37 protein-coding genes and 3 pseudogenes are annotated in these 42,685 nt (G+C 72.5%); 26 read left to right on the forward strand and 14 right to left on the reverse strand.

What is annotated here, in order from left to right; translation table 11 throughout:
- Window positions 1–795 (reverse strand): annotated as a pseudogene (locus ABZ459_RS51275) (cytochrome P450); the annotation flags it as partial.
- A gap of 503 nt (window positions 796–1,298) precedes the next feature.
- On the opposite strand from ABZ459_RS51275, the pseudogene ABZ459_RS51280 reads away from it, so the two are divergent.
- Window positions 1,299–1,418: pseudogene (locus ABZ459_RS51280) on the forward strand (IS5/IS1182 family transposase); the annotation flags it as partial.
- Between the two features lie 111 nt (window positions 1,419–1,529).
- On the opposite strand, the gene ABZ459_RS51285 reads toward ABZ459_RS51280, so the two are convergent.
- Entirely contained in the window at window positions 1,530–2,372 is an 843-nt protein-coding gene (locus tag ABZ459_RS51285; protein ID WP_357988399.1) for a MarR family transcriptional regulator, read from the reverse strand.
- Between the two features lie 60 nt (window positions 2,373–2,432).
- Window positions 2,433–3,407, reverse strand: a complete 975-nt coding sequence (locus ABZ459_RS51290) for a GntR family transcriptional regulator (RefSeq protein ID WP_357988402.1) — start codon at window positions 3,405–3,407, stop codon at window positions 2,433–2,435.
- A gap of 167 nt (window positions 3,408–3,574) precedes the next feature.
- On the opposite strand from ABZ459_RS51290, the gene ABZ459_RS51295 reads away from it, so the two are divergent.
- The 3 genes from ABZ459_RS51295 to ABZ459_RS51305 all read left to right on the forward strand — a co-directional run bounded on the left by ABZ459_RS51295 (window position 3,575) and on the right by ABZ459_RS51305 (window position 6,426).
- Window positions 3,575–4,819: an FAD-dependent monooxygenase gene (locus tag ABZ459_RS51295; RefSeq protein ID WP_357988405.1), complete on the forward strand. Its 1,245-nt coding sequence runs from the start codon at window positions 3,575–3,577 to the stop codon at window positions 4,817–4,819.
- 11 nt (window positions 4,820–4,830) lie between these two features.
- On the forward strand, window positions 4,831–5,280 hold the full coding sequence (locus tag ABZ459_RS51300; RefSeq protein ID WP_357988408.1) for a VOC family protein: 450 nt from the start codon (window positions 4,831–4,833) through the stop codon (window positions 5,278–5,280).
- A 648-nt stretch (window positions 5,281–5,928) separates the two neighbouring features.
- Entirely contained in the window at window positions 5,929–6,426 is a 498-nt protein-coding gene (locus tag ABZ459_RS51305; protein WP_357988411.1) for a hypothetical protein, read from the forward strand.
- Here the strand turns inward: ABZ459_RS51305 and ABZ459_RS51310 are convergent.
- Window positions 6,408–9,680 carry a hypothetical protein gene (locus tag ABZ459_RS51310; RefSeq protein WP_357988414.1) on the reverse strand — a complete coding sequence of 1,091 codons (3,273 nt, stop codon included), beginning with the start codon at window positions 9,678–9,680 and terminating at the stop codon, window positions 6,408–6,410. The genes ABZ459_RS51305 and ABZ459_RS51310 overlap by 19 nt on opposite strands.
- An 81-nt stretch (window positions 9,681–9,761) precedes the next feature.
- Window positions 9,762–12,473 carry an AAA family ATPase gene (locus ABZ459_RS51315; RefSeq protein WP_357988417.1) on the reverse strand — a complete coding sequence of 904 codons (2,712 nt, stop codon included), beginning with the start codon at window positions 12,471–12,473 and terminating at the stop codon, window positions 9,762–9,764.
- A gap of 391 nt (window positions 12,474–12,864) precedes the next feature.
- Here ABZ459_RS51315 and ABZ459_RS51320 point away from each other — a divergent pair, with 391 nt between their 5' ends.
- On the forward strand, window positions 12,865–13,230 hold the full coding sequence (locus tag ABZ459_RS51320; protein WP_357988420.1) for a hypothetical protein: 366 nt from the start codon (window positions 12,865–12,867) through the stop codon (window positions 13,228–13,230).
- Window positions 13,223–13,474 (forward strand): hypothetical protein, encoded by a 252-nt coding sequence (locus ABZ459_RS51325; protein WP_357988424.1) that lies wholly within the window; start codon window positions 13,223–13,225, stop codon window positions 13,472–13,474. Before ABZ459_RS51320 ends, ABZ459_RS51325 begins: the two co-directional genes overlap by 8 nt.
- Window positions 13,475–13,623: 149 nt before the next feature.
- Here ABZ459_RS51325 and ABZ459_RS51330 read toward each other — a convergent pair whose 3' ends face one another.
- Window positions 13,624–14,169 carry a tetratricopeptide repeat protein gene (locus tag ABZ459_RS51330; RefSeq protein ID WP_357988427.1) on the reverse strand — a complete coding sequence of 182 codons (546 nt, stop codon included), beginning with the start codon at window positions 14,167–14,169 and terminating at the stop codon, window positions 13,624–13,626.
- Between the two features lie 362 nt (window positions 14,170–14,531).
- Between ABZ459_RS51330 and ABZ459_RS51335 the strand changes: the two genes are divergently transcribed.
- Both ABZ459_RS51335 and ABZ459_RS51340 read left to right on the forward strand, forming a co-directional pair.
- Complete coding sequence (locus ABZ459_RS51335; protein WP_357988430.1) at window positions 14,532–16,004, forward strand: MFS transporter; 1,473 nt, start codon at window positions 14,532–14,534, stop codon at window positions 16,002–16,004.
- Window positions 16,004–16,459 (forward strand): MarR family transcriptional regulator, encoded by a 456-nt coding sequence (locus ABZ459_RS51340; protein WP_357988433.1) that lies wholly within the window; start codon window positions 16,004–16,006, stop codon window positions 16,457–16,459. The genes ABZ459_RS51335 and ABZ459_RS51340 overlap by 1 nt, the downstream gene beginning before the upstream one ends.
- A 15-nt stretch (window positions 16,460–16,474) precedes the next feature.
- Here the strand turns inward: ABZ459_RS51340 and ABZ459_RS51345 are convergent, their stop codons facing one another.
- Together ABZ459_RS51345 and ABZ459_RS51350 are read right to left on the reverse strand one after the other, a co-directional pair.
- Window positions 16,475–17,035: a GNAT family N-acetyltransferase gene (locus ABZ459_RS51345; RefSeq protein WP_357988436.1), complete on the reverse strand. Its 561-nt coding sequence runs from the start codon at window positions 17,033–17,035 to the stop codon at window positions 16,475–16,477.
- A 32-nt stretch (window positions 17,036–17,067) separates the two neighbouring features.
- Window positions 17,068–17,499, reverse strand: coding sequence for a MerR family transcriptional regulator (locus ABZ459_RS51350; protein WP_357988439.1), 432 nt, complete (start codon window positions 17,497–17,499; stop codon window positions 17,068–17,070).
- A 53-nt stretch (window positions 17,500–17,552) separates the two neighbouring features.
- On the opposite strand from ABZ459_RS51350, the gene ABZ459_RS51355 reads away from it, so the two are divergent.
- Window positions 17,553–18,500, forward strand: coding sequence for an SDR family NAD(P)-dependent oxidoreductase (locus tag ABZ459_RS51355; protein WP_357988442.1), 948 nt, complete (start codon window positions 17,553–17,555; stop codon window positions 18,498–18,500).
- A 114-nt stretch (window positions 18,501–18,614) separates the two neighbouring features.
- Here ABZ459_RS51355 and ABZ459_RS51360 read toward each other — a convergent pair whose 3' ends face one another.
- Window positions 18,615–19,049 (reverse strand): peptidase inhibitor family I36 protein, encoded by a 435-nt coding sequence (locus ABZ459_RS51360; protein ID WP_357988445.1) that lies wholly within the window; start codon window positions 19,047–19,049, stop codon window positions 18,615–18,617.
- 125 nt (window positions 19,050–19,174) lie between these two features.
- Between ABZ459_RS51360 and ABZ459_RS51365 the strand changes: the two genes are divergently transcribed.
- From ABZ459_RS51365 to ABZ459_RS51400, 8 genes are all read left to right on the forward strand, one after another.
- Window positions 19,175–19,660 carry a MarR family winged helix-turn-helix transcriptional regulator gene (locus ABZ459_RS51365; RefSeq protein ID WP_357988448.1) on the forward strand — a complete coding sequence of 162 codons (486 nt, stop codon included), beginning with the start codon at window positions 19,175–19,177 and terminating at the stop codon, window positions 19,658–19,660.
- 79 nt (window positions 19,661–19,739) lie between these two features.
- On the forward strand, window positions 19,740–21,179 hold the full coding sequence (locus ABZ459_RS51370) for a DHA2 family efflux MFS transporter permease subunit (protein WP_357988451.1): 1,440 nt from the start codon (window positions 19,740–19,742) through the stop codon (window positions 21,177–21,179).
- 33 nt (window positions 21,180–21,212) lie between these two features.
- Window positions 21,213–21,689, forward strand: coding sequence for a TIGR03618 family F420-dependent PPOX class oxidoreductase (locus ABZ459_RS51375; protein ID WP_357988454.1), 477 nt, complete (start codon window positions 21,213–21,215; stop codon window positions 21,687–21,689).
- Window positions 21,690–21,765: 76 nt separating this feature from the next.
- Window positions 21,766–23,052 carry a hypothetical protein gene (locus ABZ459_RS51380; protein ID WP_357988457.1) on the forward strand — a complete coding sequence of 429 codons (1,287 nt, stop codon included), beginning with the start codon at window positions 21,766–21,768 and terminating at the stop codon, window positions 23,050–23,052.
- A gap of 68 nt (window positions 23,053–23,120) precedes the next feature.
- On the forward strand, window positions 23,121–24,203 hold the full coding sequence (locus ABZ459_RS51385) for a dihydrodipicolinate reductase (protein ID WP_357988460.1): 1,083 nt from the start codon (window positions 23,121–23,123) through the stop codon (window positions 24,201–24,203).
- Window positions 24,200–24,736, forward strand: coding sequence for a carboxymuconolactone decarboxylase family protein (locus ABZ459_RS51390; protein WP_357988463.1), 537 nt, complete (start codon window positions 24,200–24,202; stop codon window positions 24,734–24,736). The genes ABZ459_RS51385 and ABZ459_RS51390 overlap by 4 nt, the downstream gene beginning before the upstream one ends.
- Before the next feature lies 1 nt (window position 24,737).
- Window positions 24,738–26,342 (forward strand): GMC oxidoreductase, encoded by a 1,605-nt coding sequence (locus ABZ459_RS51395; protein WP_357988466.1) that lies wholly within the window; start codon window positions 24,738–24,740, stop codon window positions 26,340–26,342.
- A 97-nt stretch (window positions 26,343–26,439) separates the two neighbouring features.
- A complete protein-coding gene (locus ABZ459_RS51400; RefSeq protein ID WP_357988469.1) occupies window positions 26,440–27,423 on the forward strand; it encodes an alpha/beta hydrolase in 984 nt (327 codons plus the stop codon).
- A gap of 48 nt (window positions 27,424–27,471) precedes the next feature.
- Here ABZ459_RS51400 and secD read toward each other — a convergent pair whose 3' ends face one another.
- The 4 genes from secD to ABZ459_RS51420 all read right to left on the reverse strand — a co-directional run bounded on the left by secD (window position 27,472) and on the right by ABZ459_RS51420 (window position 33,066).
- Window positions 27,472–29,709 carry a protein translocase subunit SecD gene (gene secD / locus ABZ459_RS51405; protein WP_357988472.1) on the reverse strand — a complete coding sequence of 746 codons (2,238 nt, stop codon included), beginning with the start codon at window positions 29,707–29,709 and terminating at the stop codon, window positions 27,472–27,474.
- Window positions 29,710–29,747: 38 nt separating this feature from the next.
- Window positions 29,748–30,125, reverse strand: a complete 378-nt coding sequence (locus ABZ459_RS51410; protein WP_357988475.1) for a hypothetical protein — start codon at window positions 30,123–30,125, stop codon at window positions 29,748–29,750.
- A 55-nt stretch (window positions 30,126–30,180) separates the two neighbouring features.
- Window positions 30,181–31,791 (reverse strand): amidase, encoded by a 1,611-nt coding sequence (locus ABZ459_RS51415; RefSeq protein WP_357988478.1) that lies wholly within the window; start codon window positions 31,789–31,791, stop codon window positions 30,181–30,183.
- A 147-nt stretch (window positions 31,792–31,938) separates the two neighbouring features.
- On the reverse strand, window positions 31,939–33,066 hold the full coding sequence (locus ABZ459_RS51420) for an esterase-like activity of phytase family protein (protein WP_357988481.1): 1,128 nt from the start codon (window positions 33,064–33,066) through the stop codon (window positions 31,939–31,941).
- Window positions 33,067–33,272: 206 nt separating this feature from the next.
- Here ABZ459_RS51420 and ABZ459_RS51425 point away from each other — a divergent pair, with 206 nt between their 5' ends.
- Window positions 33,273–35,135, forward strand: a complete 1,863-nt coding sequence (locus ABZ459_RS51425; protein WP_357988484.1) for an ABC transporter ATP-binding protein — start codon at window positions 33,273–33,275, stop codon at window positions 35,133–35,135.
- A gap of 24 nt (window positions 35,136–35,159) precedes the next feature.
- Here ABZ459_RS51425 and ABZ459_RS51430 read toward each other — a convergent pair whose 3' ends face one another.
- Window positions 35,160–35,702 (reverse strand): GtrA family protein, encoded by a 543-nt coding sequence (locus ABZ459_RS51430; RefSeq protein ID WP_357988487.1) that lies wholly within the window; start codon window positions 35,700–35,702, stop codon window positions 35,160–35,162.
- Window positions 35,703–36,095: 393 nt separating this feature from the next.
- Here ABZ459_RS51430 and ABZ459_RS51435 point away from each other — a divergent pair, with 393 nt between their 5' ends.
- The 8 genes and pseudogenes from ABZ459_RS51435 to ABZ459_RS51470 all read left to right on the forward strand — a co-directional run.
- The gene (locus tag ABZ459_RS51435; protein ID WP_357988490.1) at window positions 36,096–37,109 is read left to right on the forward strand and encodes an ABC transporter substrate-binding protein; all 1,014 of its coding nucleotides are present in this window, start codon (window positions 36,096–36,098) and stop codon (window positions 37,107–37,109) included.
- A complete protein-coding gene (locus ABZ459_RS51440) occupies window positions 37,106–38,146 on the forward strand; it encodes a methyltransferase (protein WP_357988493.1) in 1,041 nt (346 codons plus the stop codon). The genes ABZ459_RS51435 and ABZ459_RS51440 overlap by 4 nt, the downstream gene beginning before the upstream one ends.
- A 149-nt stretch (window positions 38,147–38,295) precedes the next feature.
- Window positions 38,296–39,378 (forward strand): hypothetical protein, encoded by a 1,083-nt coding sequence (locus ABZ459_RS51445; RefSeq protein WP_357988496.1) that lies wholly within the window; start codon window positions 38,296–38,298, stop codon window positions 39,376–39,378.
- Complete coding sequence (locus ABZ459_RS51450; RefSeq protein ID WP_357988499.1) at window positions 39,375–40,655, forward strand: hypothetical protein; 1,281 nt, start codon at window positions 39,375–39,377, stop codon at window positions 40,653–40,655. The genes ABZ459_RS51445 and ABZ459_RS51450 overlap by 4 nt, the downstream gene beginning before the upstream one ends.
- Window positions 40,652–41,038 carry a FixH family protein gene (locus tag ABZ459_RS51455; RefSeq protein WP_357988502.1) on the forward strand — a complete coding sequence of 129 codons (387 nt, stop codon included), beginning with the start codon at window positions 40,652–40,654 and terminating at the stop codon, window positions 41,036–41,038. Before ABZ459_RS51450 ends, ABZ459_RS51455 begins: the two co-directional genes overlap by 4 nt.
- Window positions 41,039–41,083: 45 nt before the next feature.
- Complete coding sequence (locus ABZ459_RS51460; protein WP_357988506.1) at window positions 41,084–41,692, forward strand: helix-turn-helix domain-containing protein; 609 nt, start codon at window positions 41,084–41,086, stop codon at window positions 41,690–41,692.
- Entirely contained in the window at window positions 41,689–41,889 is a 201-nt protein-coding gene (locus ABZ459_RS51465) for a ferredoxin (RefSeq protein WP_357988509.1), read from the forward strand. Before ABZ459_RS51460 ends, ABZ459_RS51465 begins: the two co-directional genes overlap by 4 nt.
- Window position 41,890: 1 nt before the next feature.
- Window positions 41,891–42,685, forward strand: a pseudogene (locus ABZ459_RS51470) (cytochrome P450); the annotation flags it as partial.

The raw sequence follows: 42,685 nt of genomic DNA on the forward strand, positions 1-42,685 counted from the left end.
GCCCGCGATGAGCAGCAGCGTCATCGTCCCGACGACGTGGACGGGGTCCAGCTTCGCGCCGTTGAGCTCGGCGCCGAGCAGGTACGTCGTGAGGTCGTCCCGTGGGTGGGCCAGGTGGTCGTGGATCTGCTCGACCAGGTAGGACGACAGGTCGGCGAAGCGCTCCAGCCGTACCTCGGTGGGCTCGTTCACGCTTTCCAGGGCGTTCTCCACGAACCCCCGGAACCGGTCGGCGTCCTCGGGCGGGAAGCCCAGCATGTCGGCGATCACCCGCATCGGGATGTACTGGGCGTACTCGCGGGCCGCGTCCACGACCTCCCGCCCTTCCAGGCCGTCGATCAGCTCGTGACACAGCGCCCTGGTGCTCGCCTCGCGCCTGGCGACCGCCGTCTTGGTGAAGGCGGGCAGCAGTAACTTGCGCGCGTCGTGGTGGAAGGGCGGGTCGGACGAGATCGGCGGGACCCCGCCCACCGGCGCGAGCTCCCGGGGCGGCTTGACGTTGCCGACGACGACGGCCCGGGAGGAGAACCGCTCGGTGTCGTAGGCGACGGCCGCGATGTCGTCGTAGCGGGTGGGCAGCCACACCCCGCCGAACCGGTCGGTGTGCGCGATCGGGCAGCGCCGCCGCAGGTCGTCCTGGATGGGGTACGGGTCGGCGGCCCACTGGGGGTCGACGTGGGAGAAGTCGGTGGCCCAGTCGGAGACCGGATCGGTGACGATCTCGCTGACGGTACCGCGCAGCCGGTTCCTGCGCGCCTCTTCCAGCTCCGGGCCGAAGCGGTCGTCCACGGTCATCTCGCAGCTCCATCCCTGACGTCGATGAACCGGTCGGAGTCGATCCGAGGTGAATCGCACCCTCACCCGAATTAAAAAAGCATTCATTTGATACGTCAAGACACCCCCACGAACGACGCCGCTTGTCTGGCATCGCTCAACTTCGGTCCTGGATCTGACAGGCGCCGCGCAGGCGATAAGGAGTCGGTCCGCCGGACCGAGGGCCGCGAGTGGGCGCAGTTCTTCGGCAGCCGGTTATGCCCGACGTGTCTGGTGGCGCCGGAGGGAGCGAGTCTCGCTCACGGATGCCGGCTCCGTTACGATGCGGTGCGCTCCTCAGCGGGACCGAATGCGATCAGCCGATCCCGCAGATCAGCACGAACGCGGCGAGCGACAAACTCGCTGATCAGCAACAGCTCGTGCTTGAGGTGGCGATGCGTCGTCGGCCTGCGCTGATCGCAGGTCAGAGGGTAAGGAACCAATCGGCGGCGTGCACAGCGAGCCGGCCGATCATGCGCTGGAGCCGCTCGCGCGGCGGGCTGACCACCAAGACCCGTCCGCCTTGCGAGCAGGGCCGCAAACCGCCGGCCGCGGTGGTGACCGCCGGTCAGCGGGGGGACAGCCCTCAGTTCATCCCGGTACTGGGCGTGATCGGGGTCTCCCGCTACCAGCTGCGCCACGCTGTGGAGTGCGGCATCAACCCCCGGATCCAGGTCCTGTTCGGTGGTGCGCCGGCAGTTCGGTCGGCAGGCGGGTCAAGATGTGGCGGTCCTCGACGGCGAGGGGGCGAGGAGGTCGACTTGGACCTTGTCGATGGCGCGGTCGATGCGGTGGAGTTGACGGCGGCCGGCCGTGGTGAGGGTGACAATGTTGCTGCGCCGGTCGTGCGGGTCGGGGATGCGTTCTACGAAGTCCTGGGCCGCCAGGTCGTTGAGGGCGGCGGCGACGTCGCTGCGGTCCATGATGGTGCGACGGCCGAGGTCGGCCCGGCTTGCCGGGCCGTACTCCTCGAGGGCGGCGAGGAGCCGGTAGTGGTAGCCGTGTGCGCCCGCATCGGCGAAGGCCTCGGCGGAAAGGCGGCCTGCGTGCGCGGCGACTTGGCCGAGCAACCAGCTGGGCCTGGCGGTCAAGCGTTTAGGAGTCCCCTCCCCTCCGGCCACCTTATCTCGTTGGCACGACCCACGAATCTCTGTACTGTTGGCGGCTCCAACGATGGCTGTGCCAACGAATAGGAGTCGCCATGTCCGCGCAATCCCCACACGCCGACCGCATCGGAAAACCCCCGCGGCGCGCAGCACGCGCATGAACGTGCGTTGCTGCGCGCCTCCCGCGACCGGGCCGCCGAGTCCGAGGCGCGCGAGCCGCAGCAGGACGTCGAAGACACCGCCGCGGTCGGGGCTCATCACCATGGCGACGCGCATGCCGACCTTGCGCGTGTGCGGGATTCCGGCCTGCTCCTGCGCCCGCTCCCACGCTTTCGAGATCTCAACGCTGGAGGCCCAGTAGCCCGGTACGCCCGGTTCGGCGCCACCGAGCACGCCGGCCGCCTCGCCGTTGGGCGCGTCGAAGCGGTGGGCGTAGACGGTGGCGGTGCTCATCTGCAACCAGACCCGAGGAGGCCGTACGGCGGCCGCGATCGCCTCGGCGGCTGAACACGTTCACAGATGGGCTCGTGCCCAGGAGCCCTGGTCGCCGACCAGGGCTGCGAATCCGTCCAGATGGCGGGCCAGGCCGTACTCGAACAAGACGTCCAGATCGGGCGCCGCATCGCCCGAGATCGTCGCCAGGAGGGGGAATCTTCCGTCGGCGAGAAGCTCCTGCCGGCGCGAGCGCTCGGCTTCCGACCAGCGCTGCAAGGTCATGCCCGTGTTCCGCTCGGCCTCGACCTCGGCTGCCATGGACAGCCCGACAGTGACGACGAGCGCGTGCAGGGTGAGTGTCTCCTGGAACCGGACGTCCATGGGGAGATGGAGCTCCTCGAGCGCCCGCAGGGTCCACTCGGTTTGGGCCATCATGTTGGGGGCCAGAACGGGCCGCGTGAACGAGACGACATGGGGCAGCCACACGTGCCGCCGGCAGAGCCGCCATTGCTGACGGGCGACCAGTTCGAGCTTGGCGCGCCACCCCTGCGGTCCGCGCTCGGGCAGATCGAGGTCGCCGAACACGAGGTCGGCCATCTGGACCAGCAGTTCCTCCTTCCCGGTGACATGCCGGTACAGGGACATCGGCCCGAGTTCCAGCTTGGCCGCGAGCCGGCGCATCGACAGCGCGTGCAGCCCCTCGGTGTCGGCGAGGTCGACGGCGGCGCGGAGGATGCGCGTCCGGAGCATCTCCTGGTCGGCCGATTCGGCCTGTCGCGCGGCCGTGGTGTCGCGGTGCTGCGGGCGAGCGGGCCGACGACCGGTCTGGGGGCTGACCACTGTGCCCGAACCGCCCTTCGTCTCGACGAGGCCCTCCTCGCGCAGAGCGGCCGTCACCTTGGTCGCGGTGGCGATCGCGACGCCCCACCGCTGCGCGATGGCCCGGATGGACGGCACTCGGTCGCCGGGGCGGAGATCGCCGCCGTCGATCCAGGAGCGGATCTCCGCGACGATCGCCCGGTAGGGCGGCTCCGGGCGCTGCGTCGATGGCACGTGATCCTCCGGTCCGACGGGGGCATGACAGGAATAGCGTACTAGTTCACTTTGACGCTTGCACTAGTTCACTTTTGCTCGCGAACGTGCTTCCACGCCCTCACCACGCTCATACGGTGTACGCACCGGCGAAGATACGCCGTAGTCACGAACGTGGGGAAGGGCGAATGAAGAACAGGGACATCCTCGTGTCAGGGGGCGGCATCGCCGGGGCGGCTCTGGCGTACTGGCTACGCCGGTACGGATTCCGGCCGACGGTGGTGGAGCGTGCGCCGGCGCCTCGCACGGGCGGTCACGCCGTCGACATCCGGGGCACCGCGCGGCAGGTGATCGAACGCATGGGCCTCGTTCCGCAGATCCGCCACGCTCGCGTCGGAGCCCGCGGCATGGCCTTCATCGACGAAAGCGGCAAGCGGGTGGCGAGCCTGGGCACCGACGTGTTCGGGCCGTCCGGCGGGCCGGTCGCCGAGTGGGCGCTCCTGCGCACCGACCTGGCCCGGATCCTCCACGACGCGATCCGCGACGACGTCGAGTACGTCTTCGACGACGCGATCACCGACGTGCTGCAGGACGAGGACGGCATCACGGTGGCATTCGAGAAGGGGGTCTCCAGGCGGTTCGATCTGCTCGTCGGCGCGGACGGCGTCCATTCCAGCGTGCGCCGGCTGACGTTCGGCCCCGAGGAGCGTTACGTCCGCGACCTCGGCTCCTTCATCGCGCTCTTCTCCGTCACGTCCGAGGTGGATCTGGACGGCTGGCAACTCATGTACACCATGCCCGGTGGTGACGGCCGTGCCGGCAGAACAGCGGGCCTGCGTCCGCTGACCGAGCCGGGCAGGGCCCTCGCGGGGTTCTTCTTCCGTGCCCCCGGGCTCGAGTTCGACCGGCGAGACGTCGCCGCGCAGAAGCAAGTCGTCGCGCGCACCTTCGAGCACGCGGGATGGGCGGTCCCCGCTTTCCTGCCGCAGATCTGGGACGCGTCCGACTTCTACTTCGACCGGGTCGAGCAGGTGCAGCTCGGCACCTGGTCGACCCGCCGGACCGTGCTGGTGGGGGACTCCGCCTTCTGCGCCTCTCCCATGTCCGGGATCGGCACCAGCCTCGCCCTGGTCGGCGCCTACGTGCTCGCCGGTGAACTGTTCAGGGCCGGGGGTGACCAGCGGGTGGCCTATGCCGCGTACGAGAGGGGCATGCGCGAGTTCGTCGACCGGGCCCAGCACTTCGCCCGGACCGCCGGCGACGGTGGCCTGATGCCGGACGCGCGGGCACAGATGTGGCTGCGGAACCAGTCCGTACGACTCGTGCGCTTCCTGCCCAGACGCCTGGTCAGCCGAGGTCTGGAGTCGGTGGCCGACACCGTCGCGCTCGACGACTACGCCGATCCGGCACCCCACCGGTCCACCAAGCACTGAAGGAGAGCACCATGCGCGTCAGCACCTTCCTGTGGTTCGACGGCCAAGCCGAAGCCGCGGCCACCTCCTACACTGCACTGTTCGCCGATTCCGGGATCATCGACATCGAGCGCGCCGCGGACGGTCGCGTCATGACCGTCGTCTTCCAAATGGCCGGTCAGCGTTACATCGCTCACAACGGTGGGCCCCGGTATCCCTTCACCAGGGCCTTGTCGATGTACGTGGAGTGCGACGGCCAGGAGGAGGTGGACACCCTCTGGGCGGGCCTCACCGATGGCGGCGAAGAGGGGCCGGGTGGCTCCCTGGTCGATCGTTTCGGGGTGACCTGGCAGGTCATGCCCACGGCCCTGCGGGAGCTCCTCCAAGGCGCCGAACCGGAGGCCGCCGAACGCGTCCTCACCGCCCTGCACGCCATGACCAAGATCGACATCCAGGGACTGGCCGACGCCCGTGACCGGTGATCAGCGCGTACGGGCAGAGCAAGCGATGCGCACGGACACAGCTCGGCGCTCCTGGCTGACGGTAGTCCTGTGCCCGTTGCGCCCAGAGAACGCATGTTTCGTACCAGTTCGAGTTCCGCCCGGCGCCAGTCAGACACCGGCCGCGCCTATCGATGGAGGTACCCCCGCCATGGAATCCGCGCGCCCCCGCCTTCGACCTGGCATCGTCGAATCATGGTCGTCGCGCGGACTTTCCGGACCCCACTGGTCCTGATCTCCGGCGCCATCGTGTTGGCGCTCGCCGGGTGGTGGCAGTACCAGGCGGCCATCCCCTCGTTCCCCGTCGTCGCCGAGCCTGGAACGGTGGGAGTGATCATCTTCGGACCGGCCCACGACGTCGAGATCACGCTGCGTGTGTCCGACGGATCAAGCCTGGCAGTCGTGGTCCTGGCTACGTTCGACCCGGACGAACCGGCCCGGCCCGCCATCCCGGCGTCGCGATGCGTTCCGATGCGGGTCTACCACTCCGTCAGCCGCCCGTCGCCGCCGCGAGAGACCGAGCTCTGCCCCCCGGCTCCATCAGCCGGGAAGTACCGGGCCGCGGGAGGGGCCAGCTTCACGGTGTCCGATCCGATGGTAGCCCGGAGCGGGTCCAGCACCGTCGTACGAATGCCCCGGTTGAGCCCGACCTGGTTCGGAACGGATTGGGACTACGCGGTCGTGTACGAGGGCTCCTTCGACCGGACCGGCCAGGACGCTGAAGACCAGCTCAAGCCCGAGGCGGTCTCTCCCGACTACGGGGGCCCCGGCCTGCGATGGACACGCGAGCATCTGCGCGCCAACACGCAGTACCCCGACCCCGGTCCCTACGGCACCTTCACCGACGTCCCGGCCGAGAAGGCGGCGAGCCGCTCGCTGTTCTGGGCCGGCCTGCTCGGTGGGGCCGCGCTGTCGGTGCTGGCGTGGGCGGGTGACGTGGCCCTGGCACGACGGACCGAACGGCGGCGCGAGCAGGAGCGGCGGGCCGAGGAGGAAGCCCACCGGCGCGAGATCGCCGACCTGGCCGCGCAGCGGGTGCTGGCGGCTCTGGCCGAACGGGAGAACGAACGACCCGGCGGGTTGCTCCGCCGGGTCGCCCGATGGGCCGGTCAGGGCATGCGGAGATAGGCCAGGGCGAACGAGCTGTCACCGGGGGTTCCCGCGGCGGTGTGGCACCAGACGTCGACCGTCACCCGGGGTGCGGCGGCGTAGGAGTTGACGTTGCCCAGATGGCAGTACCCGCCGCCCGTGCCGGTGGAGGTCACCTGGATACTGTCCCCGACCTTCCCCAGGTTCTCCCAGGTCAGCCGGTAGTTGCCGGTGCCGAGCCGGGTGAGGGCGGGGGTCTCGCCCGTGCTGCTGTAGGAACGGGCGGGGTCCACGTCGCCGGTCACGGTGACATACGCGGCCGGTGTGGTGACGTCCCGGTGGAGTCCCGCGCCTTGGGTGTACGACAGCAGCCAGGGGGAGTCGGCGGGAGCGCCGCCGCTGATCGCATGACAGACGACGGTGATCTCCAGGCGATCGTCCCCAGGCTGGATGGCCGCCGGGTTGCACCGGGCGGGGGTGCCGTTCCCGTAGGGCGTGACCTGGACGTACCCGGTCCCGTCGGCGAACGCCCGGCCGTCGAGGGTGACCCGGTAGCGGCCTGCGGACTCGCGGACGACGCGATCGACGCCGCCTCCGGAGTTCACCGTGCCCGTGTTGAGGACGGGGTTCAGCGTGTGGACGCCGCCGGCCGTGTCGTCGTACCGGATCGTGGCATAGGGGGTCGTGCCGGGGCCGAACTCGGCGAAGAAGACCGTGAACCACCAGTCGGCCGGAGCGCCGTTCTCGTTGAAGCAGCGCACCTGGACCAGCTGGTCGGGCCCGTCGGGCGCGTATCCGGTGACGCCGCAGGTACGGCCCCGGTAGGCGGTCCGGTACGGGGTGACGTGCGCGATCCCGCCGGGCGACGCCACCCCGGGCAGGCGCACGTCGTAGGTGCCCGTGCCGGTGTGCACCACCGTGGCTCGCCGGTTGGCGGTGGCCGGGTCGAGGCGCCCGGTGCTCCACTGTCCTGAGGTCGTGAGCGAGGTCACCGCCCCCAGCGGGGCCTCGGCGGGGGTGGCTCGGTCCATGTAGGCGTAACCCCAGCGCGGCGCCGTCACCGGCTTCGGGCTGTCGGCCGCCACGACGGCGTCGAGGAAACGGGCGCGGTGCGCCGTGATCTCGTCGGTGGTCATCTCCGGCACGTCGCCGGGAGCGGGGAGGTCATCACCGGAACCGGGGGCGATCCGGATCCGCGACCAGTCGTTGGAGCCGACCAGCACACCGTCGTCGACTTTGTAGTTGTGCTCTTGGGGGTAGTCGAAGCCCTGGGGCACCACGGCCAGGTCGGTCGGCGCGGGGCTGCTGTCGCAGACTCCGTCGAGTCCCGCGTAGACCTTGCCGCCCTGCACGCTGTCGTCGTCCGCCCGCCGGCTCTCCAGGCTCCCGTCGGCGGCCTCGATGCAGAGCTGGAATTCCCCGTTGACGTCGACTTCTACGACTCCGTCGTCCTCGGGATCCCAGTCGATCGGGTCGGAGGCGTCGCCGATGTGCCGGACGCCCTTGTTGTCCCACCAGGTGGCCATGGCGTGTTGGCCGGTTCCCAGCCCGTTGCGGCCTTCGTCGAGGCGCCAGCGGCGCAGCGGCCAGAGCGTGCTTCTGGAGTAGTCGATCGTGCTGACCTCCTTGAGGGTCTGTTCGAGCTGGTTGCGGCCGATGGCCGGGCCGAGCTGTTCCCTGCGCTGGTCCCATGCGACGTAGTCGGGGATGCCGATGGACGAGTAGGCGTAGTTCATCACCGACAGATAGTTCGGCTTGTAGTTCACGTGGTCCTGTCCGCCGTGCGCGAGTCCCAGGGCATGTCCGAGCTCGTGGACGAAGGACGCGCTCTGCACTCGTACCGGCGGATTCTGCATGGTGCCGAGGGTGACCACGAAGCCCCATTTCGTGCAGCAACTCCCGCTCCTGTTGGTGTCGTCCGCCCGGTAGCCCCACAGGTTGTAACGGAATAGGCCCCTGCGGACCGCTGAGAAGTGGGCGTCGGCGAACTTGTAGTAGGGCAGCACCTGGTGGGGTGCGTGGACCAGCGGCCGCATCCGTTCCGCCTGGTCGACGGGGATGCCCTCGTCGAGGTCGACGAGCAGTTGGACGCCCGCCGCGGGAAGGTGCCCGTAGGGGCAGAAGTCCTGCGGGCCGCGCGGGGCGTCGGCGAACATGGCGATCGCCTCGTCGATCGCGGCGCGGTCGGGCATATCGCTGACATCGCGGTCGGTGTCGTGGAGCCAGTCGATCTCGACCGCGATGGTCTCGCGGCAGGGGTCGGAGCCGTGGTCGGGCAGCCACGTGTCGACGACGCCCTGGTCGCGGATGCCGTGCAGCTCAATCCGGTCGCTGAGCCCGTCGCCGTCGCTGTCGTGGTCGATCGTGGTGTAGAACTGGTCGGCGTTCTTCTGGAAGAGGTGCAGATCCTTGCCCGAAGACGCGGCGTGGTCGAGCAGGATGCGTCCCGTGTCAAGATCCCGGATGCGCAGGGACCGCAGGCTCCAGTTGTCGGTGCAACAGTCGTCGGCGTAGTTGATGTGCTCGATGGTGAAGCCGTTGGCCAGGTCGGCGGCGGTGGCGCAGCCGGCCAGATGGGCTCGCCAGGTGTACTCGACATCGGGCTGGTCACTGGTGTTGCCCTGGTGGTAGGGGCGGGGTGGGGCGTACGCGGGGCGCTCCTCGAAGAGGAACACGAGGTCGCCGAGCCTGATGATCTCCAGGGAGTCGTTCCGGAGCCCGTACGTGCCGACTCCGATGGTGAACTCCATCCGGCAGAACGTGCGGGCCGGATCGGCCGGCGGGTCGGGCGGGTGCTCGCCGTCGACCGGGATCCGCAGGATCTGACCGGCGTTCTTCTGGAAGTAGTGCACGTACTCCCTGCCGGGTGGGGCGGTGAGTTCGGCCAGGACGGCTCCGCTCACCGGGTCCTCGATGCGCAGGTATTTCAGATACCAGTTGTCGGTGCAGCAGTCGTCGGCGTAGTTGACGTGCTCGATGCTGAAGCCGTCGGCCAGATCGGCGGAGGTGGCGCAGGTGCGCAGATACCCCGTCCACTGGTGTTCGGTGTGGGGCCGGTCGCCTGTGCCGCCCTGATGGTAGGGCCGGGGCGGCGCGTAGAGCGGGCGCTCGGTGAACAGGAACGCCTTCTCACCGAGCCTGACGATCTCCAGGGAGTCGTCCCGGATCCCGTCATCGCCGGTCCCGATGACGAACCTCAGACCGCACAACTCGGCCGCCCACGCGGGTGGGGCCGGGAGTGCCACGAGAACGGCGGCGACCAGCAGCACCATGGCGGCGGCGAGTCGGGACATGGGCAACCTCCGGCGGGTGAGTTCGGCACACCCAGGATCGGATCGGGCCACTCACGCGGGCATCGGGGGAACCACGGATGTTTAGGGCGTCACGCCGCGCAGGATGAGGTCGCGGCGGGACATCCGCAGCTTCGTGTACACCCTGCCTAGGTGAGTCTCCACGGTTCTGACGGTGATCGACAGCCGTTCGGCGATCTCGGCGTTGGTGAGTCCCTGGGCAGCCAGCGCTGCGGTCCGGGTCTCGGCGGGGGTCAGTGACTGTGGGTCGGTCACACGACGGCGGCGGCCGTCGGCGCGGCGGAGTTCTTCGTACGCCCGGTCGGCGAGCCAGCGTGCCCCGGCTTGGGCGGCCGTGGTCGCTGCGTCGGCGAGCATCGGCCTGGCTCGCGCGGGCCGGCCGGTCCGGCGCAGCCAGGCGCCGAAGAGTAGCTGGGTCTCCACCTTCTCGAAGGGCTGGTCGGTGGTGTCGTGCAGGGCGAGAGCGGTCGCGAACTCGGCCTCGGTCACGGCGGGGTCGTCGGACAGGAGGGCCCGCCCTGTCGCGGCCGCGATCCGCGGCCAGACGCAGGGGAGCCGGGACGAGACCGCTTCGAGCCGCGCGACCAGCCGCTCTGCTGATGCGCGCCGCCCGATTCTCGTGTACGCCACGGCGGCGTCCCGCGCGAAGGGGACCAGGCAGGGTTCGAGGATGCCGACCCGCTGGGTCGTCTCGTCGAGCAGGTCGAACTGCGCGCACGCGGTGGCGAGGTCGCCCTCATGGAGGGCGCGGCGGCCCCGGACGTACCAGACGACGATCAGGGTGCCGACGTCGCTCAGCCTCGACGCGCTGTGCTCGACCTGGGCGCAGCGCCGCTCGCACTCCTCCAGGTCGCCGGACAGCAGCAGGAGCCAGCTCTGAGCGGCGGCCACGTAGCGCTCCGAGATCGGGGCCAGGTCCTTGAGTGCCTGGGCCTGCTCCACGCTCGCGAAGGCCTCGCGGAGTCGGCCGATCCGCACCATGAGCTCGGCGCGGGAGGCGTACAGCATGCTCAGGGTGCCGATCGCCCCGGCGCGTTCGGCGGCGGTGATCACCTGGGTGAACGCCCTCTCGCACTCGTCGAAGCGCTCGGCCCACTTGGTGGCGAAGGCGTGATTGCTCAGCGCCCCCCAGGTCCCCTGTACGTCGATCAGCTGGGCCTCCGGGTCGTCCTCGATCTCCCGGGCCGCTCGCCCGACCTCGTCGAGTCCGGCCAGGTCGGCGCCGATGTAGGCGATGTAGCCGTGCGCGGCGGCGACCTTCCGGCGCAGGGCCGCGCCGACGCCGGCCGCGTGTTCCCGGGCGTGGTCCCGGGCCCGGGCGGCGAAGGGGAGCGCCCGGCTTCCGTGGATCAGGTGCTGGAAGTTGGCGTGGTCGAGCAGCGCCTCGACGGCGATCGAAGGGGCACGCTCGGCGGCCAGTCCGGCGGCCCGGTCGAGGTCGCGTTCGGCCTGGCGATGGTTGCCGGTGAGGAACCCGGCGCGGCCGGCCATCCAGGCGGCCTGCGCGGCGGTCTCCACGTCGGCGGCGGGATGGCGGGAGACGGCCCCGAGCAGCGCGACCGCCTCAGCGGCTCGGCCGACCGCCATGAGGGCCTGGCCCGCGGCCAGCCCCAGCCCCGGGTGGGCGTGGTCTCCGGCCAGGCGATGGGCGCCCGCCAGGTAGCGCGCGGCCGTCTCGGTCGCGCCGGCGGCCAGCGCGTCGCGGCCGACCCGTTCCAGCGCGGCGACGGCATGCCGGTCGCCGGCCAGGTTCCCGCGCAGCGCGTGCTCGGCCGCCTCGGCCCGCGACCCCCGCCGCATCAGCAGGGCGAACGCCCGCGCGTGCAGCCGTAAGCGAGTCGAGGTCGGCATCTCCTCGTAGAGGATCTGCTGGAACAGCGGATGGACGAACTCGACCCGCCCGCCGGGAGCCTCCCGCAGGAGGCGCCCCCGCTGGAGACCCGCGACGGTGTCGTCGCCCGCCTCGGTGTCCAGGCCTGCCAGCTCCATCGCCGCCCCTGGATCGAACGACAGCCCCAGGACGCTGCCCGCCCGCGCGCAGCGCATCGCCTCGGGCGTCGCCCCGAGAAACCGCCGGACCAGCAGCTCCCGGCCCGCGAGATCGGGCGATCGCGTCTCCAGTGAGCCCAGGTCCGCGCCGTCGGCGAGCAGCCGCGCGGCGTGGTCGAGCAGCAGCGGGTTGCCCGCGCACATCGCCCACACTGTGTGAGCCATCCGGGCTGGCAGCTCGTGGCCGGTCCGCCGGGAGAGGAAGACGGCGGAGGACCGCTCACCCAGGGGTTCGAGCTCGACCGTACGCGCGCACCCGCTCTCCTCCAGGTCCCGCGCGAGGTCCAGAGCGGCGGGCGGCCACGCCCGCAGGGCCGCCACGACCGCTACCCGGGAGGCGGCCAGGCGGCGACACAGGAACGCCATCAGCGTGAGCGAGTCGGCGTCGGCCCAGTGGAGATCATCGACGACCAGCACCACAGGATCGCCCGACCACGACCCCAGGGCCTGCCACATGCGGTGACACCGGCCCGCCATGGTGTCGGCCGGCCTGTCGCCGACGCCGAGGCCCGTCAGTGCCTGGGCCATCACGTCGAAGGGCACCCCCGACGCGATGGGCGAGCCGTGGGCGCGTCCGACGTAGAAGCCGGCACCAGCGATCCCGCCGAGCAGCCAGGTCTTCCCCATCCCCGCGTCCCCGAGGACGAACACCGCCCCGCCACGCCCGGCCCGGGCCTCCGCCAGCCGCTCACGAATGGCCTCAGCCGCAACGTTCCGCTCCCGCACAAATTCACAGTGTCGCAAAAAAGCAGGAAGGATTCCGTTGCATCGGTGGCGGGACAACCCTTACTTCTCAGCGTCTGTCGTGAGTGAGAGCGAGGTGGCCGTCGCCGCAGCGCGGGAAGTGGCGTGGGCGGTCGGGTGGCGATATGCGGTGGTGGCGAGGTGGCGCCCTCACATGCTCTCGGTGATCGATGCGATGTCCGCGCAGCGCCGCCCGCTGCAAGACCCGCTGGGCTTGCAGGACAGCTGCTGAAAGGGCTGGCGGCCGGGCCAGCCGGGTTCGGGGCGCTCGTGGTGCAGACGGCGCACGCTTGTTGTCACCGATGAGGCGGGCACCTGTCACCTCGGCTAGAGCGCCTCGATTAACATCCGCACCACCCATAAAGCTCTGCCAGTGGAGCAACCGCTGAACCGAGACGAACTCCTCATGCTCCTCGACACAGCAACCGGAGCATGCAGAGCGGCCCGCGCTGCTCTCGCCGACAACGGCCAGTTCACCATCTGGGACGGAGACGTGCCGGCATCCGAGTTGGCCACAACATACAGGCGACGACTCCGCTTCACCACGACACGAGGTCCCCGAACCCAGGCCCTTCAGCAGACCGTCGACACTCTCGACAGCCTCGACCAATCCCCGATCCGGCTCGGTTCCATCACCTCAGCCGACCGGACCTGGAACTACATACTGTTCCTCACATCGGACACCACCAAGGTCATAGCCTGCACCGGAGTTCGCCAGAGAGGATCCGAGGATGACTGAACCGACCGACATGAGCGAGCGCGAATACTTCAACCAGTTCGCCAGGCGCACCGGCATGTTCATCGGCCGCCCATCGCTTAAGGGCGTGACAGCTTTCTTGATCGGCTACGACCAAGCTGCTCGCCGACATGGCGGACCAGGCAGGGAAGGCGCTGACACACGACTGCCCGGTGAGGGGACGGCACGCGACGTCCGGAACAGCCGGGCACCACAGATCTCCATGACCCCGGGCCAGAACGGTTGATCTTCGGCGCCGTACTGCCGACTTCGATGACGCGAGCGCCGGCTTCTCGACAGCGACCGAAGTGACAGTGCCAAGTTGAAGGCAGGCCATCGCCGTGCTCGCCACGTCCGGACAGCCGTCCGGACGTCCACGGCGTACGGGTCAGCCGGTCAGCCGGGTTCGGACTTGGGCGGCGGAGGGCGGTCGAAGGCTTCCAGGAGGGTGAGGGCCTGGCGCCAGGCGGCGGCGTCCGGGAGTGCGGCCGCGTGCAGGGTCTCGCCGAGCCGGGTGAGCGTGTCGGCCTGGTGGTAGCGGTCGCCGGCCTCGCGGAAGAGCTCGACCGCGCGTCCGTACCAGGAGGCGGCCTCCTCGTGGCGGGCCAGGCGGTGGCAGGCGTGGCCGAGGCTGTCGCAGGCGTTGGCCTGACCGAGGACGTCGCCGAGCCGCCGGTGCAGGTCGAGCGCCTGGCGGCAGTGTTCGAGCGCCTGTTCCTGGTCGCCGAGCTGGGCGTGGAACCAGCCGGCCACGTTGAGCGCGCACGCCTGCCCGATCCGGTCGCCGCCGAGCCGCGCGGCGGCCGGCGCGGTGGTCTGGACGGCCAGGTGCTCGTGCCGCATGCCGCGCCGATCGAGGAAGTCGGCCAGGGGCCAGGCGAGCTGCCAGGCGTGGGTGTCGAAGCCCAGGGCTGCGGCCCGCGTCACCGCGGCGACGAGCACGGCGCACTCGGCCGTGAACCAGGCCAGCGCCCCTGCCGGTCCACAAGCCCATCACGGCCGCCCCCCGCCCGCGCCCGCCGACCTCCTCGGAGGCGGTCCCGACGCCGGACGGCAGCTCGTCGCAGGTGGTCCGAGCATGGGAGGAGGACGGTCGTCGGAACGCCGGCCGTGGTGGACCTGCCGGCGGTCCTCCTGCTGCCCGGGGAGGTGTCGGTGTACGCGGTGACCGCGCTCACGGTGGCCGCCGCGACCTTCCTCGACCAAGCCGTACGGCCCCTGGACGCCCTCACGGGGTGCCAGCGGCCGTACGGCGTTCCGGGGGGTAGGCGACATGTGCTTAGTTATGCGAATATAATCGTTATATGCCTATAACGAGTAGAGCGCCCCTCTCCCCCGCCCCCGCGCTCAGCCCTCGCCGGCGGATGCTCGTGCTGGCCATCTGCTGCATGAGCCTGTTCATCGTCGGGCTGGACAACACGATCGTGAACATCGCCCTGCCGGCCATCCGCCGCGACCTGAACGCCTCCATGTCCGGCCTGCAGTGGATCATCGACGCCTACACGGTGGTGCTGGCGAGCCTGCTCATGCTGGCCGGCTCGACCGGCGACCGGGTCGGCCGCCGGCGCACGTTCCAGACGGGGCTGGCGCTGTTCACCCTCGGCTCGCTCATGTGCTCGCTCGCGCCGGACCTCGGCTGGCTGATCGCGGCGCGGGCGCTGCAGGCCGTCGGCGGGTCCATGCTCAACCCGGTCGCCATGTCGATCATCACGAACACCTTCACCGAGCCGCGCGAGCGGGCGCGGGCGATCGGCGTGTGGGGCGGCGTGATCGGCATCAGCATGGCGCTCGGCCCGCTGGTCGGCGGCACGCTGGTGGACTCGGTCGGCTGGCAGGCGATCTTCTGGATCAACATCCCGGTGGGCCTGGCCGCGTTCGCGTTGTGCGCGTTGTTCGTGCCCGAGTCGCGTGCGCCGCGCCCGCGCCGGGTGGACCCGGTCGGGCAGGCGCTGGTCATCGTGCTGCTGGCCACCCTGACGTACGGCTTCATCGAGGCGCCGGCGGCCGGCTGGGCGTCACCGCGCACGCTGGGCTGCTTCGCGGTCGCGGCGCTGGCGCTGGCCGTGCTCGCGCCGTACGAGCTGCGCCGCACCGACCCGCTGATCGACCTGCGCTTCTTCCGCAGCGCGCCGTTCGCCGGGGCCACGGTCATCGCGGTGTGCGGCTTCGCCGCGCTGGGCGGGTTCCTGTTCGTCAACACCCTCTACCTCCAGGACGTGCTGGGCCTGTCCGCCCTGCACGCCGGCCTCTACACGCTGCCCATGGCCGGGCTCACCGTGGTCTGCGCGCCGCTGTCGGGCCGGATCGTCGGGAACGCCGGCCCCCGCGTCCCGTTGCTGGTGGCCGGGGTCACCATGGCGGCCAGCGGCCTCATCATGACCGGGCTCGCGGCGGACACGCCGACCTGGCGGCTCATGGCCGCGTACGTGCTGTTCGGGGTGGGGTTCGGCATGCTGAACGCGCCGATCACCAACACCGCCGTGTCCGGCATGCCGCGCGCCCAGGCCGGCGTGGCCGCGGCGGTGGCCTCCACCAGCCGCCAGATCGGCCAGTCGCTCGGGGTCGCGGTCATCGGCTCGCTGGTCACCTCGGCGGTGGCCGGCCCGTTCGCCGCCGGGTTCCCGCAGGCCAGCCACGTCGGCTGGTGGATCGTCGCCGGGTGCGGGCTGGCCATCCTGCTGCTCGGTATCCTGACCACGACCGGCTGGGCCCGCCGCAGCGCCACCCGTACCGCCGAACGGCTCGCCCACGCTCCCGACAGAACGGCGGACGCTTGATGACCGAAACCCCCGGCAGTTCCGGACACGACGCCGTGGCCCGCGTCTGGGCGGCGATGTACGACCTCGTCCTGCGGCAGGAGGACCGCCGCAAGGAGGTGGCCGAGACGCTCGGCATGAGCTTCTTCCGGGTCAAGGCGCTGCGCCGCCTGCTGGCCGGGCCGATGACCATGCGGGAGCTGACCGCCGAGCTGTCCACCGACAAGCCGTACACCACCCTGATGGTCGACGACCTGGAGCGGCGCGGCCACGTGACCCGCAGCGTCTCCCCCGACGACCGCCGCAGCAAGATCGTCACGCTGACCCCGGCGGGGACGGCCGCCGCCGAGGAGGCCGAGCGCATCCTGGCCCGTCCGCCGCGTTCCCTGCTGGCCCTGGACCCCGGCGACCTGGCCGCGCTCGACCGCATCATGGCCCTCCTGCTCACCCCGGAGGAGCCGGCCCGCCGGCGGTGAGGCCGGCCAAGAGGGTCAGCCCTCGAACCAGGACAGGCGGGCGGCGCAGAGGGTCTGCTCGGCGCCGAACTCCTCGAAGCCGGCGACCGGCCGGAAGCCCAGGCGGGCGGCCAGTCTCAGCGATCGTTCGTGCGCGGTCCTGGTGACGACCAGCACCGGCTGGTCGGGCAGTTCGCCCGCCGCGGCGCGCAGCGCGGCCGTCGCCGCCTCGTGGGCGAGCCCGTTCCCCCACGCCGGGCGGCGCAGCACGTAGGACAGCTCCAGCTCCTCGCCGTCGCCGGTCACGTGCCCGGGACGCCCGGCCGCGCGGCGGTCGAGCGCCAGCGTCCCGAGGAGCTGATCGGTGACGAGGTCGGCGATGACGTAGGCGCCCGGGGCGGCCGTCGCGGCGGCGGTTCCGGCGGCGTCGAGGAAACGTTCGACGTCGTCCCGCGGCCGCGGGCCGCCCAGGTGCTCGCGCACCTCGGGGTCGGTCATCAGCTCGACGAGACCGTCACGGTCGCCGTCGTGGGCCTTGCGCAGCAGCAGGCGTTCGGCGCGGATCTCCGTGGCGGACAGCGTGGGCGACGGGCTCATGGGTCCTTGATCCTAGGACAGCCCCCGCCGCTCTACGGTGAAGGCGACGGGGGCGGCGTCGGCGACCAGACCCCGGCCGCGGTCCCGTCCCGGACGTGCCGGCGGTAGGTGACGACCTTGCTGTGGATGATCTCCAGGCTCGCCGTCAGATCGGCGATCCGGTCGCGGACGGCCCGCTCGTGCTCCTCCAGGAGCGCGAGCCGCTCCGGCTCGTTGCCCGGCCCCGAGCGGACGAGGTGGGCGAACCTCCGCAGGGTGGCGATCGGCATGCCGGACTCCCGCAGCCGGTTGCACAACAGCAACCACTCCACGTCGGCCCGGTCGTAGGCCCGCTGCCGTCCGGCGGTACGCGGGATCGGCCGCAGGAACAGCTCCTCCCGCTCGAAGAAGCGCAGCGCGTGGACGCCGAGCCCGGTGGCCCGCGCGACGTCCCCGATGGACAGGCGGTCCGCGTCCCTGCTCATGGCACCTCGCCATAGTTTGACCTAGATTGCAGTCTAGATTCTACGGTCGGGGCATGGCACGTACACAACACAGAATCGGCTCGGGTTTCGGCGCGCACAGCACGGCCGACGACGTCCTGGCCGGCATCGACCTGTCCGGCAGGAACGTCCTGATCACCGGCGGCTACTCGGGCCTCGGCCTGGCGGCCACCCGCGCACTGGTACGGGCGGGAGCGCACGTCGTCGTGCCCGCCCGCCGTCCCGACGTGGCCAAGGACGCGCTGCGCGCCCTCCCCCGCACGGAGGTGCGCGAGCTGGACCTGGCCGACCTCGGCAGCGTCCGCGCCTTCGGCGACCTGTTCCTGGAGAGCGGCCGCACCCTCGACATCGTCATCGGCAACGCGGGCGTCATGGCCCATCCCCACCGGCCGGTCGGCCCCGGCTGGGAGGCGCATCTCGCCATCAACCACCTCGGCCACTTCGCCCTGGTCAACCGGCTGCGCCCGGCACTCGCCGGGGCCCGGGTGGTGTCGGTCTCCTCCTCGGGGCACTTCCTGTCCGACATCCGCTGGGACGACCTCCACTTCCGCCACGGCTACGACCACTGGACGGCCTACGGGCAGTCCAAGACGGCCAACGCCCTGTTCGCCGTCCATCTCGACGCCCTCGGCGCGGCCGACGGCCTGCGGGCCTTCGCCGTGCACCCGGGCAGCATCCTCACCCCGCTGCAGCGCCGGATCCCCCACGAGGAGCAGGTCGCCCAGGGCTGGATCACGCCCGGCGGACGCCGGGCCGACGGCTTCAAGACCCCGGAACAGGGCGCCGCGACGGCGGTGTGGGCGGCCACGTCACCCCTGCTGGACGGGCACGGCGGCGCCTACTGCCAGGACTGCGACCTCGCCGAGCCGGCGACGGGCGACGACATGCTGATCGGCGGCGTCAAACCGTGGGCCCTGGACCCCGAAGCCGCCGCCCGCCTGTGGAGACTCTCCGCCGACCTGACCGCCGAGGCCGCCTGTTGACCCGGCTCACCGGCGGCGGGGCCTGAGCAGGAGCAGGACCGCCGCCACGCACGCGCCAGATACGGCGACGGCCGGCCGCCGCGGGGTCGCGGGGCCGGCCGGAGGGTTCGAAGGTCAGCCGTGGGAGTCGGTGGTCGCGGCGCGCTTGATGGTCAGCTCGTCGCCGCCGATGGAGCAGGACGGCCCGTTCGGGCCGCCGAAGCGGACGGAGTCGAAGAAGTCGCGGAAGGTGATGTAGAAGTTGCCCTTGCCACGCGGGCCGGTGACGGCCGAGCAGCCGCCGTAGTCGGCCTCGGAGTAGAGATGGATGAGCGTGTCGGTGCGGTTCCAGTCGGACTTGGCGCGGTCGCCCATGCCCAGGGCCGCCAGGTTGGCCGTGCTCGCCTGGAGCTGGACGATGTCGCCGGTGCCGTCGAGACCGGAGAACAGGCAGTAGTTGCCCTCCTGGCAGCGGTCGTACCCCGTCGCCGCCTGGGCGGGGGACGCCACTGCGGCCAGCGCGGCCACGGCGATCGGTAACGCCAGAACGTGAAACTTCTTGCCCACCATGCCTCCATGGACGAAACTTTCCTTCGGTCCGAACATACATAGTGAGATCAACTTGCGCTAGACCGTCAGGGCGGATGTTCTTCAGCGGATAATCCGCTACGGGATGAGTTGGTAGCCTCGACGACATGACTTCGATGGCGCCCTCGCGTACCGAGCACGACCTGTCGTTCCTGCTCGACCACACCAGCCATGTGCTGCGCACCCGGATGGCGGCGGCCCTGGCCGAGCTGGGGCTGACCGCGCGCATGCACTGCGTGCTCGTGCACGCCCTGGAGGAGGAGCGCACGCAGATCCAGCTCGCCGAGATCGGCGACATGGACAAGACCACGATGGTGGTGACCGTCGACGCCCTGGAGAAGGCCGGGCTGGCCGAGCGGCGGCCGTCGAGCACCGACCGGCGGGCCCGGATCATCGCCGTGACCGAGAAGGGCGCGCAGGTGGCGCGGCGCAGCCAGGAGATCGTGGACGGCGTGCACACCACGGCCCTCGGCTCGATCCCGGACGACGAGCGGGAGGTGCTGGTACGCGCCCTGAACAGGCTGGTCACCGGCCACCTGGAGACCCCGGCCGAGGCCCCGCAGCCGGTCCGGCGGGCCAGGGAGCGCGGCTAAATAGTTCCGTCACATATCGTCTGCAACGAAACTATCTGCTACGGTCTCTCCTGTTGCACCCCTTGAACAGGAGACGACCATGTCCCTCACCTCCCGGCACACCGCCCTGGCCGTGTTGTCGACGTCCGCCTTGATGACCATCCTCGACGGCAGCATCGTCACCGTGGCCATGCCCGCCATCCAGCGCGACCTGGGGTTCTCCCCCGCCGGGCTGAGCTGGGTGGTCAACGCGTACCTGCTCGCGTTCGGCGGGCTGCTGCTGCTCGCCGGGCGGCTCGGCGACCTGGTGGGCCGCAGGACGATGTTCCTGGCCGGGAACGCGGTGTTCACCGGCGCGTCCCTGCTGGCCGGGGTGGCGAACAGCGAGGGCCTGCTGATCGCCGCCCGCTTCCTGCAGGGCGTCGGCAGCGCGATGGCCTCGGCCGTCGTGCTCGGCATCCTGGTGACCCTGTTCACCGAGCCGCGCGAGCGGGGCAGGGCGATCGCGGTCTTCAGCTTCACCGGCGCGGCCGGCGCGTCGATCGGGCAGGTGCTCGGCGGCGTGCTCACCGACGCGCTGAGCTGGCACTGGATCTTCTTCATCAACCTGCCGATCGGGCTGGCGACGATCGTGCTGGCGCTGCCCGCGCTGCCCGCCGACCGGGGCCTCGGCCTCGCGCGGGGTGCCGACGTGACCGGCGCGCTGCTGGTCACCTCGGGCCTGATGCTGGGCATCTACACCGTGGTCAAGGTCGAGGAGCACGGCTGGCTCGCCGCGCACACCCTGGCGTTCGGCGCGGTGTCGCTGGCCCTGCTCGCCGGGTTCTTCCTGCGCCAGGCCACCGCGCGCACGCCGCTGATGCCGCTGCGCGTGCTGCGCTCCCGCAACGTGGCCGTGGCCAACGTCGTGCAGATGCTGGCGCTGTCGGCGATGTTCGCCTTCCAGATCATCGTCGCGCTCTACATGCAGAAGGTGCTCGGGTACGGCGCCCTCGCCACCGGGCTGGCGATGCTCCCGGCGGCCGTGGCGATCGGCGGCGTGTCGCTGTTCGTGTCGGCGCGGCTGAGCGCCCGCTTCGGCGCGCCCGCCGTCCTGCTGGCCGGGCTGGTGCTGCTGCTGGCCGCGATGGCCTGGCTCACGCGGGTGCCGGTGGACGCCGACTACGTCACCGACCTGCTGCCGGTCATGGTGCTGATCGCGGGCGGCGGGCTGGCGCTGCCGGCGCTGACCACGCTCGGCATGTCGGCCGCCCGCCCGGACGACGCGGGGCTCGCCTCGGGGGTGTTCAACACCACCCAGCAGATCGGCATGGCGCTGGGCGTGGCCGTCCTGACCACGCTGGCGGCCTCCCGTACGCAGGAGCTGCGCGCCGGCGGGGCGGCCGAGGCGGCGGCGCTCACCGGCGGCTACCACCTGGCCTTCGCCACCTCGGCCGGTCTGCTCGCGACGGCCGTCGTGGTCGCCCTGGCCGTCCTGCGCCGTCCCCGCGCCGCCGCGTCCGCCGAGGCGCCGCGGATCGACCAGCCCGCCGCCCTCTGAACCCCTTCTCACCACGAAACGGAACCGATCATCATGACCGAGCACACGTACGGCCCCGGACAGGGCCCCGGCGCCCGCCCCCTCAGCGAGGACGAGCTCCTGCGGATCCTCGCCCGCCAGCCCTTCGGCGTGCTGGCGACGCTCAAGCGCGACGGCCGCCCCCACCTGGCCTCGATGGCCCTGCGCTGGGACGCCGCCGGACGCGTCCTGCGCATCTCCTCCGCCGAGGGCCGCATCAAGGTGCGCCACCTGCTCGCCGACCCGCGGGCGACGGTGCACCTGCAGGGCGAGAACATCCCGTCGTACGCCGTCGCCGAAGGACGGGCGGAGGTCTCCGAGCCGTCGCTCACCCCGGGCGACGCCACCGGACGAGAGCTGCTGGAGATGGCCGGCGGCTTCCCCGACCCGGCGGACGAGGCCGCCTTCCTGGAGGAGATGGCCCGGGGCCGCCGCCTGGTCATCAGGATCCGGGTGGACCACCTCTACGGCATCGCCCTGGACGCGGCCTGACCGGCGGCCCCGGGTGAGGTTGCCGGGAGCCGGAGGGCGGGCGAGGATGTCGCGATCGACAAGGGGAGGTCGTCGTATGCCGGTCCCGGGCCGTCCGCTCGTGGTACTGCTGGTGGGGGCGCTGACCGCGTGTTCCGCACCGGGGCCCGCCGCCACGCCGGGCACGACCGCCACACCGGCCCACGTCCCGTCCGTGCGGGCCGCGACCCGGCCCCCGGTCGTGCGGCCGGTGCGCAGCGGGTGCGAGGGTGCGAGCGCCCGCGACTTCGACGGCGACGGCCGCGACGACGTCGCCCTCGGCTATCTCGGCACCACCGGCCGGGTGCACGTCCTGTCGGCGGGCCGGGTCATCCACGTCCCCACCCCGCCGGGGAACCGGATGAAGGGCTTCGGCTGGTCGGTGACCATGGCCCACGTCAACGACGACCGCTGCGTGGACCTCGTCGTCGGCACCCGTACCCTCACCGTGGCCGGCCGGAAGGGGGCGGGCGGGGTCTACGTCCTGCACGGCGGGGCCGCCGCGCCGCCGCGCCGGCTCGTCTCGCCCCTGCCGCAGGAGGACGCGGCCTTCGGCGAGTCCGTCGCCGCCTACGGCGACCTCGTCGCGATCGGCGCCCCGCGGGAGCTGCCGGGCGGCGCGGTCTACCTGTTCAGGAAGGGCGTGTTCGTCCGGCGGATCACCCAGGAGACGCCCGGCGTGCCCGGCAGCTCCGAGGTCGCCGACCGGTTCGGCGACCGGCTCGCCCTCGGCCCGCTGGCCGGCGGCGGCGTGGGCCTCGCGATCGGCGCCCCGGAGGAGTACGCGGACGGCGCCGGCCGCCAGGACGTCGGCGCCCGGGACGACTCGCCCCTGGGCGCGGTCACCGTCGTCCGCGACGTCACGGCCCGCAGACTGAGCGCGGTACGGCTGCGGCCACCGCGCGACGACGACGGCGAACCCTGCGCCGGCTTCGGCGACAGCCTGGTGTACGTCCCGGGCACCGGGCCGGCCGTGTTCTCGCCGCCATGCGGCCGGCTGCGGTTCTACGACCTCCGCCTCAAGGCCATCCGCACGGTGACGGACCTGCGGGAGCCCTGGGACGCGGAGCTGGCCGCCGCCGACGGCCAGGTGGCGGCCCTGGGCGGCGACCACGGCGACCCGGCGTTGCTGCTGCTGTCCCCGAGGGACGAGGCGCGGGACCGCCGGCTCACGGGCGACTATCTCGCCGACACGGCGCACCGGGGGATCGCGTTCGGCGCGGGCCGGATCATGGTCACGATGCAGGGGGCCGCCGACGTGGCCCTCGTCGACCCCGCCACCGGGAAGGCCGACCTCGTCAAGACCGCCACCGGAGACCTGTTCATCAAGGCCGTCGAGGGCTGAGAACGCCCGCGCGGCCGGCCGGTCGCGGGGCCCTGTACACCAAACCAAGCGCTTGCTACGCTCCGCCCATGACGTCCACCGTGGTGTGGGGTACCGGCAACGTCGGCCGCGCCGCCATCAGGGCCGTGGAGGCCCATCCCGACCTCAGTCTCGCCGCCGTCGTCGTGCACTCCCCCGGCAAGGCCGGCCGCGACGCCGGGGAGCTCGCCGGACTCGGCCGCGACCTCGGCGTCACCGCGACCGACGACGCCGCCGCCGTCCTGGCCGCGCGTCCCCGTGCCGTCGTGTACGCCGCCTCCGGCGACCTGCGTCCCGACGACGCCCTGGCCGACGTCCTGAGGGCCGTCCGGGCCGGCGCCGTCGTCGTCACGCCCTCCCTGTACGCCCTCTACGACCACCGCGGCGCCCCGCCCGAGCTGCGGGAGCAGGTGCTGGCCGCCGTCGCCGAGGGCGGCGGCTCCCTGTTCGCCTCCGGCATCGACCCCGGCTGGGGCAACGACCTGCTGCCCCTGCTGCTCAGCGGCCTCGGCTCGGTCGTGGACGCCATCCGCTGCCAGGAGATCTTCGACTACTCCGGCTACGACCGCCCGGACGCGGTCCGGTACATGGTCGGCATGGGCCAGCCCATGGACTACGAGCCGCCGATGATCGCGCCCACGGTCCCGTCCATGGTGTGGGGCGGTCAGGTACGGCTGATGGCGCGGGCCCTCGGCGTCACCCTGGAGGAGATCCGCGAGGTCGTCGAGCGGCGTGCGCTCGACCGTACGGTCACCACCGCCCGCATGGGCGTCTTCGAGGCCGGCACCCAGGGCGCGGTGCGGTTCGAGGTGCAGGGCGTCGTCGAGGGCGAGCCGCGCATCGTGATCGAGCACGTCACCCGCGTGCACGCCGCCTGCGCCCCCGACTGGCCGCTCCCCCCGGACGGCGGCGACGGCGCCCACCGGGTGATCGTCGAGGGCCGCCCGCGGATCGAGGTCACGATCGAGGCCACCGACGAGGGCGGCAACCGTTCGGCGGGCGGGAACGCCACCGCGGCGGGCCGGCTGGTGAACGCCATCGACTGGCTCGCCGCCGCCCCGCCCGGCCTGTACGACGCGCTCGACGTCCCGCTGCGCCCCGCGTCCGGCCGGCTCGGAAGGAAGCACCCATGATCGTCGACGTTCCCGGCGGCAAGGACCCGATCGCGTACGTCTGGGGCGAGCTGGTCCCCGGCATCGGCACCGCCGCCTCGAAGTTCTCCATGGCCGTCTACGCCCACACCACACTGGGCCTGCGCGAGTTCGAGGCGGCCCGGCTGCGGATCGCGCAGATCAACGGATGCGTCTTCTGCCTCGACTGGCGCACCGAGCGCGACGGCGTCAAGGTCGAGGACGGCTTCGCCGACGCGGTCGCGGACTGGCGCGCCACGGACGCCTTCGACGCGCGCACCCGGCTCGCCGCCGAGTACGCCGAGCGCTACGCCCTGGACCACCACGGGCTCGACGAGGAGTTCTGGTCCCGGATGACCGACCACTACAGCCAGAACGAGATCGTGGAACTGAGCATGAGCATCGGTTCCTGGTGGGCCTTCGGCCGGCTCAACCACGTGCTGGGCCTCGACACGGCCTGCATGCTGACCGGCGGCCCGGCACCCTCCGTCAGACCGACCGAGTCCGCGTCAGACCGACCGAGCGAGGGCACGTGACATGAACACCAGCCGCCGCACCTTCATCGCCGGAACCGCCTCCCTCCTGGGCGCCGCCGCACTGCCCGGCCGCGCCGCCGCCGCCACTGCCGCCGTCGCCGGCGGGCCGATCTCCGACGGCGCCCGCGTCCCCGTCCTGGTGATCGGCACCGGGTACGGCGGCTCGGTGGCCGCCCTGCGCCTGGCCCAGGCGGGCGTCGAGGTGCACATGATCGAGATGGGCATGGCCTGGGACACCCCCGGCTCGGACGGCAAGATCTTCTGCAACACGCGCGAGCCCGACTATCGCTCGTACTGGCTGCGCACCAGGACCAAGGCGCCGCTCAACTACTTCCTCGGCTTCCCCATCGACCGGGACATCCCCCGCTACACCGGCATCCTGGACGCCGAGGAGTTCGCCGGCATCACGGTCTACCAGGGCCGCGGCGTCGGCGGCGGCTCGCTGGTCAACGGCGGCATGGCCGTCACGCCCAAGCGGGAGAACTTCGCCGCCGTGCTCCCGTCGGTGGACGCCGACGAGATGTACGGCGTCTACTACCCGCGCGCCAACTCCGGCCTCGGCGTCGGCCTGGTGGACCCGGCCTGGTTCGACACCACCGCGTGCTACCAGTACGCCCGCGTCGGCCGCAAGCACGCCCAGCGCTCCGGCTTCCCGTTCACCTTCGTCCCGGACGTGTACGACTGGGACTACATGAAGCAGGAGGCGGCCGGCACGGCCACCCAGTCGGCGCTGGCCGGCGAGATCCTCTACGGCAACAACCACGGCAAGAAGTCCCTGCAGAAGACCTACCTGGCGCGGGCCCGCGCGACCGGCAGGGTGACGATCTCGCCGCTGCACCAGGTCACCTCGGTCGCCCCGGCGGCGGGCGGCGGCTACACCGTCCGGATCGACCAGCTCGCCACCGACGGCTCGGTCACCGCCGCCAAGACCGTCACGGCCGCCCGGGTGTTCTTCGCCGCGGGCAGCGTCGGCACGAGCAAGCTGCTGGTCAGGCTGAAGGCCACCGGCGCGCTGCCGGGGCTGGGCGACGAGGTCGGCAAGGGCTGGGGCGACAACGGCAACGTCATGTGCGGCCGGGCCAACCACCTGTGGGACCCGACCGGCAAGCTGCAGTCGGCCATCCCGTGCGCGGGCATCGACAACTGGACGGCCGGGGGCGCGTTCGCCGAGGTGGCGCCGCTGCCGACCGGGATCGAGACGTACGCCTCGTTCTACCTGTCGATCACCAACACCCCGCGCCGCGCGCAGTTCTCCTGGAACGCCGCGACCGGCAAGGTGGACCTGAGCTGGCAGACCGCCTGGAAGCAGACGTCCATCGACATGGCCAAGACGATCTTCGACAAGATCAACGCCAAGGAGGGGACGATCTACCGCACCGACCTGTTCGGCGTGTACAAGATCTGGGGCGACCACCTCACCTACCACCCGCTCGGCGGCGCGGTGCTGAACAGGGCCACCGACAACTACGGCCGCCTGACCGGCCACCCCGGCCTGTACGTCATCGACGGCTCGCTGATCCCGGGCAACACCACGGTGAACCCGTTCGTCACCATCACGGCGCTGGCCGAGCGGAACATCGAGAAGATCATCGCCACCGACCTTTAACGCAGGGTTTGCCGAAACGGCAACGGAGTTGGCGGGCGGCGGCACGGGCCGCGCATGATCCTGGTGACAGGTTTGGACTCATGTGCGTGGAGGATCGATGTCGCAGCCCACCCCGGTCACCGAGGGCGTCCACCGTCTGGTGCCCTCCCCCGCCGGCCGCGTCCATCTCGTGGAGGCGGGGCAGGGGCCGCTGGTGCTGCTGGTGCACGGCTTCCCCGAGTCCTGGTACTCCTGGCGGCACCAGCTCCCGGCGCTGGCCGCCGCCGGGTACCGGGCGGTGGCGGTCGACGTGCGCGGCTACGGCCGCTCGTCCAAGCCGGCGGACGTGGCCGCGTACCGGATGACCGAGCTGGTCGAGGACGGCGTGGCGGTGGTGCGGGCGCTGGGCGAGCGGACGGCGGTGATCGTCGGCCACGACTGGGGCTCCTCGATCGCGGCCCACAGCGCCCTGCTGCGGCCGGACGTCTTCCGCGCGGTCGCCATGCTCAGCGTGCCGTACACGCCGCGCGGCGGGCCGCGGCCCACCGAGGTGTTCGCCACCATGGGCGGGACGGACGAGTTCTACGTCAGCTACTTCCAGACGCCCGGCCGGGCCGAGGCCGAGATCGAGCCGGACGTCCGGGGCTGGCTGGCGGGCACGTACGCGGCCCTGTCCGCCGACACCATGCCGGGCGAGGGCGCGCCCCACCCGCTGTTCGTGGCCCCGGGCGGCAGGCTGCGCGACCGGTTCCCGGCCGACGGCACGCTGCCCGGCTGGCTGAGCGAGGCCGACCTCGACTTCTACGCCGCCGAGTTCGAGCGCACCGGCCTGACCGGCGGGCTGAACCGCTACCGCAACATGGACCGCGACTGGGCCGACCTCGAACCCCACGACGGCGCGCCGATCGTCCAGCCCTCGCTGTTCGTCGGCGGCGCGCAGGACGCCACGACCCGGTGGCTCTCCGGCGCGATCGACGCCTTCCCCACCACCCTGCCCGGCCTGGTCTCCTCCCGTCTCCTGGACGACTGCGGCCACTGGATCCAGCAGGAACGCCCGGAGGAGGTCAACGCCATCCTCCTGGACTGGCTCGCCCGGCTCTGACCTGCGACGCCGCGGGCCCGCCCGTGCGAGGCGGGCCCGCGGCGCCGGTCACAACACGGCTCCCGAGCCCTCGCGGGGGCGCCGGGCGGCCTTGGGCGCGGGCGGCTGGGGGGCCGGGCGGCGGTCGTACCGGGCCAGGCCGATGGCCGCGGGGCCGGCCACGAACGACGACGTCAGCGTGCCCACGACGATGCCGGTGACCAGCGCGATCGCGAAGTCACGCAGCGAGTCGCCGCCGAAGACGGCGAGCGCGACCAGCACGAACAGCGCGCCGAGCCCGGTGTTGACGGTCCGCGGCACGGTCTGCAGGATCGCCGTGTTCACCGCCTCGGCCAGCGGCGCGGTGCGGCGGGCGGCCCACAACTCGCGCACCCGGTCGAACACCACCACCTTGTCGTTGACCGAGTAGCCGACCACGGTCAGCATCGCGGCGAGGAACACGCCGTCCACCGGCTTGCCGAGCCAGGCGAACAGCCCGATCACCACGGCCAGGTCCACCAGCAGCGCCAGCACGGTCGCCGTGCCGAACGTCCACCGGAAGCGCACCGCCAGGTAGAGGAGCTGCGCCGCCACGGCCACGCCGAGCGCGATGACGGCGTTGCGGCGCAGCTCCTCGCCCAGCGTGGGGCCGATGAACTCGTCGCGCCGCTTGCTCACCTCGGCGCCCTGCCCCTCCAGCGCGGCCTGGACCTTGGCCGGGTCGAGCTGCCCGGCCCGCACGGTCACGCCGTCGGCGGCGGTCTGCACGACCGCGCCCGGATAGCCGGCCTCGCTCACGAGCCGCCGGGCCGTGTCGGCCTCGACCGGCCTGGAGGTGCCGAACTCCACGAGCCGGCCGCCGGTGAACTCGACCCCGAAGTCCAGGCCGCGGGTGAACAGCCCGGCCAGCGCCGCGACGACCAGGCCGCCCGCGACCGCCAGCCACACCTTCCTGGCCTTCATGAGCTGGGGGTCGCGGCGGGCCAGCCACGTCCGGACGGCGCCCGGCGAGGCCAGGCCCGAAAGGCGCGGCCCGATCCGGCCGATGACGGCCTGGGTGAGCACGCGGGTGATCAGCATGGCCGACACCAGCGAGGCCAGCACGCCGATCGCCAGCGTCACGCCGAACCCCTTGACCGGCCCGGAGGCCAGCCCGAACAGCAGCGCGGCGGCGATGAGCGTGGTGACGTTGGAGTCGGCGATGGCGCTCCAGGCGTTCTTGAACCCCCGGTTCAGGGCCGGGGCGAGGCCGCGGGCCGGAGCCAGGCCGTACTCCTCCCTGGCGCGTTCGAAGACGAGCACGTTGGCGTCGACCGCCATGCCGATGGCCAGCACGAACCCGGCCAGTCCGGGCAGCGTGAACGTCGCGCCCATCGCGACCAGCGCGGCGTAGGAGATCAGGCCGTAGCAGGTGAGCGCGATGGCGGCGAGCAGGCCGGACAGTCGGTAGATCACGATGATGAACAGGGCGGTCAGCACCAGCCCGGCGATCGCGGCCTTGACGCTGGCCTCGATGGCGTCGGCGCCCAGCGTGGGGCCGACCGTCCGCTGCTCGACCAGGTCGAGCGGCACGGGCAGCGCGCCGCCCTTGATCAGCACGGCCAGGTCGCGGGCCTCCTCGTGGGTGAAGGACCCGGTGATCTCGGTGTTGCCGCCGGGGATGCCGGCGCCGCACGGCACGGACGGGTCGAGCTGCGGCGAAGAGATGATCTTCTTGTCGAGCACGATGGCGACGCGCCGCTTCGGGTCGCCGGCCGGCTGGCAGGCGGCCTCGCCGGTCATCCGCTGCCAGGCGTCGGCGTCGCGGAAGTCGACCGTGACCGACCAGCCGGGCCCGCGCTGCGGATCGCTGCGCTCGGTGGCGTCGCTGACGCCGTCGCCGCTGATCGCCACCGGGCCGAGCGCGAGCGGGGTCCCGCTCTCGTCGGGCAGCGCGGTGGCGTCCCCGGCCTTGCCCGGGCCGGTGACCGGATGGAAGGCGAGCTGGGCGGTGCGGCCGATGACCTCGGCCGCCTTGCTCGGGTCGAGCACGCCGGGCAGCTCGACGATGATCCGCTTCTCGCCGGAGCGGGCCAGGGTGGGATCGACGACCCCCAGCGCGTCCGCCCGGCGGCGGAGCACGTCGAGGGCGCGGTCGGTGGCCGAGGAGTCGGCCTTGACCGTCGGGGAGTCTCTGGCCTCGAAGACGAGCTGGGTACCGCCGCGCAGGTCGAGGCCGAGGCGTGGCGTGGCGGTGAGGGACAGGATGATCGAGGTCGCGATGACGGCGAACGCCGCCAGCGCGCGCCACATGGGCGCACGTGACATGAGGCCTCCACAGGCTCAGGTGTGCGGAAGAGGGATCTTCAGAGCACCGTGGAGGGAGGCGCGCGGGCCGCCGCCGCGCCCCTGGGGCGGTCGGCGGCGGCGCGGAGGGCGGGCCGCCGTACGACGGCCGACCAGACGTGGAGCAGCCGGGCCGGGGCCGCGGCGGGCAACGCCTGCCCGCCGGGCCCGGCCTGGTCGTGCCCCGCCTGCCTGACCTGCGCGAGCGGAGGCGGCGGCGGTGTGGAGCCGAGCTTGGCGACGGCGGGCCGGTCGGCCGCCGCCTGGATCGCCGTGACCTGTGTGACGGCCTGTGTGACGGCCTGGGCGGCGACCTGGGCGGCGACCTGGGCATGGCCCGTCGCCGGGAGCAGCCACGACAGGACGAGAAGCAGCGCGGCGGGCAGCCTGGTGCGCACCTCGCCTCCCTCCCGTCGTGACCGTCGTCCCTACCGTAGCCCGCCGCCGGGCCGCTCAGGGCAGCGTGCGCAGGTAACCCGGCGGTTTGCGGACCTGAGTGGCCTGCTCGAAGGCGTATCCGAGGGCGATCAGGGACGGCTCGGAGAAACGCCCGCCGAAGAAGGTGACGCCGAGCGGCAGGACGTCCCTGGCGTACCCGGCCGGGACGGTGACCGCCGGGTAGCCGGAGATCGCCGAGGGCGCGGAGGAGGAGACGAAGCCGGTGAAGTCGTCGCCCTTGGTCAGGTCGGTCAGCCAGGCCGCGTGGTTGGTGGGGGCGAGCAGCGCGTCCAGGCGGCCGTCGGCCATCGCCGAGTCGATCGCGCGGCGGGCCAGCGTGGTGGCCTTGTCGCGGAGGGCGCGGTAGGCGGGGTCGTCCAGGTCGCCGGTGGTGGCCTGCGCCTGCTCGAAGATCTCCTGGCCGAAGTACCGCAGCTCGGTCCCGGCGTGCCGCCGGTTGAAGTCGATCAGCCCGGCCAGGTCGGCGGGGTGCCGTCCGGGGGTGGCGGCCAGGTAGGCGTTCAGGTCGTGCTTGAACTCGGTCAGCAGCGCCGGGAACTCGGCCTCGCCGGCCTGGTCCATGCCCTCCAGCTCGACGTCCACCACGGTCGCGCCGCGGGCCTTGAGGGTGGCGACCGTGGCGTCAAGGGCGGCGCGCACCTCCTGGTTGTCACCCGCGACCGAGCGCCACACGCCGACGCGGGCGCCGTTCAGCGCGCCGGGACGCAGGGCCCTGAGGTAGTCGCGGTCGCCGCCCGGGACGGTCGCCGGGTCGCGCGGGTCCTGGCCCTGGATGACCGAGAGCACGGCGGCGGCGTCGGTGAGGTTCCTGGTGATGGGCCCGGCGGTGTCCTGCCGGGCCGAGAGCGGCACCACGCCGGCCCGGCTGACCAGCCCGAGCGTGGGCTTGATGCCGACCACGCCGTTGATCCCGGCCGGGCAGACGATCGAGCCGTCGGTCTCGGTGCCGATGGTGACGGCGGCCAGGGTGGCGGCGGCGGCGACCGCCGAGCCGCTGCTCGACCCGCAGGGGTTGCGGTCAAGGACGTAGGGGTTGTTGGTCTGTCCGCCGACCGCGCTCCATCCGCTGGAGGACGGGCTGGAGCGGAAGTTCGCCCATTCCGACAGGTTGGCCTTGCCCAGGATCACCGCGCCGGCCGCCCGCAACCGCTGGACGAGGAACGCCTCCGCGGCCGGCCGGGCGCCGAGCAGCGCCTGCGAGCCGGCGGTGGTGCGGAGCGGCGCGGCGGTGTCGATGTTGTCCTTGAGCAGGACCGGGACGCCTTCCAGCGGCCCGTGCGCGCCCCGGCGGCGGCGCCGGTCGCTGCGCTCGGCCTCGCCCAGCGCGCCGGGGTTGGTCTGGACGACCGCGTGCAGCAGCGGGTCCACCGCGCGGATGCGGTCCAGGTAGAAGCGGGTCAGCGTCACCGCGTCGAAGCGGCCGCGGTCCATGGCGCGTTGCAGGTCGAGCACGGTGGCGCGGTCGAGGTCCAGCCCGCGCAGGACGGTGCCGGCGGACGGCGGGGCCGCCTCGCGCGCGTGCGCGGGGACGGCCGCGGTTAACCCGGCGGCGAGCGCGAGCGCCAGAGCGGCGGCCGCCCGGCGTGCGGGCTTCAGGAGAGTCATGGCTGTCGAGCGTAGCCATAATGCTTTCCCGGGAAAATATTCCAATTCGTATATATCCGCCACCCTCGGTCCGGGCCTCGCGGGCGCGGGGCCGGACCGGCGCCGGTACGAGCCCCGGCTACGCGGGGCCGGACCGGCGGCGGGGTGTCAGGGGCAGCCCGTGGCGGCGAAGGCCGTGAACTGGCTGACCTCGTTCCTGCTGAAGTTGTCGTCCGAGCCGATCACCAGTGTGCACTCCCCGCTGGCCAGGCGCGGCCCCCACGACATGGCCTCCAGGTTCTGCACCGGCGGCCGGAAGTCGCCCAGGTCGTAGACCAGCCGCTTGCTCACCGGCCGGTATCCCGCGCTCAGGTCGTCCTGGTCGAGCACGTCGGTCGCGCCCGTCACGTCGATCTCGTACAGCTTGACCTTGTAGTCGACGCCCTCGATCCAGGAGCGCTCCAGGGCCAGGTAGCGGTGGTCGTCGATGGGCAGGATCTCCGAGACCCCGCTGTCGGACTCCCCGGTGGGCGGCACCGGCGCGGCCGGCAGCGCGTCGACGGGGTAGACGTACTGGCCGCGCGGGACACCCCGCCGGTCCCACACGGTGAGCCGGGCGGGCGCGCCGCGCCGGACCGTGGACGGCTCGCCGTCCTCGTACCGCGGCCCCTCGGTCATCGCCGTGATCCGGCGGGCGGTGACGGCCAGGCCCTCGAAACCGGCGTTGCGCCGCGGGCCGTGCTCGGTGGTGGTCAGGCGCAGGTTGCCCGGCAGGCGCAGGTCGCCCAGGTGCCGGCCCTGGAGGTCGGCGGCGCGCACGCCGGAGGCGGCCAGCGGCAGGCCGGGGTGGCCGGCGTCCGGGCGGTCGCCCTCGTCGCCCCACAGCAGGCGGCCGGACCAGCGGTCGTACCTGATGGACTCGGGGTCGGCCGAGCCGGGCTTGCCGTAGCCGGGGTAGGGGGTGCCGTCCCGCCTGGTCAGCGTGGTCACCCCGGTCAGGCTGATGCCGGTGAACGCGCCCGAGTCCCGGTCGATGTCCAGGCGGGCGGTGTAGAAGCGGGCGGGACCGTAGCGCCAGCGGTCGTCGGAGATCAGGTACCAGGCGCCGGTGCGCGGGTCGCGGTCGATGCCCGACACCCCGCCGACGGTGGTGCCGTCGAACTGCGTCAGGTACGGCAGCCGCTGCTCCCCCAGGTACCGGGTGATGTGGACCTCCTCCCGCGGGGCCGCCCAGGCGGGCTGGGTGACGCTCATGGCGACCGCGCACGCGACCGCGAACCCCGTGATTCTTCGCATTCCGTCCCCTGTGTCGTTCCGGTTACGTGGAGTGACCGGGGGACATGAAATTGTGCCCGCGCCCGCCGGGGCGACCGGGACACGCCGCCGCCCGTGCGTCTTTGCCTGGCGGGCCGTGGACAGGCGGGTGGCGCACGGGCCACCGTCCTGTCACCCGGCCGCGCGAAGCGGCGGGAACCGTCGGTGCCCGTCCGCACACTCAGCGCATGCCCGATGAGCCTCTGGAACTCGGTGAGATCACCGTCTCCGACTGGTACGCCCACAACGACAAGATGGCCGAGGTCGGCTTCCTGACCATCGCCAGGCGCCTGCCCTCGCTCGTGACCCAGGCGATGCGCATGTCCTGGCGGGCCGGCCCCCGCGACACCGTGGCCACCATCGCGCTCAACCTCCTCGGCGGCGTCTTCACCGCCTTCGGCCTGCTGGCCACCACCGGCGTGCTGAGCGCCCTGTTCAGCGAGGGCCCGACCCCCGACCGCGTGCTCGCCGCGCTGCCCAGCCTCGCCCTGGTCGGCGCGGCCGCCGTGCTGCGCACGGTGGTGCAGGCCGGCGCGGGCTGGGCGCAGTCACGCCTGACCCCGCAGATCTCCCGCCACACCGAGGAACGCCTCTACGGCCTGACCAGCCAGGTGGAGCTGGTCGCCTACGACGACCCGGAGTTCCACGACAGCCTCGAACGCGCCAACATCCGCGGCGTCAGCGTGGCGAGCGCGGTGGTCAGCTCGGCCATCAACGTCGTCACCGCGACCGTCGGCATCGCGGCGGCGGCCGGCGTGCTGGGCGTGCTCCACCCGGTGCTGCTGCCGCTGCTGCTGCTGGCCGTGCTGCCCGACGCGTGGGCCACCGTGCGCGGCGCCCGTATGCGCTACTCGACGATGTACTCGCTCATCCCCGCCCGCCGGCGCAAGTGGATCATCGCCGAGCTGCTGGCCGACCGCGAGCCCGCGGCCGAGGTGCGCTCGTTCACCATGCGCGGCTTCCTGCTGCGCATGTACGACGCCGTCGCCAGGGCCGAGCAGGAGGTGCTGCTCACCCTGGCCAGGCGCCAGACCCTGGCCGGCCTGGTCGGCGAGGCCCTGGGCGGCCTCGGCACCGCGCTGGTCTACGTCGCGCTGGGCGTGCTGCTGGCCGTGGCGGCGATCCCGCTCGCCGTCGCGGGCACCGCGGTGCTGGCCATCAGGACCGGCCAGTCCTCGCTGGCCAACCTCCTGTACGCCACCAACCGCCTCTACGAGGACGGCCTCTACTTCACCGACTTCCTCCAGTTCTGCGCCGACGCCGAGCGCCGCGTGCCCTCTTCCCGCTCCGCGGCCGTGCCCGAGGGGTTCGAGCGCATCGTGGCCGACGACGTGACGTTCACCTACCCGGGCGCCGACCAGCCGGCGCTGCGCGGGGTGACGGTCGAGATCAAGCGCGGCGAGGTCATCGCGTTCGTGGGCGAGAACGGCTCCGGCAAGACCACCCTGGCCAAGATCCTGTCCGGCCTGTACGAGCCCGACACCGGCACCGTCTCCTGGGACGACGTCGACCTGGCCGACGTGCCCCCCGACGACCTGCGCCTGCGCACGGCCGTCATCGCCCAGGACCACACCCGCTGGCCGCTCACCGCCCGCTACAACATCACCATGGGCACCGACAAGGGCGAGCCCGCCCTGGTCGCGGCCGCCTCGGTCGCCGGCGCCGACGAGGTGGTCGCGGGCCTGCCCCACGGCTACCGCACGCTGCTCGACCGCCGCTTCAAGGACGGCTGCGAGCTGTCCGGCGGCCAGTGGCAGCGCATCGCGGTGGCCCGGGGCTTCCACCGCGACGCCGATTTGCTCATCTGCGACGAGCCCACGGCGGCACTCGACGCCCGCGCCGAGCACGCCCTGTTCGAGCGCATCCGCGACCACTCCGAGGGCCGCACCGTCCTGCTCATCACCCACCGCCTGGCCAGCGTGCGTTACGCCGACCGGATCTACGTCCTCGACCACGGCAAGGTCACCGAGCAGGGCGACCATCAGGCGCTCATGGCGCTCAACGGCCTCTACGCCGACCTCTACACCCTCCAGGCCGCCGCCTACCGCTGACCCTTCCTACCGCTGCGCCTTCCCCTACCGCTGACCCTGCCGGACGCCGGACCTGCGGGGCTTGCGCTTGGCCACCGGCAGGGTGCGGCGTCCGTGGTACCGGGGGACGGCAGCCGGCCGCACGCCGACGGGGTGGGTCTTCTCGTTGGGGAAGACCCACTTCCGCAGCGCCCAGAAGCGGAACACCATGGCGATCAGCGTGCCGACCAGCTGCGCGCTCACGAAGTCGGCGATCTCCTGGGCCGCCACGCTCACGTCGGGGACCTCCAGGCGGAACACGTACCGGGAGATCCACAGCGGCGCCGAGCTGAGCACCAGACCGATGCCGCTGACCAGGAAGAACAGCCCCGCCTCATGACGGCGCTCGCGACCGCCCCTGAGCCGGAACGACCACTCGCGGTTGAGCACGTAGGACACGATCGTCGCCACGAGCACCGCGATGATCTTCGCGGTCACCGGCTTCGGTTCCAGGACGGTCAGCTTCAGCCCGTAGAACACCGCGTTGTCCACCACGAACGTCGCTCCGCCGACCACCGCGAACTTCAGCAGTTCACGGTGCCTCAGCACGAGCGCCTGCAGCGGCGCCGGTAATCTCGCGAGTACTGCTTCTGCGATTCGGAGCACTCTCGATCTTCTCATCCGTCCGGACCGCGGAAGACGCGGACGGTCTGCCGCAGGGTGGTGTCGGCCGGCACCAGCCCGTCCTGCCCGTACGGCGGCGGCATGTTGCCCGGCTCGGTGAGCTGCGGCATCGAGGGAAGCGAATATTTCTCCCGGACGGTCTTCCGGGCCGGGACCCGGGGTCAACAGCCGGGCGCGCTTCTGACACGGCGGCCATCCCGTTCTGACCGGGCGTTGCAAGGCGGGCCTCCCGATGGTGCACTCAAGGACGTTGGTTCCGACCTGTGTTCAGGCCGCCAGCGGGAGCGAGGGCCGGCGGCGGACCTCGAAGGGAGAACCGTGAGACGATTACGTCCCCTACTGCTGTTCCTGCTCGCCGCCCTGCTCGCCGCCCTGGTCGCGGCCTGCGGCGGGGCCGCGCCCGGCGGCCCGCGGGCGACCGGATCGGGCGCGCCGCCGGAGAAGATCAGGATCGGTGTCATCCCGATCCCCGACAGCGCGCTGGTCTACCTCGCCCGCGACCGCGGCTACTTCGCGGCCGAGGGGTTGTCGGCCGAGCCGGTGACCGTGCAGGGCGGCGGCCCGGCGATCGACCGGATGAAGGGCGGCGCCCTGGAGTTCGGGCTGGTCAACTACGTGACGGCGTTCCTGTACCAGCGGCGCGAGCCGGGGCGGCTGAAGCTGGTCGCCGACGCCTACCACGCCGCGCCGGGCGCGTTCCAGCTCTTCGTGGCGCCCGGCAGCCCGATCAGCAGCCCGCGCGACCTGCGGCGCTCCGGCGGCGCGAAGAAGAGCGTCGCGGTGGCCACGCTGCGCTCGGTCGGCACGCTGAGCGCCGAGACCGTGCTCGCCGCGGCCGGTGTGTCCGCGGACGACGTCGCGTTCAAGGAGATCCCCCTGCCCGACATGCCGGCCGCGCTGGCCGCGCACGCGGTGGACGTGGCCTGGATGACCGAGCCGTTCATCACCGCCTACCGCCGGCAGGGCGGCCGGTCGCTGGGCGACGCCATGGCGAACGTGCCCGCCGGGTGGCCGATCGCGGGGTGGGCCACGACCGCCTCGTACGCCGCCGCGCATCCCCGGGCCGTCGCCGGGTTCCAGCGGGCCATGGCGCACGCCCAGCTCGACGCGCGGGACCGGAGGCTGGTCACCGGGGTGCTGGGCACGTACACGAAGATCCCGCGTGAGGTGCTGCCGACGATCACGCTCGGCACGTTCCCCGCCGCGCTGGAGCCCGAGGGGCTGCAGTCGGTGGTGGACACCATGGTGAGGTTCGGTTACCTGCCCGCGCCGCTGCGGGCCGAGAGCATGATCGTCCGGCCGGCCTGGGAGTCGGGGAAGGGGAACCCATGAGCGAGACGCCGGAGCGGGCGCGGGTGCTGCGCCTGATCGACGACTTCATCCTGTACGCCGCCGTCCGCGCCGCCCTGCGGCTGTCGGTCTTCGACCTGCTGGCCGCCGGGCCGTGCGCCGTGCACGAGCTGGCCGACGAGATCTCCGCGGGCGGCACCGGCCGTCCGGACGAGCTGCTGCTGGGCCGCCTGCTGCGGGCGCTGGAGCACCTGCGGCTGGTCGAGCGGGACGCCCGCGGCCGCTACCTGCTCACCGGCGAGGGCGACCTGCTCACCAGCGGCCGGGACGACTCGCTGGCCCCCGCCGCGCTGATGTGGGGCGAGGAGCTGTGGCGCGACTCGGCCGACCTGCTGCACCGGACGATCACCAGGGGCGAGCCCGCCGCACTGGAGCTGCACCAGGTGGACTCCCCCTACGCCTGGCTGAGCGCCCGGCCCGCGGCCGGCGCCCTGTTCAACGAGTTCATGGCCACCCGCAGCGTCACCGTGGCCCGCGCGCTCGCCGAGCAGGACGTGACCGGCGTGGACACGGTCGCCGACATCGGCGGCGGCACCGGCATCGTCCTGGCCACGATCCTGGCGGCCCACCCGCGGCTGCGCGGCGTGCTGTTCGAGCTGCCCGAGGTGGCCGCCCAGGCCCGCCGCCACCTGGACGGGCGGGCGGGCATCACGGTGGCCGAGGGCGACATGTTCACCGACCCGCTGCCCCGGGCTGGCCTGTACCTGCTGGGCAACATCCTGCACAACTATCCCGACGAGCAGGCCGCCAAGCTGCTGGCGCGGCTCGCGGCCCTGATGGACGGCCGCGCCGAGCTGTGGATCGTGGACGCCGTCCTCGACGACGACCCGCACCGCTCGCCCACGTCGGCGGTCGCGCTGGACATGAAGATGCTCACGCTGTTCAGCGGCGGCCAGGAACGCACGCTGACCGAGGTCGAGAGCCTGCTGGGGGCCGCGGGGCTGCACGTCGCCCGCACCGAGCCGCTCCCCCACGGGCTGCACCTGGTGGTGGCCGGGCAGCGCCCGGCTTCCGCGTGAGGCCCCGGCCGTCGCGCACATCCGGCGGCCGTCGGCGAGACTGGCGGCCACGGGCGGTGGCCCGTGGCCGCTCGGCGATGGTGATCTTGGGCTTTCCGCCACTTCGCGGCTTCTGGAAGTATCCGATCATGGAAGAAGGGAGACGCGAAGTGGCAGAGGCCAACGCGGGCGTACGGCGATTACTTGCGGACTCTGGGGAGCCGCGCGGATGGGTCCCGCTCCGGGCGGATCTCGTCACGGCGCTGCTGGGGGTCTGGTTCGGCGTCGGACTGATGATCGACGCCTGGGCGCACACCAATCGCAGCGACCTGGAGACGTTCTTCACGCCGTGGCACGCGGCGTTCTACTCCGGGTTCGCGGCGGTGTCCGGCTGGATCATCTGGCAGGTGTTCCGCAACGTGCGGCTCGGCCGGCAGGGAGTCGCGGCCGTTCCCCAGGGTTATCTGGCCGGGCTGGTCGCCATCCCGGCGTTCGCGCTCTTCGGGCTGGCCGACATGACCTGGCACACCGTGCTCGGCATCGAGACGAGCGTCGACATCCTGTTCAGCCCGTCGCACCTGGGGCTGATCGTGACCATGCTGCTCATCATCACCACGCCGCTGCGCTCGGCCTGGAACGCCCCCGACGTGGGCGTCCGGCCCTCCCTCTGGCGGCTGTTCCCGGCGCTGGCCGGGCTCGCGTTCGCGGCCACGCTGGTGTCGCTGTTCCTGTCGTACGGCGACGCCCTGCAGTACCGGTCCGCGCACGTCGTCGAGGCGTTCTCCAACGCGGACGGGCCCGGCGCCGGGCATCTGGCCACCTCCATGGTCATCAGCAACGTCGTGCTGCTCGCCCCGGTGCTGCTGGTGGCCCGGCGGTGGAACCTGCCGTTCGGCGCGGTGACCGTCATGTACACGATCGCCGTCCTGATGCCGGGTGCGCAGACGGCGTTCGAGAACGCGCCGACCCTGCTCACGTTCGTCGCCGCGGGCCTGGCGAGCGACGTGCTGATCCGCCTGCTGCGTCCGTCCGGCGCGCGGCGGGGCGCCTACTGGGCGTTCGCCGGGCTGTCGGCCTTCGTCACCTGGTCGCTCTACATCGGGGTCGCCTCGGCGGCCGGGGGCGGCCTGCCCACGGTGCCTGAGCTGTGGACCGGCGCGCCGGTGGTGGCCGGGCTGATCGGCCTGGCGCTCGGGGCGCTGTTCCTGCCGAACGCGCTCCCCGCGGACGCGGCCGACGCCGGACGGGCATGATCCGGCCGCTCCGGGTTCTCTGTCTCGTCGCCGTACTCCTGCTCGCGGGCGCCGCCCCGGCCGCGGCCCACAACGTCACGGCCGGTGCGGACCTGCGCTTCGCCCAGACCATCGCCGGCGCCGAGCTCACGGTCGTGATCAAGGGCACCTCGCGGGTGCCGGGGCCGCTGCTGATCGGTGTGATCGCCTACGAGCCGGCGACCGGGCCGCCGATCGGCCTGGAGGTGCGCTCGGTCGAGGACGGCCACAAGGCGACGGCCACCGCGCAGCCGTCCGCCACCCCCCGGTACGTCAAGCTCACGGTCGAGCGCACCGGGCCGCACGAGCTCAGGCTGACGGCGGGGGGCGAGGTCGCCGTGCTGCCGTTCCGCGTCCTGGTGGACCGCGGCTCCGCCGGCGAGTTCCTGATCTACGGCGGCCTGCTGGTCGCCGGGCTGCTGCTGGTGGGCGGCCTGCTCACCGGGGCCCTGTCGCGCAGGACCCCGGCGATGCTGCTGGCCGGGGGCGCGGCGGCCGCGGTGACGGTGGCCGCGATGGTCGTGGTGTTCGAGCCTTCCCTCCCGCCTCCGCCGCCGGACGGCGCCGCGCCGGCGGTGAGCGCGCCGGCCCTCGGACGGCCCTTCGCGCGGGGACGGGTGACGACCGTCCCGGCCCGTCCGGCGGCCGGCGAGGAGTTCACGCTGCGCCTCGACCTGACCGACGGCTCGACCGGGCATCCGGTGGACGACCTCGTCCTGCACCACGAGGCGCTCGCCCACCTGGTGGTCACCAGCGAGGACGGCGCCTACTTCCGGCACCTGCACCCGCTGCGCACCGCGCCGGGACGGCTGGAGGTCCGGCTGCGCGCCGACCGGCCGGGCCGGTTCCTGGCCTACGCGGAGCTGGAGCGCGAGGACTCCGGCGGCCAGTTGCTCGACGGCGAGTTCCGGGTCGCCGGGCACGCGGTGGCCGCCCCGCCGCCCGTACCGCCCGCGGCGGCGGGGGGCACGCCGGTGGTGCGGCCGTCCGTGCCGGTCGCGGGGCGTCCGGCGGCGATCGAGGTGGGTCTCGACGTCACGCCGCGGCAGTGGCTGGGCATGTCGGGGCATCTGATCGTGCGCAGCCAGGACGGCGCGTTCCTCGGCCACGTGCACGAGATGGGCGCGCCCGCGCCGCGGCTGCGCTTCACGTTCAGCTTCCCGGCGCCGGGCCGCTACCTGGCCTGGGCGCAGTACGCGGCCGGCGACCGGATCGTCACCGTCCCCTTCACCGTCGAGGTCGCGGAGGCTCTCGGATGAGGCGGATCCTGGCCGTCGCCGCCCTGCTCGCGGCGGCCCTGGCGGTGTTCCTGTACGTGCGCGGCTCGGCGCCCGGCCCGCTCACCCTCACCAGCACCGGCGAACGGTACGCCGTCACGGTCCTGATCCCGAGGCCGACGACGGGCCGCGTCACGGCCGAGGTGCGGGTGACCGCCGGCGACCCGCACACGGTGGCGCTGTCGACGGTGATGCCCGGCATGGGCCACGCCACCCCGGAGATCACCGCCGATCCGCGCCAGGCGGGCCGTTACGTGGCCGAGGGCGAGTTGTTCCCGATGGCCGGGGTGTGGGAGCTGTCGGTCCGGCTGAGCGGCGCGGCGGGAGAGGAGGTGCTGGTGGTGAAGGCGCCGATCACGGGATAGGGGGCTGCTCTTGACGTATGAAATGAACGATCTTTTAATTCGTCCATGGGACGTATCGCCGGCGTCACCGCCGCCGAGACGCGGGAACGCCTGCTGCGCGCCGCCGCGGACGTCTTCGCCAGGCGCGGCTACGACGGCACCCGTGTCGCCGACATCGCCGCCGCGGCGGGGGTGAGCAACGGCGCCCTGTACGCCCACTTCGGCTCCAAGGCCGGCCTGCTCGTGGCCGCGCTGGGCGCGCACGGGCGGCAGTTGCTGGCCGGCCTGTTCGCCGACGACCCCGATCGGCCGGTCGCCGACCTGCTCGTCGCCGCCGGCCGCCGGCTCCCCCGCCCCCTGGACGCCGGCGGCGACCTCATCGTCGAGGCGCTGGTCGCCGCCCGCCGCGACGAGGACGTGGCCCTCCCCATGCGCGACTACGTCGGCGAGCGCGCCCGCTGGCTGGCCGGCCTGGTCCGCGCCGGCCAGGACGGCGGCGAGCTGGACCAGGCGCTGTCACCGGAGGCGATCGCTCATTTCTGCCTCCTGCTCGCGATGGGCAGCGCGCTCATCGCCCCGGACCCCCACCAGGTGGACGAGGAGGAGTGGGCCAGGCTGCTCATCCGCGTCGTCGCCGCCCTCTCCCCCGCCCCACCGCACGAAGGAACGCCGTGAGAGTACAGATCGACCCCGAGCGCTGCCAGGGACATGGCCGCTGCTACGACCTCGCCCCCGACCTGTTCGGCGAGGACGACGAAGGTTACGGAACGGTCCTGCGCGACGGCCAGGTGCCGCCCGGCCAGGAGCGCACGGCGCGGCTGGCCGTCTCCAACTGCCCGGAGCGGGCGATCGACCTGCTCGGGGAGGCGTGACATGAGCGTGGACGAGCGCTTCGTCAAGGGCTTCGGCGAGCCCGGCGACGACGAGGAGATCGGCACCCGCAGCGAGATCGTCACCGGCCCGGTCTCGGACTGGGCCACCGACTTCTCCCACCTGGAGCCGGAGTGGGCCGCCGACCCGTACCCCATCCAGGACGACCTGCGGCGGCGCTGCCCGATCGCGCACACCGACCGGTTCGGCGGCGGCTGGCTGCCCACCCGCTACGAGGACGTCGCGGCCGTCGCCTACGACACCGAGCGGTTCTCCTCACGCTCGATCATCATGAGCAACTTCCGGCCGCCGCTGGAGAGCGCGCCGGTGGGCGGCACGCCGCCGATCTCGTCCGACCCGCCCTTCCATCACGACGCGCGCAAGCTGCTGCTGCCCGCGTTCACCAAGACGGCGGTCGCCAGGCGGGAGGCGTCGACGCGGGCGCTCTGCCACGAGCTGATCGACGGCCTGGAGGGCCAGGACGTCGTGGACGCCGCCCGCGACTACGCCCAGCACATCCCGATGCGGGTGATCGCCGACATGCTGGGCTTCCCGCCCGAGGACGGCCCGCGCTTCCGCGAGTTCATCGAGAACGCCCTCGAAGGCGTCAACCTGCCGCCCGAGCAGCGGACCGCCAACATGGGACGGCTCTTCGACTACCTGCTGGACCAGATCCGCGACCACGTGGCCCATCCGCGCGACGACCTCACGACGTACCTGGTCGAGGCCGAGCTGTACGGCCACAAGCTGGAGGCCGGGCACGTGGCGGGCACGATCGCGCTGCTGCTCATCGCCGGT

Origin of the sequence: Nonomuraea sp. NPDC005692 (assembly GCF_040631115.1) — a bacterium.
In the GTDB taxonomy this organism is placed as follows: domain Bacteria; phylum Actinomycetota; class Actinomycetes; order Streptosporangiales; family Streptosporangiaceae; genus Nonomuraea.

Excerpts from the sequence above, each read along its gene's own strand:
- ABZ459_RS51285 (WP_357988399.1), bottom strand. The coding sequence starts at position 2,372 with ATGAGCACCGCCACCGTCTACGCCCACCGCTTCGACGCGCCCAACGGC.
- ABZ459_RS51375 (WP_357988454.1), top strand. The coding sequence starts at position 21,213 with ATGACCGAGCACACGTACGGCCCCGGACAGGGCCCCGGCGCCCGCCCC.
- ABZ459_RS51305 (WP_357988411.1), top strand. The coding sequence starts at position 5,929 with ATGCCCCGGTTGAGCCCGACCTGGTTCGGAACGGATTGGGACTACGCG.
- ABZ459_RS51420 (WP_357988481.1), bottom strand. The coding sequence starts at position 33,066 with ATGCGAAGAATCACGGGGTTCGCGGTCGCGTGCGCGGTCGCCATGAGC.
- ABZ459_RS51425 (WP_357988484.1), top strand. The coding sequence starts at position 33,273 with ATGCCCGATGAGCCTCTGGAACTCGGTGAGATCACCGTCTCCGACTGG.
- ABZ459_RS51415 (WP_357988478.1), bottom strand. The coding sequence starts at position 31,791 with ATGACTCTCCTGAAGCCCGCACGCCGGGCGGCCGCCGCTCTGGCGCTC.
- ABZ459_RS51395 (WP_357988466.1), top strand. The coding sequence starts at position 24,738 with ATGAACACCAGCCGCCGCACCTTCATCGCCGGAACCGCCTCCCTCCTG.
- ABZ459_RS51300 (WP_357988408.1), top strand. The coding sequence starts at position 4,831 with ATGCGCGTCAGCACCTTCCTGTGGTTCGACGGCCAAGCCGAAGCCGCG.
- ABZ459_RS51450 (WP_357988499.1), top strand. The coding sequence starts at position 39,375 with ATGATCCGGCCGCTCCGGGTTCTCTGTCTCGTCGCCGTACTCCTGCTC.
- ABZ459_RS51390 (WP_357988463.1), top strand. The coding sequence starts at position 24,200 with ATGATCGTCGACGTTCCCGGCGGCAAGGACCCGATCGCGTACGTCTGG.
- ABZ459_RS51455 (WP_357988502.1), top strand. The coding sequence starts at position 40,652 with ATGAGGCGGATCCTGGCCGTCGCCGCCCTGCTCGCGGCGGCCCTGGCG.
- secD (WP_357988472.1), bottom strand. The coding sequence starts at position 29,709 with ATGTCACGTGCGCCCATGTGGCGCGCGCTGGCGGCGTTCGCCGTCATC.
- ABZ459_RS51345 (WP_357988436.1), bottom strand. The coding sequence starts at position 17,035 with ATGAGCCCGTCGCCCACGCTGTCCGCCACGGAGATCCGCGCCGAACGC.
- ABZ459_RS51360 (WP_357988445.1), bottom strand. The coding sequence starts at position 19,049 with ATGGTGGGCAAGAAGTTTCACGTTCTGGCGTTACCGATCGCCGTGGCC.
- ABZ459_RS51400 (WP_357988469.1), top strand. The coding sequence starts at position 26,440 with ATGTCGCAGCCCACCCCGGTCACCGAGGGCGTCCACCGTCTGGTGCCC.
- ABZ459_RS51325 (WP_357988424.1), top strand. The coding sequence starts at position 13,223 with ATGACTGAACCGACCGACATGAGCGAGCGCGAATACTTCAACCAGTTC.
- ABZ459_RS51370 (WP_357988451.1), top strand. The coding sequence starts at position 19,740 with ATGTCCCTCACCTCCCGGCACACCGCCCTGGCCGTGTTGTCGACGTCC.
- ABZ459_RS51385 (WP_357988460.1), top strand. The coding sequence starts at position 23,121 with ATGACGTCCACCGTGGTGTGGGGTACCGGCAACGTCGGCCGCGCCGCC.
- ABZ459_RS51365 (WP_357988448.1), top strand. The coding sequence starts at position 19,175 with ATGACTTCGATGGCGCCCTCGCGTACCGAGCACGACCTGTCGTTCCTG.
- ABZ459_RS51340 (WP_357988433.1), top strand. The coding sequence starts at position 16,004 with ATGACCGAAACCCCCGGCAGTTCCGGACACGACGCCGTGGCCCGCGTC.
- ABZ459_RS51355 (WP_357988442.1), top strand. The coding sequence starts at position 17,553 with ATGGCACGTACACAACACAGAATCGGCTCGGGTTTCGGCGCGCACAGC.
- ABZ459_RS51350 (WP_357988439.1), bottom strand. The coding sequence starts at position 17,499 with ATGAGCAGGGACGCGGACCGCCTGTCCATCGGGGACGTCGCGCGGGCC.
- ABZ459_RS51380 (WP_357988457.1), top strand. The coding sequence starts at position 21,766 with ATGCCGGTCCCGGGCCGTCCGCTCGTGGTACTGCTGGTGGGGGCGCTG.
- ABZ459_RS51335 (WP_357988430.1), top strand. The coding sequence starts at position 14,532 with ATGCCTATAACGAGTAGAGCGCCCCTCTCCCCCGCCCCCGCGCTCAGC.
- ABZ459_RS51310 (WP_357988414.1), bottom strand. The coding sequence starts at position 9,680 with ATGTCCCGACTCGCCGCCGCCATGGTGCTGCTGGTCGCCGCCGTTCTC.
- ABZ459_RS51460 (WP_357988506.1), top strand. The coding sequence starts at position 41,084 with ATGGGACGTATCGCCGGCGTCACCGCCGCCGAGACGCGGGAACGCCTG.
- ABZ459_RS51295 (WP_357988405.1), top strand. The coding sequence starts at position 3,575 with ATGAAGAACAGGGACATCCTCGTGTCAGGGGGCGGCATCGCCGGGGCG.
- ABZ459_RS51440 (WP_357988493.1), top strand. The coding sequence starts at position 37,106 with ATGAGCGAGACGCCGGAGCGGGCGCGGGTGCTGCGCCTGATCGACGAC.